Source organism: Oceanihabitans sediminis (genome assembly GCF_003337215.1).
GTDB classification, from domain to species: Bacteria; Bacteroidota; Bacteroidia; order Flavobacteriales; family Flavobacteriaceae; genus Oceanihabitans; species Oceanihabitans sediminis.
This window is the reverse complement of record NZ_QPIG01000006.1, coordinates 1-57,671: the sequence shown is the minus strand read 5'-3', so window position 1 is coordinate 57,671 and position 57,671 is coordinate 1. Positions and strand designations below refer to the sequence as shown.

General features: G+C 33.7%; 50 protein-coding genes, 5 tRNA genes and 1 pseudogene (1 of these 56 running past the window's edge). 34 read left to right on the top strand and 22 right to left on the bottom strand.

What is annotated here, in order from left to right; all coding sequences use genetic code 11:
* The 20 genes from DU428_RS12810 to DU428_RS12715 form a co-directional block, all read left to right on the top strand.
* On the top strand, window positions 1-515 hold the 3' end of the coding sequence (locus tag DU428_RS12810) for an acyl-CoA dehydrogenase family protein (RefSeq protein WP_113966703.1). It extends 655 nt beyond the left edge of the window; only the last 515 of its 1,170 coding nucleotides appear in the window; its start codon lies off the left edge, out of view; the stop codon is at window positions 513-515.
* A gap of 29 nt (window positions 516-544) precedes the next feature.
* Entirely contained in the window at window positions 545-1,969 is a 1,425-nt protein-coding gene (locus DU428_RS12805; protein ID WP_072353009.1) for a carboxypeptidase-like regulatory domain-containing protein, read from the top strand.
* Window positions 1,970-2,173: 204 nt separating this feature from the next.
* On the top strand, window positions 2,174-2,368 hold the full coding sequence (rpsU, locus tag DU428_RS12800; protein ID WP_072353010.1) for a 30S ribosomal protein S21: 195 nt from the start codon (window positions 2,174-2,176) through the stop codon (window positions 2,366-2,368).
* A 123-nt stretch (window positions 2,369-2,491) separates the two neighbouring features.
* Entirely contained in the window at window positions 2,492-3,382 is an 891-nt protein-coding gene (locus DU428_RS12795) for a tyrosine-type recombinase/integrase (protein ID WP_113966705.1), read from the top strand.
* 37 nt (window positions 3,383-3,419) lie between these two features.
* Window positions 3,420-3,722 (top strand): ribosome hibernation-promoting factor, HPF/YfiA family, encoded by a 303-nt coding sequence (gene hpf, locus DU428_RS12790; protein ID WP_072353012.1) that lies wholly within the window; start codon window positions 3,420-3,422, stop codon window positions 3,720-3,722.
* A gap of 92 nt (window positions 3,723-3,814) precedes the next feature.
* Window positions 3,815-3,888 (top strand) — tRNA-Thr (locus DU428_RS12785).
* Window positions 3,889-3,923: 35 nt separating this feature from the next.
* Window positions 3,924-4,006: transfer RNA gene (locus tag DU428_RS12780), tRNA-Tyr, on the top strand.
* 60 nt (window positions 4,007-4,066) lie between these two features.
* Window positions 4,067-4,139, top strand: a tRNA-Gly gene (locus DU428_RS12775).
* 11 nt (window positions 4,140-4,150) lie between these two features.
* Window positions 4,151-4,222 (top strand) — tRNA-Thr (locus DU428_RS12770).
* Between the two features lie 64 nt (window positions 4,223-4,286).
* A complete protein-coding gene (tuf, locus tag DU428_RS12765) occupies window positions 4,287-5,474 on the top strand; it encodes an elongation factor Tu (RefSeq protein WP_072353013.1) in 1,188 nt (395 codons plus the stop codon).
* A 60-nt stretch (window positions 5,475-5,534) separates the two neighbouring features.
* Window positions 5,535-5,607 (top strand) — tRNA-Trp (locus DU428_RS12760).
* 16 nt (window positions 5,608-5,623) lie between these two features.
* Window positions 5,624-5,821, top strand: a complete 198-nt coding sequence (gene secE, locus DU428_RS12755; RefSeq protein ID WP_072353014.1) for a preprotein translocase subunit SecE — start codon at window positions 5,624-5,626, stop codon at window positions 5,819-5,821.
* Between the two features lie 10 nt (window positions 5,822-5,831).
* Window positions 5,832-6,386: a transcription termination/antitermination protein NusG gene (nusG, locus tag DU428_RS12750; protein ID WP_113966706.1), complete on the top strand. Its 555-nt coding sequence runs from the start codon at window positions 5,832-5,834 to the stop codon at window positions 6,384-6,386.
* Window positions 6,387-6,455: 69 nt separating this feature from the next.
* Window positions 6,456-6,893, top strand: a complete 438-nt coding sequence (gene rplK / locus DU428_RS12745) for a 50S ribosomal protein L11 (protein ID WP_072353016.1) — start codon at window positions 6,456-6,458, stop codon at window positions 6,891-6,893.
* 19 nt (window positions 6,894-6,912) lie between these two features.
* Complete coding sequence (rplA, locus tag DU428_RS12740; protein WP_072353017.1) at window positions 6,913-7,602, top strand: 50S ribosomal protein L1; 690 nt, start codon at window positions 6,913-6,915, stop codon at window positions 7,600-7,602.
* Window positions 7,603-7,621: 19 nt separating this feature from the next.
* Window positions 7,622-8,143, top strand: a complete 522-nt coding sequence (gene rplJ, locus DU428_RS12735; RefSeq protein WP_072353018.1) for a 50S ribosomal protein L10 — start codon at window positions 7,622-7,624, stop codon at window positions 8,141-8,143.
* Window positions 8,144-8,204: 61 nt separating this feature from the next.
* A complete protein-coding gene (gene rplL, locus DU428_RS12730; RefSeq protein ID WP_072353019.1) occupies window positions 8,205-8,579 on the top strand; it encodes a 50S ribosomal protein L7/L12 in 375 nt (124 codons plus the stop codon).
* Window positions 8,580-8,703: 124 nt separating this feature from the next.
* Window positions 8,704-12,516 carry a DNA-directed RNA polymerase subunit beta gene (gene rpoB / locus DU428_RS12725; RefSeq protein ID WP_072353020.1) on the top strand — a complete coding sequence of 1,271 codons (3,813 nt, stop codon included), beginning with the start codon at window positions 8,704-8,706 and terminating at the stop codon, window positions 12,514-12,516.
* An 80-nt stretch (window positions 12,517-12,596) separates the two neighbouring features.
* Window positions 12,597-16,898 (top strand): DNA-directed RNA polymerase subunit beta', encoded by a 4,302-nt coding sequence (rpoC, locus tag DU428_RS12720; RefSeq protein ID WP_113966707.1) that lies wholly within the window; start codon window positions 12,597-12,599, stop codon window positions 16,896-16,898.
* A gap of 149 nt (window positions 16,899-17,047) precedes the next feature.
* A complete protein-coding gene (locus DU428_RS12715) occupies window positions 17,048-17,365 on the top strand; it encodes a DUF3467 domain-containing protein (protein WP_072353022.1) in 318 nt (105 codons plus the stop codon).
* Window positions 17,366-17,739: 374 nt separating this feature from the next.
* On the opposite strand, the gene DU428_RS12710 is transcribed toward DU428_RS12715, so the two are convergent.
* Window positions 17,740-19,329: a peptide chain release factor 3 gene (locus DU428_RS12710; protein WP_072353023.1), complete on the bottom strand. Its 1,590-nt coding sequence runs from the start codon at window positions 19,327-19,329 to the stop codon at window positions 17,740-17,742.
* Between the two features lie 581 nt (window positions 19,330-19,910).
* Here DU428_RS12710 and DU428_RS12700 point away from each other — a divergent pair.
* The 8 genes from DU428_RS12700 (at window position 19,911) to DU428_RS12665 (ending at window position 30,406) form a co-directional block, all read left to right on the top strand.
* A complete protein-coding gene (locus tag DU428_RS12700; RefSeq protein ID WP_123796524.1) occupies window positions 19,911-22,433 on the top strand; it encodes a DUF11 domain-containing protein in 2,523 nt (840 codons plus the stop codon).
* 512 nt (window positions 22,434-22,945) lie between these two features.
* The gene (locus tag DU428_RS12695; protein ID WP_072353025.1) at window positions 22,946-23,320 is read left to right on the top strand and encodes a hypothetical protein; all 375 of its coding nucleotides are present in this window, start codon (window positions 22,946-22,948) and stop codon (window positions 23,318-23,320) included.
* A 26-nt stretch (window positions 23,321-23,346) separates the two neighbouring features.
* On the top strand, window positions 23,347-23,718 hold the full coding sequence (locus DU428_RS12690; RefSeq protein WP_113966710.1) for a transposase: 372 nt from the start codon (window positions 23,347-23,349) through the stop codon (window positions 23,716-23,718).
* Complete coding sequence (locus tag DU428_RS12685) at window positions 23,676-24,569, top strand: IS3 family transposase (protein ID WP_113966711.1); 894 nt, start codon at window positions 23,676-23,678, stop codon at window positions 24,567-24,569. The genes DU428_RS12690 and DU428_RS12685 overlap by 43 nt, the downstream gene beginning before the upstream one ends.
* Before the next feature lie 57 nt (window positions 24,570-24,626).
* Window positions 24,627-24,788 carry a DoxX family protein gene (locus tag DU428_RS12680; protein ID WP_113966712.1) on the top strand — a complete coding sequence of 54 codons (162 nt, stop codon included), beginning with the start codon at window positions 24,627-24,629 and terminating at the stop codon, window positions 24,786-24,788.
* A 143-nt stretch (window positions 24,789-24,931) separates the two neighbouring features.
* Window positions 24,932-26,014, top strand: a complete 1,083-nt coding sequence (locus tag DU428_RS12675; protein ID WP_113966713.1) for an efflux RND transporter periplasmic adaptor subunit — start codon at window positions 24,932-24,934, stop codon at window positions 26,012-26,014.
* The gene (locus tag DU428_RS12670) at window positions 26,011-29,109 is read left to right on the top strand and encodes an efflux RND transporter permease subunit (protein WP_113966714.1); all 3,099 of its coding nucleotides are present in this window, start codon (window positions 26,011-26,013) and stop codon (window positions 29,107-29,109) included. The genes DU428_RS12675 and DU428_RS12670 overlap by 4 nt, the downstream gene beginning before the upstream one ends.
* Window positions 29,087-30,406, top strand: coding sequence for a TolC family protein (locus tag DU428_RS12665; protein WP_113966715.1), 1,320 nt, complete (start codon window positions 29,087-29,089; stop codon window positions 30,404-30,406). Before DU428_RS12670 ends, DU428_RS12665 begins: the two co-directional genes overlap by 23 nt.
* 334 nt (window positions 30,407-30,740) lie before the next feature.
* Here the strand turns inward: DU428_RS12665 and DU428_RS12660 are convergent, their stop codons facing one another.
* On the bottom strand, window positions 30,741-31,118 hold the full coding sequence (locus DU428_RS12660; protein WP_113966716.1) for a DUF2200 domain-containing protein: 378 nt from the start codon (window positions 31,116-31,118) through the stop codon (window positions 30,741-30,743).
* 274 nt (window positions 31,119-31,392) lie between these two features.
* On the opposite strand from DU428_RS12660, the gene DU428_RS12655 reads away from it, so the two are divergent.
* Window positions 31,393-33,180 carry a cation:proton antiporter gene (locus DU428_RS12655; protein ID WP_113966717.1) on the top strand — a complete coding sequence of 596 codons (1,788 nt, stop codon included), beginning with the start codon at window positions 31,393-31,395 and terminating at the stop codon, window positions 33,178-33,180.
* Between the two features lie 218 nt (window positions 33,181-33,398).
* Here DU428_RS12655 and DU428_RS12650 read toward each other — a convergent pair whose 3' ends face one another.
* From DU428_RS12650 to DU428_RS12635, 4 genes are all read right to left on the bottom strand, one after another.
* On the bottom strand, window positions 33,399-34,001 hold the full coding sequence (locus DU428_RS12650) for a short chain dehydrogenase (RefSeq protein ID WP_113966718.1): 603 nt from the start codon (window positions 33,999-34,001) through the stop codon (window positions 33,399-33,401).
* A gap of 10 nt (window positions 34,002-34,011) precedes the next feature.
* Window positions 34,012-34,281: a hypothetical protein gene (locus DU428_RS12645; RefSeq protein ID WP_113966719.1), complete on the bottom strand. Its 270-nt coding sequence runs from the start codon at window positions 34,279-34,281 to the stop codon at window positions 34,012-34,014.
* Between the two features lie 43 nt (window positions 34,282-34,324).
* Window positions 34,325-34,627 carry an ArsR/SmtB family transcription factor gene (locus DU428_RS12640; RefSeq protein ID WP_113966720.1) on the bottom strand — a complete coding sequence of 101 codons (303 nt, stop codon included), beginning with the start codon at window positions 34,625-34,627 and terminating at the stop codon, window positions 34,325-34,327.
* A 296-nt stretch (window positions 34,628-34,923) separates the two neighbouring features.
* Window positions 34,924-35,910 carry a zinc-dependent alcohol dehydrogenase family protein gene (locus DU428_RS12635; protein ID WP_113966722.1) on the bottom strand — a complete coding sequence of 329 codons (987 nt, stop codon included), beginning with the start codon at window positions 35,908-35,910 and terminating at the stop codon, window positions 34,924-34,926.
* A gap of 120 nt (window positions 35,911-36,030) precedes the next feature.
* Here DU428_RS12635 and DU428_RS12630 point away from each other — a divergent pair, with 120 nt between their 5' ends.
* Window positions 36,031-36,363, top strand: coding sequence for a winged helix-turn-helix transcriptional regulator (locus DU428_RS12630; RefSeq protein WP_113966742.1), 333 nt, complete (start codon window positions 36,031-36,033; stop codon window positions 36,361-36,363).
* Between the two features lie 157 nt (window positions 36,364-36,520).
* On the opposite strand, the gene DU428_RS12625 is transcribed toward DU428_RS12630, so the two are convergent.
* The 10 genes from DU428_RS12625 to DU428_RS13570 all read right to left on the bottom strand — a co-directional run bounded on the left by DU428_RS12625 (window position 36,521) and on the right by DU428_RS13570 (window position 43,691).
* Window positions 36,521-36,967, bottom strand: coding sequence for a DUF1801 domain-containing protein (locus DU428_RS12625; protein WP_113966723.1), 447 nt, complete (start codon window positions 36,965-36,967; stop codon window positions 36,521-36,523).
* Between the two features lie 455 nt (window positions 36,968-37,422).
* Complete coding sequence (locus DU428_RS12620) at window positions 37,423-38,352, bottom strand: PD40 domain-containing protein (RefSeq protein ID WP_113966724.1); 930 nt, start codon at window positions 38,350-38,352, stop codon at window positions 37,423-37,425.
* A 463-nt stretch (window positions 38,353-38,815) separates the two neighbouring features.
* On the bottom strand, window positions 38,816-39,250 hold the full coding sequence (locus DU428_RS12615) for an MBOAT family O-acyltransferase (protein WP_113966725.1): 435 nt from the start codon (window positions 39,248-39,250) through the stop codon (window positions 38,816-38,818).
* A gap of 113 nt (window positions 39,251-39,363) precedes the next feature.
* Entirely contained in the window at window positions 39,364-40,407 is a 1,044-nt protein-coding gene (gene arsB / locus DU428_RS12610; protein WP_113966726.1) for an ACR3 family arsenite efflux transporter, read from the bottom strand.
* A gap of 13 nt (window positions 40,408-40,420) precedes the next feature.
* Window positions 40,421-40,837 carry an OsmC family protein gene (locus DU428_RS12605; RefSeq protein ID WP_113966727.1) on the bottom strand — a complete coding sequence of 139 codons (417 nt, stop codon included), beginning with the start codon at window positions 40,835-40,837 and terminating at the stop codon, window positions 40,421-40,423.
* A 36-nt stretch (window positions 40,838-40,873) separates the two neighbouring features.
* A complete protein-coding gene (locus DU428_RS12600; protein ID WP_113966728.1) occupies window positions 40,874-41,509 on the bottom strand; it encodes an arsenate-mycothiol transferase ArsC in 636 nt (211 codons plus the stop codon).
* A gap of 23 nt (window positions 41,510-41,532) precedes the next feature.
* Window positions 41,533-41,994 (bottom strand): DUF6428 family protein, encoded by a 462-nt coding sequence (locus tag DU428_RS12595; protein WP_113966729.1) that lies wholly within the window; start codon window positions 41,992-41,994, stop codon window positions 41,533-41,535.
* A 55-nt stretch (window positions 41,995-42,049) separates the two neighbouring features.
* Complete coding sequence (locus DU428_RS12590; protein WP_113966730.1) at window positions 42,050-42,358, bottom strand: ArsR/SmtB family transcription factor; 309 nt, start codon at window positions 42,356-42,358, stop codon at window positions 42,050-42,052.
* A 338-nt stretch (window positions 42,359-42,696) separates the two neighbouring features.
* Window positions 42,697-42,981, bottom strand: a complete 285-nt coding sequence (locus DU428_RS12585) for a hypothetical protein (protein WP_113966731.1) — start codon at window positions 42,979-42,981, stop codon at window positions 42,697-42,699.
* 191 nt (window positions 42,982-43,172) lie between these two features.
* Entirely contained in the window at window positions 43,173-43,691 is a 519-nt protein-coding gene (locus tag DU428_RS13570; protein WP_243633547.1) for a glycosyl-4,4'-diaponeurosporenoate acyltransferase CrtO family protein, read from the bottom strand.
* A 1,475-nt stretch (window positions 43,692-45,166) separates the two neighbouring features.
* Here DU428_RS13570 and DU428_RS13565 point away from each other — a divergent pair.
* Window positions 45,167-45,277 (top strand): annotated as a pseudogene (locus DU428_RS13565) (IS110 family transposase); the annotation flags it as partial.
* A gap of 204 nt (window positions 45,278-45,481) precedes the next feature.
* On the opposite strand, the gene DU428_RS13560 reads toward DU428_RS13565, so the two are convergent.
* The 6 genes from DU428_RS13560 to DU428_RS12545 all read right to left on the bottom strand — a co-directional run bounded on the left by DU428_RS13560 (window position 45,482) and on the right by DU428_RS12545 (window position 49,568).
* A complete protein-coding gene (locus DU428_RS13560; RefSeq protein ID WP_243633543.1) occupies window positions 45,482-45,643 on the bottom strand; it encodes a type II toxin-antitoxin system RelE/ParE family toxin in 162 nt (53 codons plus the stop codon).
* Window positions 45,643-45,876, bottom strand: coding sequence for a hypothetical protein (locus DU428_RS12565; protein ID WP_113966733.1), 234 nt, complete (start codon window positions 45,874-45,876; stop codon window positions 45,643-45,645). Before DU428_RS12565 ends, DU428_RS13560 begins: the two co-directional genes overlap by 1 nt.
* Before the next feature lie 285 nt (window positions 45,877-46,161).
* Window positions 46,162-46,791: a CatA-like O-acetyltransferase gene (locus DU428_RS12560; protein WP_113966734.1), complete on the bottom strand. Its 630-nt coding sequence runs from the start codon at window positions 46,789-46,791 to the stop codon at window positions 46,162-46,164.
* A 175-nt stretch (window positions 46,792-46,966) separates the two neighbouring features.
* On the bottom strand, window positions 46,967-47,500 hold the full coding sequence (locus DU428_RS12555) for a hypothetical protein (protein WP_123796522.1): 534 nt from the start codon (window positions 47,498-47,500) through the stop codon (window positions 46,967-46,969).
* Between the two features lie 318 nt (window positions 47,501-47,818).
* A complete protein-coding gene (locus tag DU428_RS12550) occupies window positions 47,819-48,718 on the bottom strand; it encodes a DMT family transporter (protein WP_113966736.1) in 900 nt (299 codons plus the stop codon).
* A gap of 304 nt (window positions 48,719-49,022) precedes the next feature.
* On the bottom strand, window positions 49,023-49,568 hold the full coding sequence (locus DU428_RS12545) for a hypothetical protein (RefSeq protein ID WP_113966737.1): 546 nt from the start codon (window positions 49,566-49,568) through the stop codon (window positions 49,023-49,025).
* 408 nt (window positions 49,569-49,976) lie between these two features.
* Here DU428_RS12545 and DU428_RS12540 point away from each other — a divergent pair, with 408 nt between their 5' ends.
* From DU428_RS12540 to DU428_RS12530, 3 genes are all read left to right on the top strand, one after another.
* Window positions 49,977-51,497: an AraC family transcriptional regulator gene (locus DU428_RS12540; RefSeq protein ID WP_113966738.1), complete on the top strand. Its 1,521-nt coding sequence runs from the start codon at window positions 49,977-49,979 to the stop codon at window positions 51,495-51,497.
* 122 nt (window positions 51,498-51,619) lie between these two features.
* Window positions 51,620-53,032 (top strand): AraC family transcriptional regulator, encoded by a 1,413-nt coding sequence (locus DU428_RS12535; RefSeq protein WP_113966739.1) that lies wholly within the window; start codon window positions 51,620-51,622, stop codon window positions 53,030-53,032.
* 960 nt (window positions 53,033-53,992) lie between these two features.
* Window positions 53,993-57,671 (top strand): beta strand repeat-containing protein (locus DU428_RS12530; protein ID WP_114436863.1); only part of this gene is annotated, 3,679 nt, incomplete at its 3' end.

Below are 57,671 nucleotides of genomic sequence, written 5' to 3'. Positions count from 1 at the left end.
CTATTCCTGCAAGCAACCTAATGGGTGAAGAAGGAAAAGGTTTCCCTTATATCATGCAGCATTTTGCATTAGAGCGTTTAATCATGGGTATTAATGCACACGCAAGAGCAGAGTATGCTTTAGAGTATACAAGACAATACATGAGTGAGCGTACTGCTTTTGGACAAACTATTGATAAATTCCAAGCTTTACGTCACAGCTTTGTAGATTTATATGCAGATATGGAAATGTGTAAAGAGTATAACTATACTATAGCAAGAAGACTAGATAAAGGAGAATATGTTGTAAAAGAAGCAACTATTTCTAAGCTTAAATCTACAAAAATGGCAGATGAGGTTGCTTACCAATGTGTACAGTTTTTAGGAGGTTACGGTTATATGGAAGAATATCCAATGGCACGACTTTTGCGTGATAGCAGACTAGGGCCAATTGGTGGAGGTACTTCAGAAATTCTTCGTGAGATATTAGCAAAAATGGTAATAGATAAGAAAGAATATAAGCCTGCAGCAAAATAGTTCTAACGAACCTTATAACAACATAAAATATGATGTCTAAAAAATTAAAACAACTTATTGTTGTTATAACTATTCTTTTAGCAGGAACAACTTACGCTCAAAAAGAACTTAAAAACACCGTTCTAGATTCATCGGATTCCTTTCCAATAGCTAGTGCTAGTGTGTACATTAAAAATACCACAATTGGTACAGTAACCAATATCGATGGTAATTTTGTACTACAAGTACCGCAAAAACACGAAAACGATACGCTGGTGGTTTCTTCTATTGGCTATTCTACTTTCAGAATACCAATTCAAGAGTTTAATAATGAAACCGAAGTTTTTTTAACAGAAGAACAAGCGTCTTTAGATGAGGTAGTCTTAGTTGCAGAACCAAGACCTACAACAGGAAACGAAATTGTACTTAAGGCAATCAGGAAGCTACAACATAACCTTCCTGATTCTTCTTATATCCAAAAAGGGTTTTTAAGGCATAAAGAAAGAAATAAAACAGAGTTTAAATGGTTAATAGAAAGTGCTATTACTGTTTACGATTCTTCATATACTTCTAGCAGTGCCCAAAACCTAAAGATAAATGTAGATCAGGTTCGTAAAAGTTACGATCTAAGAGATGTAGATAGCATTTTTTCGTATGCAGCGTATAAAAATCAAAACTCCACTCGAAAGTTAAAACCAAAAGATATTAGCCGTAGATCTGTTAATAAAGAGCAGCTAATTACAGCAATTAAATGGAATGACAATAGAGTTAACGGCTTAGAAAATCTTTTTCAAGGAAAGCTGAACCTGCTTCGTAATGTGAAAAATAACAAAGCATTATTTGGTGAGGATATTTTAGATAAGCACCAGTTTGAATTAGATACTATTTTAGTAGATAATGAGCGCAAGCTTTATAAGATTAAAATTTCTGGTTCTAAAGACTTTGTTGGTCTAGGAACAAAAGGAATTTTCAACGAAGGTTTTGAGGCCGAAGGCTGGTTGTATATTTATTATGATAATTATGCTTTCAAAAAAATTGAATATAATTTAGTTGCTGCTTCAGATGCTCAAAAAGTTAGAAGCAAACGACTTTTCGATACCCAAATAAATCATAAGTTAGTTATTACTTATATGGAGTATCAAGGAAAAATGTATCCAAATTATATTTACTACGAAACACCAAAACTGGTTAATGTAGGCTTAAAACCAACTCGCGGAATCACCAAAGAAGAAGAGGAGCGTTACAATAAAGAAGAGCGTTACTATTATACCGTTCAAGAAATCTTGTTCTCAGAAATCATCTTAGATAAAGATGAGATTTCGGCTTCTAAACAAGAAAAGTGGGATCCAGATATTTTTGCACCAAAACCTTATGATAAAGACTTTTGGAGCAGCTATAATGTCCTGCTAGAAAGCGAAGAAGATGAACAGCTTATTTTAGATTTAAGCAAAAGAGCTTCACTCTATAAAGATTAATAATTAGGGCAAATGCTCCTTTGTTTTGGCAAAGGAGCACCACGCTTTCACTACTCGCTTTTTTTATCAAAAAAGAGCTCAAACAAACCGTTCAATCGTTTTTGCGAAAAAAACTGCTAAAAAGAATCCTTTGTAGTTGCACAAAATAAAAACCTTACTATCTTTGCGGCCTTAAAAAATCTAAAAGAGAGGAGGTTAAGAACTATGTTAAGAATCCCAGTTAAAGAAGGAGAAAATATAGAAAGAGCGTTAAAGCGTTACAAACGTAAGTTTGTTAAAACTACAATTAAAAACCAATTGCAGGAGCGCAAGCAATATACAAAGCCTTCAGTAGCACGTAGAGCGCTTTTACAAAAAGCAGAATACGTTCAAGGTTTAAGAGATCAAGAAAGTATTTAATACTTCTTAAGCAATATTATAAAATCCTATTAGTTTTAAACTAGTAGGATTTTTTTGTTTTAGTCAAGCCTCCTTGCTAGATAAAAACTTTGTACTTTTATCAAAACACTTCAAAATACGTACATGCCATTTCAATCTTTTATCGATTATCTTTTATTAGAAAAAAATTATTCTAAGCTTACTGTAAAAGCCTATGAAAAGGATTTGTCAGATTTCTTGGCATTCAATCTATCAGAATTTGAGCAAGAAAGTATTGATCAAGTTAATTATTCGCAAATAAGAACTTGGATAGTTTCTATGGTAGAAAGAGATATATCAAACAGAAGTATCAATAGGAAAATATCTGCCTTAAATACATATTATAAGTTCCTGCTTAAAGTGGGAGAGATAGAAGTAAACCCGCTAGCAAAACATCGCGCTTTAAAAACGAGTAAAAAAATACAAGTACCTTTTTCTGAAGCAGAAGTAGCAACTGTTTTAGATGAATTAAATTTTGAAGAAGATTTTAAAGGTGTAAGAGATAAGCTTATTATAGAATTATTTTATTCCACTGGAATACGAAGAATAGAATTAGTAGAGCTAAAATTATGTGATATAGATGTTTCTAATAAAACCCTAAAAGTTTTAGGTAAACGAAATAAAGAAAGATTTGTTCCTCTATTAGGATCGGTACTTCATACTATAAATAAATACCTGAAATTCAGAAACCAGCTAGAAACCATAAAAGATACCGGCTATTTATTTTTAACTCAAAAAGGCGTTAAAGTTTATGAAACACTTGTGTACCGAATAATTAATGAGTATTTTAGTAATGCATCAACCAAAGTAAAAAAGAGCCCGCATATATTAAGACATTCATTTGCAACTCATTTACTCAATCAAGGTGCAGATTTAAATGCTGTTAAAGAGCTCCTTGGACATTCTAGTTTGGCTGCAACGCAAGTTTATACACATAATAGTATAGCCGAACTAAAAAAAGTGTATTTAAACACACATCCAAGAAGTAAAAAATAATAGCATTCATTGTTTAACCAATAATAAATTAAGAAGTATGAAAGTAAACACACAATCTGTCAACTTCAATGCAGACCAAAAATTATTAGTCTTTATTCAAAAACGAATGGATAAGTTAGAGACCTTTTACGATAAAATAATTAAAGCCGATGTTTTTTTGAAAGTAGAAAACACCAGTGATAAGGAGAATAAAGTTTTTGAAGCACGTTTAAGTGTCCCTGGAGATAGCTTTGTTGTAAAGAAGCAGTGTAAGACTTTTGAAGAGGGGGCTGATATAGCAATTGCCTCATTAGAACGCCAGTTAAAAAAGCGAAAAGAGAAATTAAGAACATATTTATGAAAAATTTATTTGAAAAATGTTTTGATTAAAAAGAAAAATATATACATTTGCAGTCCGTTAGAAATAGCGGGCTTTTTTTATAGCAAGAAAAAGCCGATGTAGCTCAGCTGGCTAGAGCAGCTGATTTGTAATCAGCAGGTCGTGGGTTCGAGTCCCTCCATCGGCTCAAGTTCTTTAATAGACTGATGAAAATTTATAATTGGGGAGATACTCAAGCGGCCAACGAGGACAGACTGTAACTCTGTTGTTTTTTAACTTCGCAGGTTCGAATCCTGCTCTCCCCACTTTTTTAAGTTACCAAGCTTAAAAGGGTGTAGTTGTAAGTTTGGGATTTTTAAATAATTGCGAGAGTAGCTCAGTTGGTAGAGCGTCAGCCTTCCAAGCTGAATGTCGCCGGTTCGAACCCGGTCTCTCGCTCTAATATTTAAGCCGGTGTAGCTCAGGGGTAGAGCGTTTCCTTGGTAAGGAAGAGGTCACGGGTTCAATTCCCGTCATTGGCTCATTTTAAAGTATTATAGTAAATAAATTGAACACTAATATAAATAAGATTAAAATAAATTAAACATGGCAAAGGCAACTTTCGATCGTTCAAAACCACATTTAAATATTGGTACTATTGGACACGTAGATCACGGTAAAACAACCACGACTGCAGCTATTACTAAAGTATTAGCTGATGCGGGTTTTTCAGAAGCAAGATCATTTGATCAAATTGATAACGCTCCAGAAGAAAAAGAAAGAGGTATTACAATTAATACTTCACACGTAGAATATCAAACAGCAAATCGTCACTACGCTCACGTAGACTGTCCAGGTCACGCGGATTACGTAAAGAACATGGTTACTGGTGCTGCTCAAATGGATGGAGCTATCCTTGTGGTTGCTGCTACAGATGGTCCTATGCCACAAACTCGTGAGCATATCTTACTTGGTCGTCAGGTAGGTATCCCACGTATTGTTGTGTTTATGAATAAAGTTGACTTAGTTGACGATCCAGAATTACTAGAATTAGTAGAAATGGAAATTCGTGAATTATTATCTTTCTACCAATATGACGGTGACAATGGTCCTGTTATTGCTGGTTCTGCTTTAGGAGCACTTAACGGTGAGAAAGAATGGGTTGACAAATTATTAGAATTAATGCAAGCTGTTGATGACTGGATCGAAGAGCCAGTACGTGATATGGATAAGCCTTTCTTAATGCCTATCGAAGATGTATTCTCTATTACAGGTCGTGGAACTGTTGCAACTGGTCGTATTGAGACTGGTGTAGCTAACACTGGAGATCCTGTTGAGATCATTGGTATGGGAGCTGAGAAATTAACTTCTACTATTACAGGAATTGAAATGTTCCGTCAAATCTTAGACAGAGGAGAAGCTGGAGATAACGCTGGTATCTTATTAAGAGGAATTGAGAAAACTCAAATCTCTAGAGGTATGGTAATCACTAAGCCAGGATCTGTAACACCACACGCTAAATTTAAAGCTGAGGTTTATATCCTTAAGAAAGAAGAAGGTGGACGTCACACTCCATTCCATAACAACTACCGTCCACAGTTCTACGTAAGAACTACAGACGTTACAGGTAACATCGCTCTTCCTGATGGAGTAGAGATGGTTATGCCTGGAGATAACTTAACTATTACAGTAGAATTAATCCAACCAATTGCAATGAACGTAGGTTTACGTTTCGCTATCCGTGAAGGAGGTAGAACAGTTGGAGCAGGTCAGGTAACTGAACTTTTAGATTAATTTTATCTAATTAAATATAGAGTTAAGGTATTTCGTAACGGAATACCTTAGCTTATATATACGGGTTTAGCTCAGTTGGTAGAGCACTGGTCTCCAAAACCAGGTGTCGTGAGTTCGAGTCTCTCAACCCGTGCAACAAAAACATTATAATGGCAGGAATTGTAAATTATATAAAAGAATCATTCGGAGAGTTAAAAAACAATGTGAGCTGGCCATCATGGGCAGAAACACAAAGTTTAACTATACTGGTTGCTGTTTTCTCTATTATATTCTCTTTAGCAATATGGGGAGTAGATACAGTTTTTAGCGAAGTTATAGCATACTATTTCAAAATAATTAACGGATAAATAAATATTTATGTCTGAAGGTATTGAAAAAAAATGGTATGTAGTTAGAGCGGTAAGTGGTCAAGAAAACAAAATCAAAACGTATATCGAAAACGAAATAGCTCGTTTAGGTTTACAAGATTATGTTGATCAGGTATTGGTTCCTACAGAGAAAGTGATTCAAATTAGAAACGGAAAGAAAATAAGTAAAGAAAAAGTTTACTTTCCAGGATATATAATGATTCAGGCTAATTTAACTGGTGAGATCCCTCACATTATTAAATCTATAACAAACGTTATTGGTTTCTTAGGTGAAACAAAAGGAGGAGACCCAGTTCCATTAAGGAAATCTGAGGTTAACAGAATGTTAGGTAAGGTTGATGAGTTAACAGTAGACACAGATGTAAACGTAGCAATACCATTTACAAAAGGAGAAACTGTAAAAGTGATAGATGGTCCTTTTAATGGATTTGATGGAACTATTGAGAATATCAACGAAGAAAAGCGTAAGCTTGAAGTAATGGTGAAAATTTTTGGAAGAAAAACACCATTAGAGTTAAGCTATATGCAAGTAGAAAAAGTATAATAATTGTTACATAAAGATAGATGTTACTTTTGCTTCCAATAAAAGAAGACATCAACTAAATTATTTAAAATGGCAAAAGAGTTAGACAAAGTAGTTAAGTTACAAGTAAGGGGAGGTGCTGCGAATCCATCGCCACCGGTTGGACCCGCTCTAGGTGCTGCTGGAGTTAATATCATGGAGTTCTGTAAGCAGTTTAATGCGAGAACACAAGATAAACCAGGTAAAGTATTACCTGTGGTAATTTCTGTTTACAAAGACAAATCATTTGAATTTGTAATCAAAACACCACCAGCTGCAGTTCAATTATTAGAAGCGGCAAAAATCAAGAAAGGTTCAGGAGAACCAAACCGAAAAAAAGTAGCTAAAGTTTCTTGGGATCAGATTAGAACTATCGCAGAAGACAAAATGGTAGATTTAAATGCATTTACAATTGAGTCAGCAATGAAGATGGTAGCAGGGACTGCAAGGTCAATGGGAATTTCTGTGACTGGAAACGCGCCAAATTAATCTATAAAAGACATTAAAAATGGCAAGATTAACAAAAAAGAAAAAAGAGGCTTTAGCAAAAATAGAAAAAGGGAGAATTTATTCTCTTTCTGAAGCATCTGCATTAGTTAAAGAAATTACTAATACAAAATTCGATGCGTCTGTAGATATCGCAGTTCGTTTAGGAGTAGATCCTAGAAAAGCTAACCAAATGGTAAGAGGTGTTGTATCTCTTCCTCATGGTACTGGTAAAGACGTTAAAGTATTAGCATTAGTAACTCCAGACAAAGAAGCAGAAGCTAAAGAAGCTGGAGCAGATTATGTAGGTTTAGACGAGTACCTTGATAAAATCAAGAGCGGATGGACAGACGTAGACGTTATTATTACAATGCCTAGTGTAATGGGTAAATTAGGTCCTTTAGGACGTATATTAGGTCCTCGTGGTCTAATGCCTAACCCAAAGACAGGTACTGTAACAATGGACATTGCTAAAGCTGTAACAGAAGTGAAAGCTGGTAAAATCGACTTTAAAGTTGATAAAACTGGTATCGTACACGCTGCAATCGGAAAAGCATCTTTCAGTGCTGATAAGATTGAAGGTAACGCAAATGAATTATTACAAACATTAATGAAACTTAAACCAACTGCATCTAAAGGTGTTTATGTGAAGAGCATATTTTTATCTTCTACTATGAGCCCTAGTATTGCTGTAGATACAAAAATTGGTTAATTAGTTAAAAACTTTTATTATGACAAGAGAAGACAAATCACAAGTAATTAAAGACTTAACTGTACAATTAGCCGAAAATGCAAATATCTATTTAGCAGATATTTCAGGACTAGACGCAAATACTACCTCTAATTTACGTCGTGCTTGTTATAAAGCAAACGTACAATTAGCAGTTGTTAAGAATACATTACTTGAAAAAGCAATGGAGGCATCAGACAGAGAATTTGGTGATCTTCCTACAGTTTTAAAAGGAAACACATCAATCATGTTTTCTGAAACTGGAAACGCTCCTGCTAAAGTAATTAAAGCTTTCAGAAAGAAATCAGATAAACCTTTATTAAAAGGTGCATTTATTGAAGAAGCTATTTACATTGGTGATGAGCAACTAGATATGTTAGTTGAAATCAAGTCGAGAGAAGAATTAATTGGAGATATAGTAGGATTACTACAGTCCCCAGCTAAGAACGTTATTTCAGCGCTTCAATCGAGTGGAGGGAAGCTTTCAGGTATCTTGAAAACATTATCTCAAAAAGAGGGATAAGCAAATAAGTACGCACTTAATTACAAATATATTATTACAAAATTATTAAAACGATAGAAAAATGGCAGATTTAAAAGATTTCGCAGAACAATTAGTTAACTTAACAGTAAAAGAAGTTAATGAATTAGCAACTATATTAAAAGACGAGTACGGTATTGAGCCTGCTGCTGCTGCTGTAGCTGTAGCTGCTGGTGCTGCTGGTGGTGGAGAAGCTGCTGAGGAGCAATCTGAATTCGACGTAATGTTAAAAGCTGCTGGTAGCTCTAAGTTAGCAGTAGTGAAATTAGTTAAAGAATTAACTGGTTTAGGATTAAAAGAAGCTAAAGAATTAGTTGATGGTGCACCAAGCGCAATCAAAGAAGGAGTTTCTAAAGATGAAGCTGAAGCTTTAAAAGCTCAATTAGAAGAAGCTGGAGCTGAGGTTGAGCTTAAGTAAGCCTAACAAGCAAAAAACTTAAAGGTTTAGGTCTGGAACGTGCGTTCTAAGACCTAGACCATTTTGCGTATATAAGTATGACGTGTACGCTACATATTATTTTTAATCAAAATTCCGTCCATTGATGTTAGCAAAACAAGCTGAAAGATTAAATTTCTCATCTATTGTAAATAGAACGGAGTATCCAGATTTTATGGATATTCAAATAAAATCCTTCCAGGATTTTTTCCAGTTAGAAACAAAATCTGAAGAAAGAGGAGACGAAGGTCTATATAATACCTTTCTAGAAAACTTCCCAATAACAGACACCCGTAATCAATTTGTTTTAGAATTTTTAGATTACTTTATAGACCCACCTAGATATTCCATTGAAGAATGTATAGAAAGAGGACTAACTTACAGTGTTCCATTAAAAGCAAGGTTAAAACTTTACTGTACAGACCCTGAACATGAGGATTTCGAGACCATTGTTCAAGATGTGTACTTAGGGACAATACCTTATATGACACCTTCTGGTACTTTTTGTATCAACGGTGCAGAACGCGTAGTAGTTTCTCAATTACATCGTTCACCAGGTGTGTTCTTTGGTCAATCATTCCACGCAAATGGTACAAAATTATACTCTGCTAGAGTAATTCCATTTAAAGGTTCTTGGATAGAGTTTGCTACAGATATCAACTCTGTAATGTATGCTTACATTGATAGAAAGAAAAAATTACCTGTAACAACTTTATTTAGAGCTATAGGTTTTGAAAGAGATAAAGATATCTTAGAGATCTTCGATTTAGCAGAAGAAGTAAAAGTTTCAAAATCTGGACTTAAAAAAGTACTAGGACGTAAACTTGCTGCTCGTGTACTTAATACATGGCATGAAGATTTCGTAGATGAAGATACAGGAGAAGTTGTTTCTATCGAGCGTAACGAAATCGTTTTAGATCGTGATACCGTTTTAGAAAAAGATAATATAGAAGAAATTCTTGAAGCTAATGTAAAAACAATTCTTTTACATAAAGAAAGTGCGGAACAAGGAGATTATGCTATTATTCATAACACGCTTCAAAAAGACCCTACAAACTCTGAAAAAGAAGCTGTAGAACATATTTATAGACAACTACGTAATGCAGAGCCGCCAGATGAGGAGACTGCACGTGGTATTATTGATAAATTATTCTTTAGTGATCAACGCTACTCTTTAGGAGAAGTTGGACGTTATAGAATGAACAAGAAATTAGGTCTTGATATTGGAATGGACAAGCAAGTGCTTACCAAAGAAGATATCATTACTATCATTAAATATTTAATCGAGCTTATTAACTCTAAAGCAGAGATTGATGATATTGATCACTTATCTAACCGTCGTGTACGTACAGTTGGTGAGCAATTATCTCAACAATTTGGTGTTGGTTTAGCTCGTATGGCTCGTACTATTCGTGAGCGTATGAACGTTCGTGATAACGAGGTGTTTACTCCAATTGACTTAATTAATGCAAAGACATTGTCTTCTGTAATTAATTCTTTCTTTGGAACAAACCAACTTTCACAGTTTATGGACCAAACGAACCCTCTTGCAGAGATCACGCATAAGCGTCGTCTTTCGGCATTAGGACCAGGAGGTTTATCACGTGAAAGAGCAGGGTTCGAGGTACGTGACGTTCACTATACGCACTACGGAAGACTTTGTCCTATTGAAACACCAGAGGGACCAAACATTGGTCTTATTTCTTCACTTTCAGTATTTGCAAAAGTGAACTCTATGGGATTCATTGAAACTCCATATAGAAAAGTAACAGATGGTGTTGTAGACATTAAAAGTGAGCCAACATATTTAAGCGCAGAAGAAGAAGAAGATAAGTTAATTGCACAAGCAACTGTAAAAGTTGATGAAACAGGAAAAATACTTCACGATAGAGTAATTGCTCGTATGGAAGGTGATTTCCCTGTTATCGATCCTAAAGAGATTCACTATACAGATGTTGCACCAAACCAAATATCTTCTATTTCAGCTTCGTTAATTCCATTCTTAGAGCATGATGATGCCAACAGAGCCCTGATGGGATCTAACATGATGCGTCAAGCTGTACCATTATTACGCCCACAAGCTCCTATTGTAGGAACTGGTCTTGAGCGTCGTGTGGCTTCAGATTCACGTGTACTTATTAATGCAGAAGGAACAGGAGTTGTACAATATGTTGATGCAAATGAAATAGTAATTAAATATGACCGTACAGAAGATGAAGCTAAAGTAAGCTTCGACTCTGATACTAAAACATATCCTTTAACAAAATTCAGAAAAACAAACCAAGGTACAAGTATCAACTTGAAACCAATTGTTAAAAAAGGAGATAAAGTTAAAAAAGGACAAGTTTTAAGTGAAGGTTATGCTACTGAAAACGGAGAATTAGCATTAGGTAGAAACATGAAGGTTGCGTTTATGCCTTGGAAAGGGTATAACTTTGAGGATGCTATCGTAATTTCAGAAAAAGTAGTTCGTGAAGATATTTTTACATCTATTCATATTGATGAGTATTCATTAGAAGTAAGAGATACTAAGTTAGGTAATGAAGAATTAACTAATGATATCCCTAACGTTTCTGAAGAAGCTACAAAAGACTTAGATGAAAACGGAATGATTCGTGTTGGAGCAGAGGTAAAACCAGGTGATATCCTTATCGGAAAAATTACACCAAAAGGGGAATCAGATCCAACTCCAGAAGAAAAATTATTACGTGCAATCTTTGGAGATAAAGCTGGAGATGTAAAAGATGCTTCGTTAAAAGCTTCACCATCATTACACGGTGTTGTTATTAACAAGAAGTTATTCGCAAGAGCTATAAAAGACAAGCGTAAACGTGCACAAGACAAAGAAGATATTGCAAAATTAGAAGCATTATATCATACAAAGTTTGCAGAATTACAAGACGTGTTAGTTGAAAAACTTTTCGCTCTTGTTAACGGTAAAACTGCGCAAGGTGTATTTAACGATTTAGGTGAAGAAGTACTTCCAAAAGGAAAGAAATATACACTTAAAATGTTAAACGCTGTAGATGATTATACACACTTAACTTCTGGTACTTGGACAACAGATGACAAGACCAATAAGTTAGTTGCTGATTTAATTCACAACTATAAGATTAAAGAAAACGACTTACAAGGTTCATTAAGACGTGAGAAGTTTACTATTTCTGTAGGAGATGAATTACCTTCAGGAATCATCAAATTAGCAAAAGTATATGTTGCTAAAAAGCGTAAACTAAAAGTAGGTGATAAAATGGCAGGACGTCACGGTAACAAAGGTATTGTTGCCCGTATCGTTCGTCAAGAAGATATGCCTTTCTTAGAAGACGGAACTCCAGTGGATATCGTATTAAACCCACTTGGTGTACCTTCTCGTATGAACATTGGTCAGATCTATGAAACTGTATTAGGATGGGCTGGACAAAAATTAGGACGTACTTATGCTACGCCAATTTTTGATGGTGCTGAAATAGATGATATCAACGCACTTACAGATGAAGCAGGAATCCCAAGATATGGTCACACATATTTATATGATGGTGGTACAGGAGATCGTTTTGACCAACCAGCAACTGTTGGGGTTATCTATATGTTGAAACTAGGACATATGGTGGATGATAAAATGCACGCTCGTTCTATTGGACCATACTCACTTATTACACAACAACCTCTTGGTGGTAAAGCACAATTTGGAGGTCAACGTTTTGGTGAAATGGAGGTTTGGGCATTAGAAGCTTATGGTGCATCAGCAACATTAAGAGAAATATTGACAGTTAAATCTGATGATGTAATTGGTAGAGCTAAAACTTACGAAGCTATCGTAAAAGGTGAACCAATGCCAGATCCAGGATTACCTGAATCATTCAATGTATTAATGCATGAATTAAAAGGTTTAGGATTAGACATTAGATTAGAGGAATAATAAAAATAGTATGAAGTCGCAGTATTCTGTTCGTGTAAAATCAAACAAAATACTGAGACTGAGACTGAATACTAAAAGAAATGGCAAGAAAACAAGATAAGAACACAGTAAAGAGATTTAATAAAATCTCCATTGGTTTAGCTTCACCAGAATCTATTTTAGCAGAGTCTAGAGGTGAGGTTTTAAAGCCAGAAACTATCAATTATCGAACACATAAACCAGAACGTGACGGTTTATTCTGTGAGCGTATTTTTGGTCCTGTAAAGGATTACGAATGTGCTTGTGGTAAATATAAGCGTATTCGCTACAAGGGAATTGTATGTGATCGTTGTGGTGTAGAAGTAACAGAAAAGAAAGTACGTAGAGATAGAGTAGGACACATTAATTTAGTGGTTCCTGTAGCACATATCTGGTACTTCCGTTCGTTACCAAACAAAATTGGTTACCTTTTAGGTTTACCTTCTAAGAAATTAGATATGATTATTTACTACGAACGTTACGTAGTAATTCAACCAGGTATTGCTAAAGGAGTAGAAGGAGAACCATTACAAAAAATGGACTTCTTAACAGAAGAAGAATACTTAAATATTCTTGAAACGCTTCCACAAGACAACCAATATCTAGAAGATACAGACCCAAATAAGTTTATTGCTAAAATGGGAGCTGAGTGTATTATAGATTTATTAGCTAGAATAGACTTAGAATCTTTATCTTATGAGTTACGTCATAAAGCAAATACCGAAACGTCTAAACAACGTAAAACGGAAGCTTTAAAACGTTTACAAGTAGTTGAAGCTCTTAGAGAGTCTAATGAAAATAGAGAGAATCGTCCAGAATGGATGGTACTTAAAGTTATTCCTATTATTCCGCCAGAATTACGTCCACTAGTGCCACTAGATGGAGGTCGTTTTGCAACTTCAGATTTAAATGACTTATACCGTCGTGTAATTATTAGAAACAACCGTCTTAAGAGATTAGTTGAAATAAAAGCACCAGAAGTTATTTTACGTAATGAGAAACGTATGTTACAAGAGTCTGTAGATTCTTTATTAGATAACACACGTAAATCATCTGCAGTAAAAACAGATTCTAACAGACCACTTAAATCTTTATCAGATTCGCTTAAAGGTAAGCAAGGACGTTTCCGTCAAAACTTACTTGGTAAGCGTGTTGATTATTCTGCTCGTTCTGTAATTGTTGTAGGACCAGAATTAAAATTATTCGAGTGTGGTTTACCAAAAAATATGGCTGCCGAGCTGTACAAACCTTTTGTAATTAGAAAATTAATTGAAAGAGGTATTGTAAAAACAGTTAAGTCTGCCAAAAAGATTATAGATAAAAGAGAGCCAGTAGTATGGGATATCTTAGAAAACGTGATAAAAGGACATCCAGTTCTTTTAAACCGTGCCCCTACATTACACAGGCTTGGTATACAAGCTTTCCAACCAAAATTAATTGAAGGGAAAGCAATTCAATTACACCCATTAGTGTGTACTGCATTTAACGCCGATTTCGATGGAGATCAAATGGCGGTGCATTTACCATTAGGGCCAGAAGCTATTTTAGAGTGTCAACTATTAATGTTAGGTTCTCATAATATCTTAAACCCTGCTAATGGTTCACCAGTAGCTGTACCTTCTCAAGATATGGTACTTGGTCTTTATTATATGACTAAGTTACGTAAATCTACAGATACAGTAAAAGTAAAAGGTGAAGGTTTAACTTTCTATTCTGCAGAAGAAGTAACAATAGCTTACAACGAAAAACGTGTAGACTTAAACGCTTCTATTAAAGTAAGAGCGAAAGACTTAAACGAAGATGGAGAATTAGTAACAAAAATTATAGAAACTACTGTTGGACGTGTAATCTTTAACGAGAAAGTACCAGAAGCAGCAGGATTTATAAACGAAGTATTAACTAAAAAATCACTTAGAAACATTATCGGTGATATTTTAAAAGTTACTTCTGTACCAGAAACTGGAGCTTTCTTAGATGAAATCAAAAGTTTAGGTTATAATTACGCATTTAAAGGTGGATTATCTTTCAGTTTAGGAGATATTATTATCCCACCAGAAAAGCAGGCTATGATCGACAAAGCGAATGGCTTAGTTGAAGGTATTTCTGCTAACTATAACATGGGACTTATAACAAACAACGAACGTTATAACCAAGTTATTGATATTTGGACTTCAACAAACGCAGAATTGACAGAATTGTCTATGAAACGTATCCGTGAAGACCAACAAGGATTCAACTCGGTATATATGATGCTTGATTCTGGTGCGCGTGGATCTAAAGAACAGATTCGTCAGTTAACCGGTATGCGTGGATTAATGGCTAAGCCTAAAAAATCTACAGCAGGTGGTGGAGAAATTATTGAAAATCCAATTCTTTCTAACTTTAAAGAAGGTCTTTCAATTTTAGAATACTTTATCTCTACTCACGGTGCTCGTAAAGGTCTTGCCGATACAGCACTTAAAACTGCCGATGCAGGATACCTAACTCGTCGTTTAGTAGATGTATCTCAAGATGTAATTGTAAATACAGAAGACTGTGGTACTTTAAGAGGTGTAGAAATTACTGCACTTAAAAAGAATGATGAAGAAGTTGAAAGCTTAAAAGAAAGAATTGAAGGTCGTATTTCATTAAACGATATATACAATCCTTTAACAGATGAGTTAATTGTTGCTGCAAACGAAATGATTACAGACGAAATTGCAAAAACAATTGAAAACTCACCTATAGATAAAGTAGAAGCTCGTTCACCATTAAGTTGTGAAGCTAAAAAAGGAATCTGTGCTAAATGTTACGGAAGAAACTTAGCTACCGGTAAGATGGTACAAAGAGGTGAAGCAGTAGGAGTTGTGGCAGCACAATCAATTGGAGAGCCTGGTACACAGTTAACACTACGTACTTTCCACGTGGGAGGTATTGCAGGAAACATTTCAGAAGATAATAAACTTGCTGTTAAATTTGACGGTATTGCAGAAATCGATGAATTGAAAACGGTACAAGGTGTTGATAACGAAGGTAACCCAGTAGATGTTGTTATCTCTCGTACATCTGAACTTCGTTTAGTGGATGAGAAAACAGGAATCACTTTAAGTACTAACAATATTCCTTACGGATCGTTTATCTACATTAAGAGTGGAGATAAAATGAAGAAAGGAGATGTAGCTTGTAAGTGGGATCCATATAACGGTGTAATTATTTCTGAATTCGCAGGAAAAGTAAGATATGAAAATATCGAACAAGGTGTTACTTATCAAGTAGAAATTGATGAGCAAACAGGATTCCAAGAAAAAGTAATTTCAGAATCTAGAAATAAGAAACTTATACCAACCCTTCACGTTGAAGATTCTAAAGGAGAAGTAATGCGTTCTTACAACTTACCAGTTGGAGCACACATTATGATTGACGATGGTGAAAAAGTTAATATTGGTAAAGTATTAGTTAAGATACCACGTAAATCTGCTAAATCTGGGGATATTACAGGAGGTTTACCTCGTGTAACAGAGTTATTTGAAGCTCGTAACCCTTCAAACCCTGCAGTAGTAAGTGCTATTGATGGTGTTGTATCTTTTGGAAAAATCAAGAGAGGTAATCGTGAGATTATTGTAGAGTCTAAATTAGGAGACGTTAAAAAATACTTAGTTAAATTATCAAGCCAGATTCTTGTTCAAGAAAATGACTTTATTAAAGCTGGTATGCCATTATCTGATGGTTCTATTACTCCTAACGATATTTTAAATATCAAAGGACCTTCTGCAGTACAACAATACTTAGTAAACGAAGTACAAGAAGTATATCGTTTACAAGGGGTGAAGATTAACGATAAGCACTTCGAGGTTGTTGTAAGACAAATGATGCGTAAAGTTAGAATTATTGATTCTGGTGATACAATCTTCTTAGAAGACCAACTAGTACATAAAGCAGATTTTATTGAAGAAAATGACGAAATTTTCGGAATGAAAGTAGTTGAAAATGCTGGTGATTCTGCAACATTAAAAGAAGGACAAATCATTACAACTAGACAGTTAAGAGACGAAAACTCTATATTACGTCGTGAAGATAAAGCTTTAGTAGAAGCTAGAGACGCAAGACCAGCAACTGCTACACCTATCTTACAAGGTATTACAAGAGCTTCGTTACAAACTAAATCATTTATATCTGCAGCTTCCTTCCAGGAAACTACAAAAGTGTTAAATGAGGCAGCTGTAGCTGGTAAGATTGATACTTTAGAAGGACTTAAAGAAAATGTAATTGTAGGACACAGAATTCCAGCAGGAACAGGAATGCGTACATACGATAACATTTTAGTAGGTTCTAAAGCAGAGTTTGATCAAATGATGCAAAACAAAGAAGAAGTGAATTATAATTAAGCTAGAATTTCTAGTTTAACCTGAAATTTCAGGATCTCTTTAAGGAGATAATTATAAATATATGAAAGAATCCTGCACTAGCAGGATTCTTTGTTTAAAAGAATAACTAATAAGACTTTCGTTTCTACGGAAGCATAAATAAGAATATAATGGCAGAAGATAAAAACAAGAAAAAACCCGGACAAATTAATATTGAGTTAGACGAAAAAGTAGCAGAAGGCACTTATTCTAACCTAGCAATAATTAATCACTCCGTTTCAGAATTTGTAGTAGACTTTGTTAGTATTATGCCTGGAACACCAAAAAGTAAGGTGAAATCTAGAATAATTTTAACGCCACAACACGCTAAGCGTTTAATGAAAGCTTTAAGCGATAACGTAGCAAAGTTTGAAAATGCACATGGTGAAATCAAAGATTATGAGCAACCTCCAATACCTTTGAATTTCGGACCAACTGGAGAAGCTTAATTTTCTAGCTTAAAAACTAATTTGCTTTTTGTATTAGAGGTGCTCAAAATATTTTTTTATGAGCAACCTCCAATTCCGTTAAACTTCGGACCAACCGGAGAAGCTTAAAATAGAAGTAAAAAAAATCCCTTTATAAAATTTATAAAGGGATTTTTTTATAAATAGCCAAAATCTAGCTAATAGTTTTTTTACTTTAATGAAAAGTGATTTATAAATTAAGTTTATTTATTTAGATGATAATTATAACTTAAATTGATAGCGTCTAGAAAAACGAATTATTTACAGTTGCTTTTTAGCGACTTACAGAGATCGCATATGTAATATGACTAAAAAGTTTTAAAATACTTTAAAACACTCTTAAATGAGGTTTTATTCTAATTAAACTCACTTACAAAGTGAAATTTTAAGCTTGGATATTTTTGTTGCGTCATTTGTAATGAAAAAGCAGAATCTGCTAAAAATACTAATTGACCTCTTTTATCTTTTGCAAGAAAACGTTGTTTTACTCTTAAAAAATCCTTGTATTCTTCGCTTTTTTCGTCTTCCGCTTCAATCCAACATGCTTTAAAAACATTTAAGTTTTCATAAGTACATTTAGCACCATATTCATGCTCTAATCTATACTGAATTACTTCATATTGTAAAGCTCCAACGGTTCCTATTACCTTTCTTCCGTTAAGTTCTAGTGTGAACAACTGGGCAACTCCTTCATCCATGAGCTGGTCAATACCTTTGTATAACTGCTTTGATTTTAATGGGTCTGCATTATTAATATATCTAAAGTGTTCTGGAGAGAAACTAGGAACTCCCTTATAATTTAGTATTTCGCCTTCTGTTAAAGTATCACCAATTTTAAAGGTTCCAGTGTCTTGTAAGCCTACAATATCTCCAGGATAAGAGATGTCAACTATCTCTTTTTTTTCTGCAAAGAAGGCATTCGGGCTCGAAAATTTTACCTTTTTATTGTGTCTAACATGTAGGTAGGTGGTGTTACGCTTAAATTCTCCAGAAACTATTTTTATAAATGCCAATCGATTTCTATGATTAGGGTCCATATTGGCATGAATTTTAAAAACAAAACCAGTAAAATCTTTTTCATCAGGCTGAACTAAACGCTCTTCACTTTGCTTAGGTCTAGGTTTTGGGGCTATCTCTATAAAACAATCTAATAATTCTCTTACACCAAAACTATTTAATGCAGAACCAAAAAATACAGGTTGCAAACTGCCATCTAAATACTCCTTATTATCAAAACTTGGGTAAATCCCTTCTACTAGTTCTATTTCCTCACGAAGTGTTTCAGCTGCTTTGTCACCTATTAATTTATTTAGTTCCGTAGAGTTTAAATCCGAAATTTCAATAGTTTCTTCAATATTTTTACGGCTATCTCCGCTAAATAAATTTATGTTTTTCTCCCAAATATTATAAATTCCTTTAAAGTCATACCCCATACCTATAGGGAAACTTAATGGTGCTACACGCAAACCTAATTTTTGCTCAATTTCATCTAACAATTCAAAGGCATCTTTACCTTCTCGATCCATTTTGTTTATAAATACAATCATTGGTATGTCTCGCATACGGCAAACTTCTACTAGTTTTTCCGTTTGTTCTTCGACTCCTTTAGCAACGTCAATAACAACAATAACACTATCTACAGCGGTTAGCGTTCTAAACGTATCTTCAGCAAAATCCTTATGTCCTGGCGTATCTAAAATGTTGATTTTTATACCGTCATATTCAAAAGCTAAAACAGAAGTCGCTACACTAATCCCACGCTGGCGTTCAATTTCCATAAAATCACTCGTCGCGCCCTTTTTTATTTTATTGCTTTTTACAGCTCCCGCTTCTTGAATAGCACCACCAAATAAAAGTAATTTTTCGGTTAATGTTGTTTTACCGGCATCGGGGTGAGCAATAATACCAAAGGTTCGTCGTCTGTTGATTTCGTCTTGAAATTTCATAATTATAAATTTCGGCAAATATAATGCAGTAATTCTGAAATCTCTAAAGTAGCTTGGATTTCTTTCGTGTGTTAAGCTTTAGGTTTGAATTGTTTTGATTTTATCCCAATAAATAGCGTTTTGACGAATAGTTTATATCAAAATTTATTTGAAAAATGGTTTATTAAGTAAATCAGTTATATTTGTGACTTAAGCCTCTCAACTAAAAGAATATAGCCTATGAATACCATACTACTTGCAACTAAAAATATCAATTATAAATGTTCACAACATCTTATAATTTTTCTAAGTATCTGTTTTATGTTCACCTCTAGTTTACATGCACAATTTAATACTTATGGCTTTGCTGCTTATACTATAAATGAAAATGCACCATATCAAGTATACACGAGTACCAACCCAAGTACGAGTGGAGGTAATACTTGGATCTATATTGGTAATTTAAATAATGGTTCGGACGACCTTCCAGGTAGAGCGAGAGATTGTATTGTGATAGGAGATAATTTGTACGTTGTATACAATGATCCAAATAATAATGAATCCGGGGTATATATCTATGATTTAACAGTCCTTCAGCAGGGGTGCAACCCCTGGGAATCGGTCTTTTTGGTTCTCTTAACGATGGTAGGGTAGTTGAAAAAGTAAATGGTATTACTAGGACTGAAGATAATATTTACTATGGTGTTAGCGGAAATGATTTTATTTTTGCATTCGATATTACTACTGGACAAATTGTGCCCGATGCCTTTGGAGGTAACGATCATATAGATTTAGTGATGGCACCCGGTTCTACCAATTTTACTATTGGGACTAACGAAGATATGGGCTATAATACATGTGAAGATAAAGTTTATATTTCTGCCAGTTTTGGCGGGGGTGGGAATGGTGATGATTGGGTGGCTAGTGTAGATTTAACAAATGGTCAGGTTACACCAGAATTTGCAACTAAACTAGATTCAGATGGTTTAGCATTTGATAGTGATGGTAATTTATTTACATCAAATAGAGGGAATTTTTATTATTTTAACGGTACTGAGTTAATTAAAATTGATCAAGTAACTTCAACAAATATAGCTTTAGAAAGCTTAGGTTTTGTCCTCGATGCTGCACCAGTAGCCCATGATGATAGTTTAGAAGGGGTATATTGTGCTTCAGAAACTGTTGTAATAAATCCCTTAGAAAATGATGTGGATTTTGAAAACAATTTAGATCCAACCACAGTTCAAGTATCTAACGTGCCAACAGGAGTTGCTGCTAGTGTAAATACGGTAAACGGAGAGATATCACTAACTTTTACCCCAGGGTTTTCCGGGGATATTCAATTTAATTATACAGTAAAAGATACAAAGATTGGTAATTGTGATATAGCAGAACCAAGCAATATGGCTACAATTAGTTTGAGTGTAAATACGGGAACTGATACAGATGGTGATGGTATTGTAGATAGTTGTGATTTAGATAATGATAATGATGGAATTTTGGATATAGATGAGTGCCCTTTTGTTGATAGCGGTAAAGATGGCGCGTATAAAGGAACCGAATATACTATGAATATAACAAGTCCAAATCGATTAGATCATACCGCAAATCACATTTTGGAAAGTATTGAAGTAGAAGGCGGTACTTATAATTATTTTATAGTACCAGATGTTTATGTGTCTTCATTCAGTGGTGTAAACTCTAATGGTAAAGTATATATAACAGATCATGGAACTCAAATAAACGACTATAATAATAATCCTAATTTTGACAATAATGCTTTACCTGCATTCCAAAGTGCAGATTTAAATTTATATCATTCTTTAGACGGAAAAAACTACACACAAGATAGTTATACAGTGAGTTATAATAATCCTATTGTTTCCAACAGAGATATTTTTATTGCAGTGACCGAAAGAACAAGGAATAACCGTTATTTTATTGAAGCTTTAGATAGCGATAATAATGTGTTAGGAAATTTGACAGTTATCCCTGGCGATTATGTTAATACGAATCATAAGGTGCATCCCTCTGGTGCAGGGTTTGTTTTCGTAGGACTTTTTCAAATTGATGATTTGGCTCCGGTAGGTTCTGAGATTAGCGCATTGCGAGTGTCGTTTACAAGTGCTGCTACATCAGATGGTCCAGATGGTAAAATTCTTATTTTCGGGGATTTTGCTAAAATTTCTTGTGATACCGATTTAGATGGTATTCCAGATTATTTAGATACCGATTCTGATAATGATGGCTGTTTTGATGCTTTAGAAGCAGCAGGGAACATTACTACAGGTCAATTGGATACTAATGGTATGATAACGGGTAATGTAGATGAAAATGGAGTTCCTATAGCAGTCAGTGGCGGACAAAGCACAACAGCTGCGGTTACCATAAACGAAAAAGTGACCATAAGTAGTATTACTTCTGATGTTAGTGGAGCTATTTGCTCTGGAACAACTATTACCTATATAGCAAACGCAACAGGAACACGAGTTACCGATTTTTCAACAACCCCATATACTACGGAAGCTTTAGATCCTTCGGAAATAAATTACCAATGGTACGAAAGTACAGATGGCGGTACAACCTTTACTATTTTAAGCGGAAAAACAAATAACACCTTAACTTTATCAAATGTTCAGGTGGCAGCCCCTGTTACGCAGTATAAGGTGCTAGCATCATCTGCCAACAATAGTTGTGGTACAGAAGATACAACAAGCTTAACGGTGGTAAATGAGGCTGATTTAAGCTTGGAGAAAACGGTTTATGCCGATCAAAATGCTACTGGTGCAGAGATTACACAGGCCAATATAGGTGATACTATTTACTACAAAATTGTACTGACTAACAATGGACCTTGTGACGCAACGGCTTCAGTAAAAGATGTACTGCCTGCAGGAGTGAGTTATATAGCAACAAGTTCTACTGTACCCGCAAGTACTAGCTTTGCGGTTGATGAACCTTCTAATATAGGAATGTGGAACAATATTACCGTAACGAGTGGAAGCACACAGACGCTAGTAATAGCAGTGCTCATAGGACCAAATTGTGGAGATATTACCAATTTTGCAGAAGTGGAAACAAGTAGTAGGCAAGACCCTAATTCAACACCAGGAAATAACCAGTAAAAGCTACTTTGATGATAAATACAGTCTTTTAGGTGACTTTATCTGTTTAGTTTTTAATTATTTACCTTAGAATATATAAAATAGACCGGTATATTAGCAATGAAAAATGCACTTAAACGATTATTATTATTATTAATTAACGAATTTATTGTGTTTTCTATGTTTAATAAATGATTTTTGTGATACATTATGTGTAAAATAATTTAATTAATAGCAAAAAAATTACATTATATCTCAATCAAATTATAGTGCAAGTCAAGTAAAGACCTTATGTTTAATGGTATTATGGCTTGCTGTTTGTTCTAAAATTCAGCTAGTGTTTTATAGGTTTTTAATCTACAACAATGGTTAATAGATGTAATGTTCTCTTATAGCTTATAAAGGCTTCCTATTTGAGAGGTACCTTTGTCGTTTTTTGCTATTTCTATTTTATTTTAAGTAAACCGAGGTTAATATGACAGATGTCATATTTTAACGTAGCGTTTATTTGTAAATTGATTAGAATAACTAGTATGAAAATAAATATGAATACCCCAAACCCTACTAATACCATGAAAATGGTGCTGACTTTTATGCTTTGTGTCTTTTTGAGTATGGGCTCTGTTGTAGCTCAAGAGGCCTTTGCGGTTTCGGTGTATAGTTCAACAAATATTGAAAATCCTGAATATGCTTTAGGTGCTCCCGACTCGAGTCAGGCTGAAATGACTACTAATAATAATAGTGAAATTATTTTAAAGCTCGGTGGTACAGTTAAGCCGGGTACAAATATCATATTCAGATTTAGAAGTGATAATAATGGAAATGGTAATGGGTTTGGTTTTATCAACGCATCAACTTCGCCAACTTTTTCGTCAACTAACGCTATCAGCGTAAATGACCCGTCCTGAATAAAGGCTACATAATTTTAAACATTATGTATAGAAATGACAAAGTAATTAGACGGTATTCAGAACCCTTTAAACTGAAAATTTTAGCCGAACTTACAACCGGAAAACACACAAAGAGCGAACTTTGTAAACTCTACTCTATTGCACCTACAAAAGTCAATGAGTGGATTAAAAAGTACAATCGTAAAGACTTAATGAACACCAGAGTAAAAGTGGAAACTAAAGACGAAATATCTCGAATTAAAGCCTTGCAAAAGGAAATAGAACAGCTTAAAAAACTGTTACTTAAAAAGGATCTGGATACCATGGTATTGGATTCTTATCTGGAAGTAGCAGCTGAAGATCTAGGCTACAAATCTGTTGCAGAGCTAAAAAAAAAGCTAAGTATAAAGCCTTAATCAAAGCGAAAGAGAAATCTAAGGGATTTGCTTCTTTAACGACTATAACTCATTGTTTCGGACTTAAACGGGATGCGTATTATAAATACAAATCTAGAGCTGATAAGCGTATAAAACTGGAACAACAGATTATAAACATCGTTAGAAAAAGGCGCAAATCCCTTCCTAGAGAAGGCGTAAGAAAACTTGTAAAATCATTAGATGTAGACTTTACTAAAGCCAATATTAAGGTCGGTAGAGATACGCTGTTTAATATTCTTAGAAAATATAAAATGCTAGCACTTAGAAAGAAAACCAGTGCCAGAACAACAAACTCGTATCATCGTTTTTATAAGTATAACAACATTATAAAAGACTTAGAAGTTACTAGAGCTAACCAAGTTTGGGTGAGTGATATAACCTACATAAGAACCGTAAAAGGCTTTTGCTACCTGGCTTTAATAACCGATATGCATTCTAGAAAAATAGTGGGTTATGACCTTAGTGATAGCTTGGAACTAAAAGGTTGTGTGAGAGCCCTTAATAAGGCTATTTATCAAGCTGAAAATATTAAACAACTCATTCATCATTCAGACAGAGGAATACAGTATTGCAGCAATGTATACACACAAATATTGAAAAGAAAGAAAATAGATATTAGTATGACAGAAGAAAATCATTGTTACGAAAATGCAATGGCAGAACGTGTAAATGGCATCTTAAAAGACGAATTTTATCTCGACCAAACCTTTGATAACGTGGCTCACGCTAAGAGAGCAGCAAAAAATGCAATTAATTTATACAACGAAATAAGATTACACTTATCTTTAAACTTTAAAACACCAAATATGGTATATAAATTATCAGCGTAAATTCAATTTTAACCTGTAGCCATATTTCAGGACAAGACAATCCCTTTAATTATAACCATGTTTGTAGCTGTTTTTATAGTTCATATTGCTGACGATTTTGGTAGAATGGAAAAAGCATTGATTTACGGAGTTGGTTATCTGACTTTATTTTTCACTGGCGCGGGTAAATACTCTGTAGATTATTATCTGAAAAACAGGAAGAATGTAGCCAATCAATAAAAATAGATTGTAAAATGATCATACTCCTCTATAATTTATGTGTTAGTTTAGAATAAAAATAAAAGAAGTCTTGTTTTGAGGAAGGCTTCTTAGTCACAGAAGAATTACGAGTATAAGCACAAGATTTATTTAAGACTTTTATTATGAAAATCAAACATATTGTTTACGCTGTATTTATTTTTGGGATACTTGCGTTAGTTGCCTACAGAATCATTAGTAATAATGAAGAAAACAATGTAGGACAAAAAGCTGGAACACGTACCGTTAAAACTGTGACAGGACTTGTAGTTAGCCCTGAAAAATTTACAGACAAGCTTTCGCTTTCCGGAACACTTGAAGCCAATGAGCAAGTTGAAATTCGCAGTGAAATAAATGGTGTGGTAGAAGCTATTAACTTTGAAGAAGGAGCTGAGGTTTCCAAAGGTCAAGTGCTGTTAAGAGTAAACGATACAGAAATTCGTGCACAACTTTCACAAGTTACTACTGCACAGCAATTGGCTTCGGAAAATGAACGTAGAGCAAGGTTGTTATTAGAAAAACAAGCCATAAGTCAAGAGGAATACGATATTGCCAGTGCCGATTTTAAAAGTGCAAAAGCGCAATCGCAGCTTATCTCTGCCCAATTAAAGAAGGCAAGCATTAGAGCTCCGTTTTCTGGCACCATTGGTTTAAGAAATATTTCAAAAGGCGCCTATATTACTCCGACTACACCCATAGCTACTTTAGTAAACTTAGATCAGTTGAAAATAACATTCAGTATCCCTGAAAAATATGCCAATAGAATGCAAGTGAATAATGAACTTTCGTTTAGTGTTTCAGGATCTAAAGCGGTGTACAAAGCTAAGATTTATGCTGTAGAACCTATGATAGATTTAACTACAAGAACATTAAAAGTGCGTGCTATTGCTGATAATCCTGAAAGAGCATTGTATCCAGGAATGTTTGCAAACGTTAAGCTTCCTTTAGAGACGGTAGATGATGCCATAATGGTTCCTACAGAAGCTTTAATTCCTATTCAAAATGGTAAAGTTATTTTTATTTTAAAAGATGGAAAGGCGTATCAAATAGAAGTAGAAACAAGTTCTCGTACGGATAAAGATGTTCGTGTTACTTCTGGCTTAAAGGTAGGAGATACTATTCTTACTTCTGGGGTTATGGCTCTTAAAGATGGTGCTCCTGTTAACGTAGAATTTGAGAAATCTCACAAATCCACCGGAACAAAATGAATATATCAACCCTAAGCATAAAGCGACCTGTTCTTGCTATAGTAATGAACATTGCGTTAATTCTCTTTGGTGTTATTGGCTACACTTACCTTGGTGTACGTGAATTCCCATCCATTGATCCAGCAATTATTTCTGTCTCTACCACTTATTCTGGAGCTAACGCAGATATCATTGAGTCACAGATTACAGAACCACTTGAAAAATCTATTAATTCCATTGATGGTATTAGGAATATTTCTTCGTCAAGTAATCAAGGTTCTAGTCGTATTAATATAGAATTCCATTTAGACAAAGATTTAGAAGCCGCAGCAAACGATGTACGCGACAAGGTTTCACAAGCTATACGAAGGCTTCCGGACGATATTGATGCACCTCCTGTAGTTTCAAAAGCCGACGCAGACTCTGAACCCATCATAGTAATGACCGTTCAAAGCGATAATAGAGATGTTTTAGAACTTTCTGATTATGTTGAAAACGTTATTGCCACAAGACTTCAAACTATTCCTGGTGTAAGTAGTATTCAAGTTTGGGGAGATCGCTTGTATGCGATGCGACTATGGATTGACCCTGCTAAATTGGCTGCATATGGCGTAACCGTAGCAGATGTAAGAAATGCGCTGCTTGCTCAAAACGTGGAGCTTCCCTCAGGAAAACTAACAGGTGCCAATACAGAACTGACGGTAAAAACTATAGGAAACCTTTCCACCGAAGAAGAATTTAACAACATCATCATATTGGCTGACGAGGAGCGAGTAGTTAGAATGAGCGATGTAGGAAGGGCACGTTTAGAGGCTGACAATATGGAGACCAAACTATCTGATAGTGGTCAACCTATGGTTGCAACAGCCATTGTGCCGCAACCAGGGACCAATTATGTGGATATTGCAGATGCATTTTATATTGAATATGAAAAGCTTAAAAAAGACTTGCCTTCAGATTTTATATTGAATATTTCAAGAGATAACACCTTATTTATAAAAAGTGCCATAGTAGAAGTTGTAGAAACGCTTGTTATTGCCATTATACTTGTAATTATAGTTATATACCTTTTCTTTAGAAATTGGTCTATAGCCTTACGACCGCTTATTGATATACCCGTATCGCTGATTGCTACCTTTTTTATAATGTGGCTTTTTGGCTACAGTATCAATGTGCTAACACTTTTAGCCATTGTACTCGCCACAGGTTTGGTGGTGGATGATGGTATTGTTGTTACCGAAAACATTTATAAAAAAGTAGAAGAAGGAATGTCGCCTATTGAGGCGGCTGTAAAAGGATCTAAAGAAATTTTCTTCGCCATTATTTCAATATCCGTTACACTAGCTGCTGTATTTCTACCCGTTATATTTTTAGAAGGATTTGTGGGAAGATTATTTCGTGAGTTTGGTGTGGTACTCGCCACCGCTGTCATGGTGTCTGCCTTTGTTTCGCTTACGTTAACCCCTATGTTAAATGCGTATTTAATGCGTCCTGGCAAACAGAAGCAAGGTAAATTTTATAAAGTTACAGAACGCTATTTCGAAAAGATGAATACGGGTTATGCCGATAATTTGCGACATTTTATAAAAAAGAAATGGTTGAGTTACCCTATTTTATTGGTGTGTATTGCGATGATAGGCCTTTTCTATACCCTACTAAAAAAAGAAACGGCACCTTATGATGACCGCAGTTATATAAGAGCTTCGGTTACAGGGCCGGAAGGCGCCTCGTACGATTATATGGATCGTTATATGACGGAGCTAACTAATTTAATAAATGATTCTATTCCCGAGAAACAGGTTAGTTTAATAATAACATCTCCCGGTTTTGGTTCTGGAGCGGTAAATAGTGGTCGTGCCATTATAACATTGGTTGACCCTTCCGAAAGAGATAAAAGTCAGCACGAAATTGCCGCCGATTTAACCAATTGGACTCGTGATTTCACAAATGCTCGGGTAAGTGTATCTGAAACACCTACTATTTCTGTAAGCAGACGAGGAGGTATGCCCATTCAGTTTATCATTCAAGCGCAGAATTTCGAAAAATTGCGTGAAAAGATACCAGCATTTATGGAAGCTGTTGAAAAGGACCCTACATTTTCAAATAGTGATGTGAATTTAAAATTCAATAAGCCAGAAGTGTATGTGACTATTGATCGAGAAAAAACACAAAGTTTAGGCGTTTCTGTATTAGATGTTGCACAAACATTGCAATTGTCATTAAGTGGACAGCGTTTTGGTTACTTTTTAATGAATGGCAAGCAATATCAAGTCCTGGGTCAATTTGATAAAGCAGATAGAAGTGCGCCAATGGACTTAACGGCAATGTATGTTAAAAATGACAAAGGTCAATTGATACAATTAGACAATCTTGTAACAACGGAAGAGCAGAGCAGTCCACCTCAATTATATCATAATAATCGTTATATGAGTGCTACAGTTTCTGCTGCCTTGTCCCCAGGAAAAAGTATAAGTGACGGTATAGAAGCCATGGAGGCTATAAGTGGCAATGTGTTGGATGACACTTTTACCACAGATTTAGGAGGAGAGTCTCGTGATTTTGTGGAAAGTAGTAGTAACACCCTTTTTGCTTTTGGTTTGGCTTTGCTACTTATCTTTTTGATTTTAGCAGCTCAGTTTGAAAGTTTTATAGACCCATTTATAATAATTCTTACCGTACCAATGGCTGTTGCTGGCGCTGTATTTTCCTTGTGGCTTTTTGGTCAGACTTGGAACATTTTTAGTCAGATTGGTACTATAATGCTAATAGGTTTAGTAACCAAAAACGGTATTCTTATCTTAGAATTTGCGAACCAGCTTCGCGAAGACGGTATGGCAAAAAGGGAAGCCATATTAAAGGCATCAGAATCACGATTGAGACCTATTTTAATGACCACTTTGACTGTTGCTTTAGGGGCATTGCCCATAGCCTTGTCTTTAGGAGAAGCATCGACAAGTAGAATGGGAATGGGGGTTGTGATTGTAGGAGGAACAATGTTTTCATTAATTCTTACTCTATTTGTGATTCCTGCATTGTATTTAATGTGGTCAAGAGAAAAGTTACACCGCCCAGAATTTGATAAAATCGAAAAATATGAAACAGAAAGCCTTACATAAACTTATTGTATTAGTTCTTGCATTTGTAGGTTTAAATGCGTTGGCACAGGAAAAAGAAATTCTTTCGGTAAACGAAGCCGTATCGATTGCACTCGAAAATAATTACCAAATAAAGATGGTGTCTAATGAGTTGGAAATAGATGAAGCTTTGGTAAGTCCAGGTTTTGCAGGTATGTTACCTAGCGTAAACGCCATTGCGAATACTAATAAGAACTATCAGAATGTGACTCAAACACGTTCTGATGGCTCCAGTCTCTCGCAGGATAATGCACAAAATTATAATTTGAATTATGGTGTAGAGTTAGATTGGACCCTTTTTGATGGTTTAAAGATGTTTGCACGGTACGACCAATTAAAAGAAGTTAAAAAGCTAGGAGAAGCCGAACTGCAACAAGCTGTTTTGAGTACGGTAGGCGATGTTATGATTACATATTATAATTTGGTTCAACAGAAAAGGCAGCTTAAGGCTTTAGATAGCACCTTGGTCATTTCACGACAAAGAGTAGCATTGGCGAACAATCGTTTCCGTATAGGGAAAGCTTCAAAATTAGAACTCTTGAATGCACAAGTGGATGAAAATACAGATCAAACTCAATATTTCAGGCAACAAGAACAGTTTAAGAATACCAAAACCCGTTTAAACGAAATTATGGGTAGGGATATAAAAACTGAGTTTAGCGTTATTGATTTAATTGTCATAGATAAGGGTTTAAATCTTAATAGGTTAGAAGAAGCGACAAAATTACAAAACCCACAATTAGTTGCACAAGTAATAAATAAAAGGATTGCGGAACTAGAACTAAAACAAGTCAAAGGCGACCGGCTGCCTATAATTAGTGCGCAGGCGGGTTATTTATTTAACGAATCGGCATCTGAATTAGGATTTTCGACCAGTAATGAAGCACGCGGTTTTAATATTGGACTTTCTGCTAGGCTAAACATATTTAATGGTTTCAACCAAAAACGAAACGAACAAATAGCAAAGCTTCAAATAGAGAATTCTGAATTGTTACTAGAACAACAAACGCAGAACCTGATGAGGCAACTATTGACAGCTTATCAAAGGTATCAAACAAATTTAAATTTAATGGAACTAGAAATACGCAATGAGGATATTGCCAAGGAAAACTTAGATATTACTATTGCAAAATATAAAATAGGTACCATTCCTACTATAGAGTTTAGAGCTGCACAGCTTAATTATATTAATGCAGTGGTTCGTTCCAGTAATGCTGCATACGAAGCAAAGCTTTCGGAAATAACCTTGAAAGAATTAGCAGGAATTTTAGATTTATAACAACAACCTAAATGTTTTTATATCAGGCTATACTTTTTATTGCTACACGTTTTAATAAAAGTAGTGTTATCTGCTTTTTAACCTGAACAGCTATTACAACAAAAGAAGGTAGTTTTTGTGTTTCTGAAAGCTTGTTTGATACGTTTTTAGTAGGGTATTATGAGATGTATTAAGCAGGGGTTACACTTGCTTGATAAGCGTGGTCACTATTCCTATAATAAAGTCTTTTAATAAAACCTTTGTCTTCTGTTGCTTTTGTGTGTATATAGTTTTTGTTTTCTGTCTATTAGCCAGGCCATATTTTTATTCCCTTTTAATTGTTGGGTTGTAGTTTCTACTTTTTTTCTTCACGTAATATTTTCTCCATTTTACGACCTCTAGCCAATTCATCTATAAGCTTTTCCATACGCCTGCATTGTTTGTACACTTCAAATTCATCTTCTATTTCTTCTATTCGATACCCACAAACGACTCCTTTAATCATGTGTGCATTCGGATGTATTTTGGCTTTTTGAAAGAAGGTTCTAAAGGTAGCTTTGTCTTCTATAAGTGTTTGTAAATCATTATTATTAAACCCAGTAAACCATTCTATTACTTGATTTAGTTCATCTTTGGTTCTTCCATTTTTCTCTAATCTATTCAGGTAAAGAGGATAAATAGTTGCAAATATCATATTAGCAACCTTTTCATTTTTCTCGTCTGTAACTTTCATTTTATTAAGATTTGATTGATGCTAGTAACTTCTTAAATCCTCATGTGTTTTTCTGCAATTTATATCTGCTTTTTTGGGATAGGAGTTTCTAGCTTTTTAGATGTGTAATTTAATAAAAAAACTAATAGTAGGATGGTTCATAGTGGGCAGATATAGAGGTCTTTTTTTGTTTGTTAATGGAGTTATGTGTTTCGAAATCAGTGTATATGTGTGCGATTCTCAAAAAAATATCCGATATTTATTGAATATCAATATACTATAAAAGACTAATTATATGGAAGGATTTGACATTTTAAACTTATTTATAGTCCTATTCGCGGCTTGGGGGGCAGGCGCATTAATTAACCGTATTGGTTATCCAGCAATTTTAGGAGAGCTTTTAGTTGGTGTGATAATTGGTCCCTCTTTACTTGGGCTTGTAGATACTTCAAGTACTTTAGTTATTATTTCTGAAGCAGGTGTTATTCTGCTAATGGCTTATATAGGCATGGAAATAAATTTTAAAGATTTAGGCAAAGCTTCTTGGGCAGGGCTTCTAGCTGCGATTGGTGGTTTTGTAGTACCTTTTGGTTTGGGGTATTATGTGGTAACTTTAAGTGGAGGAAGCAGTATGGCGGGTCTTTTTGTAGGTATTGCAGTTGGAGTTACCTCTTTAGCAACCAAGAGTAGGATTCTTGTTGATCTTGGGCTATTAGACACCCGCATTGCTTATGTTTTAATGGCAGGAGCTTTAATTTCTGATACCTTGGCATTAATCATTTTTGCGGGATTATCTAGTTTTATTGATGCTGGAGCTGTAAATATGGCTGAAATATTGTTTATAGCTATTAAAATCATCCTGTTTTTTGCTTTTGCTACTGCTTTTGGTCTTTACGTACTTCCTAGGATTGGCAAATGGATGTCTGGCAGGAATATAGAAAACCGAACCACCTATTTTACTTTATTACTTCTTATTGTTTTTGGTCTTTCGGAGTTGGCAGAGCTTGTAGGTTTACATGGTATTTTAGGTGCATTTGTAGCTGGTGTATTTATAAAGGACGGTGTATTTCATGATAAAATAACTAAAGACATTACACGTGTTTTTCATGATGTGTCTATAGGATTTATGGCACCAATATTTTTTGTTACCGCTGGTTTTCATGTTACTTTAGATGTTTTTAAAACAGATTTACAGCTTTTATTATTAATCGTTGGAGTTGCCTTTGCTGGTAAAATACTAGGTACGGTTTTATTTTATTTACCTAGTGGCAATGGTTGGCGAGAAGGATTGGCTGTTGGGACCGGAATGAATGGGCGAGGAGCTGTAGAAATTGTTATTGCGGGTATTGGTTTACAGAAAGGTATTATTAGTCAGGAAATTTTTTCCATTCTTGTTTTTATGGCTATTTTGACAACACTTTCAGTTCCGGTTCTTTTAACTTGGACAACAAATTGGTTAAAAAAGCGTGGTGAATTGGTTAAGCAATTCTCTAGACAAGGTTATGTAATTTTAGGAGCGAATCCGTTGGCTTTAGTGTTAGGGAAACATTTAGCAGAGACAAACAAGGTAATTTTTATAGATGCTAACAAAAGCATTTGTGAAGAAGCTAAGAGCCAGGGGTTTGACTGTATTCATGGTAATATTTTAGAAGAATCTACCCTCAATGAAGCTGGTATAAAAGATTTTAGAACGTTTATAGCTCTAACTGTAAATAATGAAATAAACCTTCTGGCCTCTCAGTTTGTTTATGATACTTTATTTATTCCTGAAAAGTTTATTGTGATTTCTAGAAATAAAGGGGAGGGGGGTAGTATTAACCTATTAAGTTCGGTATCAGCTTCTACTTTATTTTCTAGTAAAGTGGATATACAGCCCTGGATTCAAAAAATACAAGATTCTAACTATAGAGAAGTTGCAATAAGCATGAGTCAAAAAACTGATACACGCGATTGGGTTAAATCTCAAGACTCTGAGAGCAAGCCCCTATTACCATTGGTTATTGTAGATAGATCTGGTTTGAAACGTCCGTTTAGGTATAATGATTTTATTGATGCGGGTGAAAAAGTCATCTATATCGAGTAGTTTATCATTTTATATGATGGGGTGTATATTATTTGTGAAGGATAAGGGTTGATTTAAGCTTATGAATATGTTTTCTTATATAATGCAACTATTTTTAAGTGCTTCGGCTGTGTTTTGGATAGATTATGTATGCGGGTAGTTATAGTAGTATCTTAGTGAAAAAATAATATATTTTACTTGATTTTTTGTCACAGTACTTTGTTGGCAACTGGCTTTTATTAGTCGTAGATTCTAATTATTTCTCCATTTCCTTTTCCGTTTACACTTCTTACATATCCGTTAATTACTTTTTTCATTGGTATCGGATTGTGCCCTGGAAAATAGTCTTTGTACTTTTCGTATGCATCTTCGACCATTCCAGAAGAAACGACATTTACTCTAATTCCGTTTTCAATTTCAAGTGCAACAGCTTTTACAAAACTATGTATTCCGCCATTTACCATTGAGGCACTTGTTGTTTTTACAACTGGGTCGTCTGCTAAAATTCCTGTGGATAAAGTAATTGAACCATTTGAATTTAAATAATTCTGTCCAATACGTACAAGATTAACTTGTCCCATTAGTTTACTTTTTAGTCCGATATAATAATCGTCTTCAGAAAGTTTATTGAAATTGTCCCATTTAGCTTCTCCTGCGATACAAATTATAGCGTCCACTTTACCAATTTTCTCGAACATTGATTGTATTGAATTACTATCCGCAATATCAACAGTCACGTCTCCATTGGTTCGTCCAGCTATTAAAATTTCGTTCTTTTGTTTAAAATGTGAAACAACAGTTTTTCCTATTGTTCCGTTTCCTCCAATTATTAAAATTCTCATTGTTTTAATTTTAAGTTAAACATTTAGTTTTGTTACAATTCCCTTTTTTATTTCTTGACTTATAAATCGTTAATGTTGCAATGACACTCCAAAGTAAATTAGTTGCAAATGGTGGAATTGCATTATAATAATAACAGTTTATGGCTATTAAAAGACCTCCAAGTAAGTTTAAATACTTGCCATAATCTAAATATTTTTTATTTTCAATGAGGGTTAGGGCATAGGCAAGGATTATTAATCCCGAACCAGACCAACCTAAAATGTCAATTAATAACCTCATAGTTTGTTATATTGCGAAATGTCGATATGTTTTGGAAATTTTTTTATGTTATAAAATCAGTAAACTCCTTAATTGTCTTTTCATTCCTTTTTAAATACGACCATTTTCCGTGTCTTGTTGATATTAAAAGTCCACATTTTTCCATATTGGTCAAATATGTTGAAATAGTTGATTGAGATAATGCCGTTTTTTCTTGAATATAAGTAACGCAAACACCATCGTTAAAATGCTTTAATGTTTCGTGTGGTGGAAAGTGTTTCTCTGGTTCTTTCAGCCATTCCAATATCTGAAACCTTGTTTGGTTCGATAAACATTTACCAATTTCTGTTGCTATTTTCAAATTCATAAGGCACACATATCTATAATTTCCGATATATAAAAATGAATTCGGGTTTTTGTTTGAAGTTTGATGTTTTTAGCTTGTTGGAAACGGTTTTGTATAAGAATAGTAGGGCAGAAAATAGGCTGTTTTCTTTCGGTTGAGTTACAAGCCCTATTTTTAATTTTTCTTTTTAACTTTTCAATTCTAAAAATACTAAAATTAAAAACAGGGCGACTTAGCAGACACAAATACTTTCTGTCTAAGCTAAAATCACCCTATGTTGGCAACTGGCTTTCCGTGCAGTTTGTTGAATTTTGCTTTTAATTTTCAACAACGACTTTTCCAATTGCGTTTCCACTTTCAAGTCTTGCATAAGCTTTTCCAACATTTTCTAATGAAAAATTTTCTTCATCAAGTAAAGGTTTTAAAGCTCCAGATTCGGCAATTTTAGCAATTTTTTTTAAAATTTCTCCGTGTTTTTCTCTCTGGAAATTATGAATCATTGGAATAAGCATAAATACAACGTGTAAGGACAATCCTTTAAAGTGCATTGTACTTAAATCAATTTCGCTCAAAGAAACTGTTGTCGCAACTTGACCATTTAAAGCAGTTGCCTCAAAAGATTTAAGCAAGTTTTCTCCACCAATAGAATCATAAACGACATCAAATCCTTTCCCATCAGTATGTTTATTTACGTATTCTTCAACTGATTCTGATTTGTAATTTATCGATTTTGCGCCATAAGATTTGACTATTTCTGATTGTTTCTCACTACTGATAGTTGTGAAAACATCAGCACCAAAATATTTAGCGAATTGAATTGCTACGTGTCCAACTCCACCAGTTCCGCCGTGAACTAAAACTTTTTGTCCTTTCTGAACATTAGCACGAGTTAAACCTTCGTATGCCGTTATTCCAACTAATGGTAACGAAGCAGATTCTTTCATTGTTAAGTTGCTCGGTTTTTTTGCAATCAATTTTACATCAGCAGTTATATAATCAGCCAATGTTCCTTGTAAATCCCCTAAACCACCTGCACAACCAAAAACTTCATCGCCAATTGAAAATTCAGTAACATCATTTCCTACTTGCTCAATTGTACCGGCAAAGTCCATTCCTAAAACTGCTGGACTTTTGGGAGAAAAAGGCAAATCATTTCCCATATTCTTAATCATTGTATCAACTGTATTGACACTTGATGCAGAAATTTTTACTAAAACCTGTCCATTTTTTAAAATCGGTTTTTCTACTTTTTTGGATTCAAACTTAGCATTTTCTCCATATTCACTAATTATCATTGCTTTCATTTCGTATTATATTTTATATTACTATAATATTTATAGTTGCAAAAGTAAGTATAGTATTATATCTTTGCAATAACGGTCAAAAATGATAGTGTAAATTATATGGAAACAGCAGAACCAAAAATGCTTAATTTTAGAGGTAAAGAATATCCTTGTTGCGCAAGTTTAACAATGGGGATTATTGGTGGAAAATGGAAAACGGTTATCTTATATCATTTAATTGAGAAGAAATTGAGATATAACGAATTGAGGAAAGAAATGCCAACTGTAACCGAACGCACTTTGAGTTTGCAGTTGAAAACTTTAGAGGAAGATGGAATAGTTAAAAGAAAAGTTTACACATCAAAACCACCGCTAAAAGTTGAATATTCATTAACCGATTTTGGTAAAACCTTAATTCCGTTAATTCAATCTATAGCAGATTGGGGCGATTCTGTGGTTGAGAAATATTCTTAGCAAGTGCTCTTTTTAGCTTGTTTCCAGCGGTTTGTGTATGAGCAGTAGCGTGGTTTAGCGATTAATTTTGCAAGTACACACCAAACTGAAAATCCGCGAGGATTTTCAGAAGTAGGCGAGATCAAGCAATTCCTTATAGCCATTGTTGTGTGTAGCTTTATTTACTATATTTCTTCCTGCAAGAGCACTCGTTATGTTCATTAATGTATTTAATGGATTCTATACAAAGTTCTTTTAGAGCTGAAATATTTATATCTGCAAGTTTGTTAGCATAAATACATGATTTTCCCATTTTGAATTTTCCGAGGTCAGATAAGATTGAATTACTTTTTTCTGTGTCAGAATAAATGTAGAGCGAAAAGGCTGCTTTTCTTGGTGAGAATCCAAGAATAGGAGCATCGCCTTCGTGCCCGCTATCGTATTTGTAATGATAACTACCGAAACCGATAATTGTCGGTCCCCACATTTTAGGCTCTTCGCCAGTAATGTCTTGTAGTATTTCTATTAGTTCGAAACTGTCCTTTTTCTTTTGTTCTGAGTTAGCAAATGAGTTTATAAATTCGTAGACATCCGCCTCTGTTTCTTTCGTTTTTGTTTTTGCCATATCACTTGAATTTAAGTTATACACAACGGTTTTATAAACACCCAAGGGAGTTTACTCCTATTATATGGCTGTTTTGTTTGTATTTGGTATGTTTTGAGAGTGTAATTTAGGGATAATTATTTAATTGTATGAATTTACTTTTTGATGTATATAGTATTTAAGTGGGATAGCTTTTTGTTGGTTTTTAGGTTGTTGTAACAAGCTTTTGTAGTTGCAAGACTTGGACTGATATATGAGGGGTGTAATAGCAATGCTTTGGTGGAAAATTGATGCTTTTATAGTTGTTATTAGCTGTAGTGCTTTATTACAATAGCAATTAGCAAACTTCCATTTGGTGTACGCCGCATAGGAGACCCGCTTGATTTATCCTGAGCGGAGCTGGAGGGTATGGAGGTGTGAGAGCTACACTCCGTTCCTATTAAGTGACGGAGGCGGCTACTTGATTAGCAGTAGTGCTATTCTATTTTAAGTGATGTCTTATAAATTTTACTTAAGCCATTATTACTTTCATTAATGTATTTATTAAATTCTGAAATAGTATTGAAATTTCTTGGATGAATATTATTTCTTTTGCTTGTAAAATATAAAATTTGGTTTTGCTCATCATAAAATGGGCAATATTCCATATACTTTGTGTTCACCGGAGTTCCTAGATTTACAGCCTTTTGCCAGTTTCCTTTTGTATCCTTCTTCGAAATATATAAATCCCCACTTCCTTGCCCATCTTTTTCTTTATATTTTGAATAGATTATGAAATCTTCTTTTTCTGAAATAAATGCATTAAACTCATAGCCAGCACTGTTAATGTTTTCACCTAATAAAATAGGGTTTGAATATTTATCGTCTTTCCATTCACAATAATAAATATCATCTTTTCCAAAACCGTCAGGCGATACCATTGTAAAATATAAATTTCCATTTTTACTGACAGAAGGATAGAACTCGTCTAATTCTGAATTAATTGGTTTTCCAAGGTTTTTAGGTTTAGACCACGCCTCATCTTTGTGACGCCTTTCGACATACCAAATATCAAAATCCTTTTTTTTATTAATAGAATCATTTAAAGGTCTATTAGAGGCGAAAAATAGTCGATTATTATCAAATGATAAAAAAGGCTCTAAATACATATATGAATCACAAAAAGGTAATAATTCTGGTTTTGACCATCCATTTTTATTCTTTTTAATATAAGCAAGTTGTGAAATTTCTTGATTAGGGCTTTGTACAGTAAAGAATGCTTCATTCCCATCTTTTGAAATACAAAAATCCCTTACATTAATAAATTGATTTAGTGCTTTATCAAATTGAGTAATATCAGATTCATTCTGAGCTGATAATAAATTTGAAATAAGAATTAACGAAATTACTAATCTGATTTTTTTCATTCTTGAAGTTTTTTTAAGAGTATTATTGCTAGTGGTGATATAAAACCCTAGGAGTTTCTTCCTATTATATGGCTGTTTTGTGTGTGTTTGGTTTTTTTGAGGTTGTAAATTAGGTATAAATATTTAATTGTGGGAATTTACTTTTTAAAGTATATAGTATTTAATAGGGGTAGTTTTTTACTTGTTTTTGAGTTTACTTCTGGCAATTACACGGTTTTTTGTGAATAGGTATCATGTTTATGCTCTTCTTATTTGGTGTTTTACAGTGTTTGTAATATGTAATTTGCTGAAAAATAATCAATTAAAGGAATTTGTTTTTTTTATTTTAAAAAGCTGGATAGTTACATAATACAATTTATAGAAGAGGTATAGTAGAAGTTATTGGTTTAAAGCTAAAGTGTTTTGTTTTAGGCTTTTATCTCTGTTTAGATCATCATTATTTTTTCTACTTTTCAGTTTTATATTAAGTTAATTTTCTTAGGTAGATTGTAAGTATAAAACACAAGGCAATTATACTTAGATTGATTAATGCACGTATAGCCCATATTTGTTTGTTTACATTTTGGTTAAAGTATCTTGTGATTATAAGAGCAATTCCCATTAGTACAAACCAAATGGTAAAGAAAAAAGAAACTTTCCATCTAACAGCTATGGTGACCGCATCATGTACCATCCCACAAAAGATAAACGTAGCTAGAAGCGCAATTTCCTTAGGAACCTTTTTTTTTAATGGTTTAAAAATATATATCCCTAAATAATACCCGAAAATTGGATTCCAATAATTCCAAAATGAAGAGAAATTTTTTGCTCCTAATGCGCGATATATATTATTGGGTAATGATTTGGAATTGCCTAGTGGCACCCCATTTCTTTTCTTTACATATTCGTTTAATTTCATGATTATTGGGAATCAGAATTATTTCCACATGCGTATAAAATTACTTTTTTACCTGTAGGAGTTGCTTTTTATTTGCATTTTTTTTGCTCTTTAGCTTTGGTTTCGTTAGTAGCTCATGCAGTATTTTTTTTGTCATAATATTTTCTTTTTAACCAAAATGAAACTCGAACTAAAAAGATAAGCACTGGAACTTCAACTAATGGTCCCACTACACCTGCAAACGCCTGTCCGGAATTTAGGCCAAAAACGGCTATAGCAACTGCAATTGCCAATTCGAAGTTATTACCTGCAGCAGTAAATGATACGGCTGCATTTTCCTTATAAGAAGCACCCATAGCTTTGGTAAAGAAGAAACTTATTAGAAACATGACAGTAAAATAGATAACTAGAGGGATAGCAATAATTAAAACGTCTAATGGAATTTCCACAATTAATTCTCCTTTGAGTGAGAACATAATGACAATGGTAAATAATAATGCCACTAGAGTTAGGGGTGAAATGGCAGGGATGAATTTTTTTGTGTACCAGTTTTCTCCTTTTACTCTTACCAAAATTACCCTACTTAAAATTCCCATTAAAAAAGGTAGTCCTAAATATATTGCTACACTTTCTGCCACCGTAGCTATTGATATATCTACAATAGCCCCTTCAAATCCAAAATATGGAGGAAGCACTGTTATAAAAACCCAAGCATAGAAACTATAAGCAAAAACTTGAAAAATACTATTTAAAGCGACCAAACCAGCACCATATTCGCTATCGCCTTCAGCAAGGTCGTTCCAGACCAATACCATTGCTATACAGCGAGCCAATCCGATTAAAATTACACCAACCATATATTCTGGATAATCACGTAAAAAAGTAATTGCCAAAACGAACATTAATATGGGAGCAATTATCCAATTTAGAAAAAGTGAAATGGAAAGAATTTTTGTATTTCTAAACACTTTTGGCAAAAGCCTATAATTTACTTTAGCCAATGGAGGATACATCATTAATATTAATCCTATGGCTATTGGAATGTTAGTTGTACCTTGACTCATTGCATTGATAATGCTTGGAAACGATGGGAAGAAATATCCGACTCCTACGCCCACGAGCATAGCAATAAATATCCATAGTGTTAAGTAATTATTTAAAAAGCTTAATTTTTTCATATGTTTCTTGTATTCAGTTGTTTGTGGTGTCTTTTTGTTGCTCGATTATTCCGTTAATATTGCATGATAATTTTACAGTATTGTAGATTGTACCAAATTTTTCAATATTCTTTTTTAGCAAAGGGATATTTAAATTTTCATCAGAACTATAAATAGTTAGTCTGTAATCTATGTTATCCATTTTCAAAGGTTTTTCCGTTCGTTTGGCAGACACATTTACTATGGCTTTTACATAATTGAACTTCATCATAGCAGAAAAACGTTCGACATTTTTCAGCATACAGGAAGCAAAAGCTCCTAAAAAAAGTTCGGCAGGATTAGGTAAGGTATCGGCAGATTTTGCAGTTGTTCCAAACGCTATATTATTTTTCTTTATTTGAATAGCAGCGTTTTTATTAGAAATGGATGAAGCTTTAATTTGGTATTCCATAATTAATTCTATTTTAATTAGCAGTATTGATAAAAGTTAAGAATCTTTTATTTGAGAAAAAATGTAAAATAGTTCGTTTGCAATTTGCAGACTTCTCTCCTTATATTTTTCTTCTTGTTGCGGTGTATTATCAAATGCTTTAGGGTCTTCAAAGGTTATTGGGATTCGTTTTTCAGCCCCAGGAACAAATGGGCAGGCTTCATTAGCAGAATCGCAGGTCATTATTGCTGCAAATTCAGATTTCGGATTAAAATCGTCCTCTAATTTTTTTGAATAGCCAATTATTGGATGTTCATTTTCAGCATATTTAATACTATATACTGTGTTTTTGTTTTGTGAGATTTCATTTATTTGAAAGCCTGATTTTCTCAAAGTTTCTGCAACCATTGGGTAAAGGGCAGTTGCCTTTGTACCTCCGGAATAGCAAAATACGTTTTTAATATGAAAGTAATTTGCCATTGTTTGTGCCCAAACTTGTGAAAAATGGCTTCTTCGTGAATTATGAGTACAGATAAAGTTGAGTCTGATATCTTGTTGCTTTGAAACTTTAGATTGTATATAATCTGTAAGAGGTTGTAAAACTACTTTACGTTCAGGTGAAACAGTTTTAGGGTTTAATTCTTTGATTACTTGTTCAATATTTGAAAACAAGGTAGGTTTGTTTTTTATCATTTTAAAAATATTCTTTTATTATTTTAGCAACAGCCACTGTCTATTGTACACGAGGGGCTGTTTTTTACTTCAGAAAGATTTGTTTTTTCTTCAGGAATCCCACATTTATCTTTTGCCAAACAATCGGTTTGTTTATTGGTTAACAAGAAGTTTTTTCCATCAAAGTCAAGTCCGAATTTCCCAATCGTGCTATCTTGATATTCTACTTCGATATCTAAATCATCTAAGTCTAAAATGCGTTCGGATAGTTTAATGATACTTAATAGTTTTTCTGGGTGCAATCTGTGATCATAGTCATTTGCGTTCCAGAGTTGGAAGTTTATCAGCTCTTCGGTTCTAAGTGTTCCTCCACAATCTATAAAATGCTTTGAAATTTTTCCAACCTCTGTAACGTGAAAGTGGTTAGGTACTAATTCTCCATTAGGTAATAGGAAAGCTATTTTATTCCGTTTATTTAATAGGTTTTTAATTTCTGATAATTTCATTTCTTTATATTTATTTGTTTATTGCTATTTAGCGATGAATAAAATAAAAAAAAACTTAGCAACAATCTGCTTTAGGAATGTCTTGGTCTAAGAATTTATGTAGTAGTACTTTCATTTTAGACCAGTTTTCGTTGTCTATACAATAGCATACTTTGACACCTTCTACCGTTCCTTTTATTAGCCCTAAATTTTTTAATTCTTTTAAATGTTGTGATATAGTAGGCTGGGCAAGACCGATTTCTTCGGATAAATCTCCACAATAGCAAGTGTCCATTTTAAATAACTGTTGTAAAATAGCTACTCGAGCAGGATGTCCGAAAACTTTTGCGAATAAAGCGATTTCTTTTTGTTGATTAGAATACATGATTTAGAGTTATTAATTGTTTCATTGCAATATTACGATATATTTTTAAAACAGCACTTTTTTTTTAAGTTTTATGGTCATTGATTGTAGGGGTGGAAGTGGTTTTTTATGGAAAGTTGCTATATAAAGCGTTTTAACTGTGTTGACTACCTTGTAGGTTCATATGATTCAAAACAGTTTTTGTGTGTGTTGTATTTGCGTTCCTACTCATACAATTAATGTTATAGTGGTATTTATTAGAGGTATGCTTTTTTGTATTTAACTTCCGTACTTCATTACAGTCTTTTGAAAGGCTACTAAAAGATTTGTGTCCTTTTATATTAGGTAGACTGTTCGGTTTAGATATCACTAACCAGCTTGCTAAATATTCCTACTGCTAGTTCTATCCAAACAAGTATGATCATAGCTAAAACTGTAATTATTAAAGTGATTTTGTGTTTGGGATTTTTTATTTTTCTGGATAGGATTTCGGATATGGTTGCTGCTCCGAATATAAGGGTTCCTGCTACTATAAAATCTTTAGTTGTCCAGTTTACTTCCTTAGTGAATTGCATGGCTATTAACGGTAAAAGCAATAGTAATATGGTGGATAGGAAAAAAAGAATAATCTTTCTGAATTGCATGGTTTTACATTTTTTTGATATTGTAGTGTTAAGTTGCTTGCTTAAAGATAGTGAAAATGTTTTATATTTTTTTGAGACTTATGCCGTTAGAGGTTCATGTTTTTAAACGATAAGCAAATTGTATTGAGTTGTAATTGCTACAAAATCTGGACTAGTATATGCGGATAGTTAGAGTAGAACTTTGATTGAAATTAATACATTTTAACTTTTTTCTCACAGTCTTTGTTGTAATTAGTTATTTTTTCAATTCTAATTCTATGAAATCTTTGGAGTATTATAGGATATACATTTCCGATTATATTCAATAGTGTCATTATTAATACAATTAAATAAAATCGATTTAATAGTAGCATAATCGAACAAATTAAAATCATAAAAAAAGCTCCTAAATGTCCGAATTCGGATTGCTTGGTTTGATAAATAAAATTAGTCAATCCTTTTTTTGTTCCATTAAAATATTTTTTCCGATTCTTTTTTATACCCCAAAAAGTGATAAGAAGGATAATTCTAAAATATTTTAATCCGAGTATTTTATATAAGTATTCAAGAAGCTTTGGATTCTTTATTTTGTAATAAGACTCTGGTAATAGTCTATTTGTCGGGTATGCAAAACCAATAAATGCAAATATTCCTGTAATAAAAAGAGTTAGAAGAAACGAAATAGTTACGATTTCTAGAATACTAAACTCGTTTGACGAGTTTGAGTTCAAATAACCTATTAATTCAATGGTTCTATAGAAAAGAAACAGTGAAAATATTGGAAAAATTATCTTTTTTAAATTCTTCAATAGTTTTAATTAATTATACAGCGTGCTGTGTGCCGTATATTTTTTTGTCCAGTTCAATTTAGTAAAATATTCGAAAACCTTAGGCCAATTATGCTAAACTTAGAAAACCATTTTTTTTTTTTTTTTTTTTCGGCTTTCCCGTGCCTATGGATTACCATGGTTTGGAGTTCGGATGTGAGGGCAAAGGCTAGCGGATATTTAGCTCGTATGGTTAATATTGTTTTAGGGGTACTCGTGAATATCGGCTATTATGGTTAGGAGTTCGGGTGTGAGCATTGGATAAGCCGATATTTAGCTCGTATGGTTAATATTGTTTTAGGGGTACTCGTGAATATCGGCTATTATGGTTAGGAGTTCGGATGTGAGCATTGGATAAGCCGATATTTAGCTCGTATGGTTACTATTGTTTTAGGGGTACTCGTGAATATCGGCTATTATGGTTAGGAGTTCGGATGTGCGCGTGGGTTTAGCCGATATTTAGCTCGTTGATTTTATTGTTTTAGAGGAACTCGTGAATATCGGCTATTATGGTTAGGAGTTCGGATGTGAGCATTGGATAAGCCGATATTTAGCTCGTGTGGTTTTTATTGTTTTAGAGGTACTCGTGAATAGCCGCGATGTTGGTTCGGGGTTCGGATGTGTGCGTAGGCATAGCGGATATTTAGCTCGTATGGTTACTATTGTTTTAGAGGTACTCGTGAATATCGGCTAATATTGTTAGGAGTTCGGAAGTGTGGGCAAAGGCTAGCCGATATTTTACATAATGACCGTTATAGGAGAGCTTTGGTGTAGTGTGGGTGAAGCGGCTGTTCTATAACTACCCGTTATGTAAATATAGCTTTGGGTTGTTTTTATGGCGGCATAGTTGTTTGAGCCTTTCGACAGGCTCAAGACAGGCTAGGCAATAGCTATTACTCACCTGGTTATTATTTTAAATTATGGTGTTCGTGAATGCTGCGCATTTGCCTTTTTTATTGTACCTATTTCTTAAAATAGATGCTTTTAAATAAAAAAGACATGTGCTATTATAGCGGTGGGTACAACTATTGTGACATAAAAACAACTAGGCGGTGGGGCGCCCTTCGGCAATGCTCAGGATAAACTATACAACACAAAAGACAGAGGGGTTTTGCTTTTTCGCTAATTGCTTTTGCGCAGGCTGGCTCCTTCGCTAAAAAGGTACACTGTACCTTTTCTTTACGCTCGGCCCGGGTTTTGGGTTGTGGGGAGTTTGACGTGTTTATGTATAATCACGTTGCGTGTTTAAGCACTAAAGTTAGCAAATAAATCACAGATAGAAAGTCCGCTTAGATTTTTGTAAGTAGGCTAGAACTAGCAATAAATTATTTACAATTAAGCTTGTAGGGGTATTTTATTTATGAGCGATTAGTTGCTAAAAATTATCACTAATTGCAGTATGCAATAAGCTATTAAAACAAGCTTTTGCTATTGCTAAATCTGGACTAATATATGAGGATAGCTACAGAAGTTCCTTGGTGAAAAATTAATGCTTTTTTACTTGTTTTTTACCACAGTACTTTGTTGGCAATCAGGCTTTATTTTGTTCGTTTCATTTTCGGTGGATTTTGTCGAGTATCAAAAACATCAGCAATTTTTATAAATCCGTTTTGTTCATCAACCGAATATATCACTTTGTAGTTTTTGAAAACCAAATAACGATATTGAATTTCTCTATCTTTAAGTAATTCTTCTTATTGTCCAATAAAGGACGCTTTGATTAATTTTTCCGATTCTTTAATTATTCCAGTTACAATTTTAGTAGCAACTTTTAAACTTGCTTTCTTTTCGTAATATTCATAAATTTCGTCAAGTTGAGTTTCCGAAAAGTCTGACCAAATAATTTTAAAATTCATTATTCGTATTTGGCTAAAAGTTCAGAACTTGTTTTAAATCGATTGTTTTTGAAATCCGATTCTGATTTGTCAATTCGTTTGTTTAACTCATCAATGGTCATAGGCTTAAAAAGCCTTTCGTCAGAAGTGTCTTTTTCCTTTTTCAATATTTTTTCAAGCTTGGAAATTGCTTCCTCGCTTTGAAGTTTTAGGAATTCTTGAATAAATTCTATTTTTCGAGCTTCTATATTCATTTCGAGTTTCTTTTTATCAAAGATACTAAATTATCAAATTCAATCAATATCTTTCTTGGTTTAACGAATTTTTCAGCTTGTAGCCAACGGTCTCGTATATGAAACGTAGCGTGTAAAAAGACGCTAACTTTTCGGATTAAACACGAGCCGAATTTTTAAATTTTTCTTTTTATCTTTATTTTACTAAAAGCCAAATTTAAAAATTTGGCGTTCTTCGTAAATACACTCAAACCTCTCGGAAAGCCTGTAACAGCTATGTTTTATATACATTGTTGGCAATAGTTTTTATTTAATATTAAGTTGATTTTGAAATTCATTTAAATACTTTGCTATATGAAAACCATCAACTAATCCATGATGTGCTTCTATAGAAATCGGCAACATTTTTTTTCCTTCTCGAATTATAAATTTTCCAAAAGTTATTTTTGGAACAGATTCTTTTTGATCAAAATTTGTTGGATGTAATAAGCCGCTAAATGAATTCCAAGGAAAGGTTGAATGCCGTATTAAATTCTTTTTAACATCATCGTTATTTAGTCTTAATCCTGAACAGTTTCTTACTGCTAAAATTTCCCTCTCTAATTCTGCGTTAAAGGTTTCAAAATCAGAAGTAAAATTCACAAATCCAAATCCGAATGTTTCATCTTCTCTTCCTATAGTTATTCCAGCATGAATTTTTTCGAATTTTATTATCTCGTCATCTATGATTCTATATTTTAGTTCATCTACAGAATTAACAGCAATCATTGATTTATGTAAATAATTTGCAAAGAATGATTCCTCATTTACTTTAGAATTCATAAAGCATACATCACAATCAACTTCAGTGACTATTCCGAAAGTTGGACTTGCCATTTTAGAAAAAAAATCAAAATGTTCTTTTCTTTTCCATTTAGTTATGTTTATTTTTTTCATTAAACTTATTGAATTCAGAAGTTTCGTTTTTAATTATTTCCAACGTTTAGTATAAGAATAGTAGCCGATTGCGTGGCACTTTCCTGTCAAGTTACAAGAAAGTTAAAGCGGGCTACAACCTTTGAATTTACAACTGTTTCGGCTATTATTTTTATACATTGTTGTAGTGCGTTTTTTATTTGTTATTCTTTCCAAATGCAATTTCAAAAGATGAGTGACCTTTAGCCTTCAATTTCATTTTTTCTAAAAGCTCTTTATTCTCGTTCTTATATTTATTGTTAGGAAAATGATTATAGATTTTAATTAAGTCATTATAATCCCATTGTTTTCTTTTGTTAACGATATGAGTGCTTTCAGGAAGAAAAATTTTAAGATAATATTCAACATTTCCTCTTCCAAAGCCCTGCGATTTAATTCTTATCGAAGTATTTTCAATTTTATCCGACTCACTCCAATCTTTATTAATCTCTGTTCCTTTTATTAAAATATTTCCATTATTTATTTCAATCCGATAAATGGAATTTCGGACAATAAAATGAGTGATTATTGCCCAAATAATAGCGTAGCCAAGGATTAAAAAGAGAATAAAATTCAAATCGGTCAATTTATAACTAATCAATGATATAATTGTAATGACAATAACTGGTGGAAAAAATTCCGTTTTGAACCTTCCAAAGTAGTTTTTGTTTTTTACTGTTTTATATTCCATTTCCATTTTTCTCAAATGCACTACAACGGTTGTATAAACACCCTTGGGAGTTTATTCCTATTATATATACTTTTTTGGATGTAGGTTCATTTATTTTGATGTGTAATTTAATGAAATATTATTTATTGTAGGAATTTACGTTTTGAAATTTTGGGGTTTTGGATGCTTATTGGTTAGTGTCGAAATTCATCTGTGCACTAGAAAGTCTAAAGAATATAAAAGATAGAGGGGTTTGAGTGTTTAATTGCTAAGTGAAAGGGTGAAAAATTAATGCTTTTTTACTTGTTTTTTACCACAGTACTTTGTTGTAGGCAGTATTTATTCCTTTACCAATGATTTGTTTTTCTTTTCTCTAATGAGATATACACTAATCAAAATTAATAATCCACCGATTGCATACCAAACTGTAAATTTCTCTTTGTCCAAAATTCCCCAAATTACCGCAACGACTGGTAATAAAAGTGAAATGGTACTTACAAAAACCGCAGATGTATCTTGAACAAGCTTGAAAAACAAAAACATTACCAAAGTAGTGCTAATGACGGTTAGAAAGACTAAATAGCCTAGAGCAGTTAAAGTTTCATTTTGGCTGTAATCAAAGTCTGTAAAAAAACCTGAAAAACTTAAGATAAAAAGAGAGGGCACCATCCAAATAGTGTAAATACCTGTTGATATATCTGTCGATTTTATGTGATGTAATTTTTTTTCAATAATGAGTGCGGCAACGGCATAAAGTGCCGAACCTATAACTAATAAAACCGTATAAAAAAGATGATTTTGGCCATTTTCTGAATTGGAAGAGTAAACTAAAATGATAGCACCTATAAATCCAATTATTGCACCAGCATATTGAATAACTTTATTTCTGATTCCAAACAGAATTGCTCCTAAAACGAGTGTGAATATTGGGTCTAATGCATTTATGATGCCTGCCAATGAGCTACTTACGCCTTGTTGTGCAATAGGAAAAATAAAGACCACTAAAAAGTTACCAAATAATCCTGATAGAGCAATCCAAAAAACGTCCTTTTTTGACATTCTTTTCAAAGCTGGGAATCCAATAAATGACAAAAGCAAGCCTGACAATCCTGCCCTAAAAGCTCCGATTTGATATGGGTCAAATACTGGTAGTATTTTTTTTATGAGTATAAAAGAAGAACCCCAGATTATAGCAATAAAGATGAGTAGAAAATATTTATTTTGAATGAATTGCCTCATAAAATGTCTATGTTTATTTAATTCGACAAATTTAATATTTGGATTTTTATAAAATCATTCAATCAAGTATTTTTTTATTGACTTTCATCGATTTTTTAAATTGCGCCCAACGCCTAAGCTATGAGTAGTGCGGGAGCAAACTTGCGCTTACCATTCCGTTTTGCCCATAGCAAAAGCTTTTTGTTTTGATTTATTTTTTATTCTCAGAGCAAAATCGGAAAGATTTTGCGCCCTTATAAATATAGATAAAACTTTGAATTGAAGACCAGGGCCCGCATTACTTCATAGGTTCTGTTGCCCACAGTTATTTTTCGGTCAGCTTCTTTTTGAGCTTTTTAAATGTCACCCAATCGTTTGAGGGATAATCTTTTATAATAAAACTTGAATCGCTGGATATAACCCTATTTACTATTCCTGCGTGAGAGAAAGAAGAGCGATTATTTATTTTCTTTTTTACAAGTTCCACAATCGCTTTTTCGATAAGGTCGATTTCCACATTATTTAACTCAATGCTATCAATCTTAAGTTCCAGCATTTTATATTCATACCATTTTTTGGGTTTTTCATTTTCTTTGGGTGGCATTGGTGGCTCATAAGAACCTAAATATTTTGAATAATCAGCATAAGTTTTTTTGCCGTCAGAGTAAACTAAAATCACATCCGAGTCCCCGCCCCATTCTCCATATTTATCATCAGTATGAGCAAGTTCAAGTTGATTCCATTTGTCGATGAAATCCAAAGAAATATTCATTTCGTTTTTTACCTCACTATTTGATTCGTTTTTATTCTCATCAACACAACTGACCATAAAAGGAATAACCATTATTAACGTCAAGGCGATTTTTTTCATAATTGTGGGCAACAAATGTATAAACACCCTTGGGAGTTTATTCCTATTATATATACTCCTTTGGATGTAGGTTGAATTATTTTGATGTGTAATTTAATGAAATATTATTTATTGTAGGAATTTACGTTTTGAAATTTTGGGGTTTTGGATGTTTTTGGGTTGGGGTGCGCTTCGACTAGGCTCAGGATAAACTATACAACACAGAAGGCAGAGGAGTTTTGCTTTTTGTTTCTTGATATGATATGTCTAGAGTAATTATTAAGACATGGATTATTAGGTTATTATTTTGTGTTGTAAACCTGTTTATTACTATTAGATGTTTTAGTAATTTTCCTACAAATAACCTTGCTTTAACTTTAAAAATCAAATTCTTTAGTATATTTGAATTTTCGCTTAATTCTTAATTTTATGTTACAAAAACCTTTCAATCTCTGTTATGAGAGATGGATTTTTTTATTTTTTTATTTTCTCCTGTTTTCTTCCAATATTGTTTCTCAAAATGACATAGCTGTTAAAGCATTTGACAGTGTTTTCTATCATGTAGCGGTTAACGTTTCTTCATCGAATCCTATTAAAGCGATGCATTTGGCAGATTCTTTATACACTTATTCAGCTAACGGTAAACAGAAGTTGAGATCGGTTATGTTGAAAGCTGATATACTTGAGAAACAGGAAAAACGTGGTGAGGCAATTAAGCAAGCTATAAAGGCATTGCAGATAGCAAAAGATGAAGATGACTATGTTTTTCAGGCTCGGATTTATGGTTTTTTATCTACACAATATCGAACTGTTGGGTTTTTAGATAAAGGAAAAGAGTCAATAAGGAACGGGGTTGCCATTAGTTCAAAGATTAGTGATAAGGATGAGGTTACAAAGTACAAAGCAATGGCAGACCAAGAATTGGCAGAGTACGCTTTGGACGAAAAGGATTTTGAACGTGCTATTGAGCACATAAGATTAGCGATGCTATCCTATGAGCAAGAAGGAAACGAATCGTTCCGACATTTTTTAATAGGTAATAGTGAGGAGATGCTCGGTCGAGCCTATTTAGGACTTAACAATCCGTCAAGAGCATTACAGCACTTTTCGAAAGCGAATATAGATATTAATAAAGCAGAAGCGGGAAATACACTTTGGGCTGCTTTAATTTATCAAGGTTATTCAGCCGCCCTTTTGAAAACCAAAAAGCTAGATAGCGCTAAAATTTATTTAAAAAAGGCGTTGAGTATTGCAGAGAATGGAAATCACAGCAGTTTAAAACAACGTGTGTATGAAACGACTTCTGATTATTATAAACAATTAAATATACTAGATAGTTTTTCGAAGTACGATTCAAAATATAATGCTATCACCAAAGAGAATAACACTAAAAGGAAGGCTATGGTTAATGATGCCTACCAGACTCTTCAAGAGTATACTAAATCTGAATTTTCAAAAGATACCATATATAAAATATTAGCTTTAGTTATAATATGTTTTATTGGTTTGGTGCTGTATTTTAAAAGGAAAAATTTGTTTGGGACTACTGAGGATGGCATAGATGGCATTGAGGATAAAACTAATGATTTAAATCTTTCCCCAAAAACCGAAAATGAAATTTTAGACAAGCTAGGTGAGTTTGAAGCTTCCAATGATTTTCTTGATAAAAACATTTCTATGTCGGTTTTAATAGGTAGGTTGCATACGAATACGAAGTATCTTCGGTATATTCTAAAAAAATATAAGGACAAGGATTATAATAATTATATAAATGAACTTCGTATTAATTATATAGTGGAAAAGTTAAAAACAAATCCAGCTTATTTAAATTATAAAATAAGTTATCTGGCAGATGAAAGTGGTTTTTCTTCACATAGTAAGTTTTCAGCTGAATTTAAAAAAATCACCAATTTTACACCTTCAGACTATATTGAAGTTCTTAAGGGTTAATTAATAATTAACTATAATAATTACTTAGTTTTGTAGTGAACAATAAAAATCACGTAGATCTAATAGCTATCAAACATTTACTTTTTACTTTATTTTTATGCTATTGTAGTCTGCAAAGTAATTTGCTACAGGCAGGTGTTGTTGTGCAATACGACAAGGTTTTTGCTACAATGACTGTTGCAACAGATCAAAGTGCCATTGAGCATATTATTGAAGCACAGTATTTGATTGATTTAGGAGAATACGATACAAGTATAACCTATTTAAATATTATTCTACAGCGATATCAAGGTAACAACAAAGAAGTAAAAGCACGTTTATTAGGAGGTTTAGCTAGAAATTATTTGAATTTAGGTTTAAACAGAAAAGCTATTCAGTTTTGGGAGGATGCTATAAAGCTTATTGAGAACTCTAAAGATCACTTGTTTATAGAATCTGTTTTTAGAAATAATATGTCAATTGCTTATATAAAGTTAGGTCAGACTGACAAGGCATATGAAAATCTGCTACAGTCATTAGAGAAGTATCCCTTGGCCCAAACGTATAAAAATCTCTCAGATATAGCTTTAGATAAAAACAAAGATTTTGAATTATCTAATTACTACTTAACTAATGGTTTGTCCTTAATTCAAGACACTCTTTATAAGGGTAAAGTTTATATGCACGAAGACTACTTATCAAAATTACACTTGTCTAATATAACCGAGGGGTATGCTTATCATTATTATATTAAAAAAGATTATCAGACTTCATTATTAAAGTATCAAGAGGTTTTGTCTATTGCAGAAAGCTTGAAGAGGGTTAGATTGCGAGTAAAAATCCTTAAAAAGATAGGTTATCTTTATAAAGAATTGGGTGATTCTGAGAAATCTACAAGTTATTTGTCTAGATATATTAGCCTGAATGATAGCTTGCGAGTAATAATGAATAATAGTTTAAGTATACCAATACAAAATTTTATTGAAGAAACAGAAGGGGAGACTCAAGCATCCGATATCCGATCTGATCGATATGTAATTATATTTATCATATTTATTGCAGCTCTAGTCTTATATGCAACGCTTTTCTATGTAAAAAGAAAGAGAAGGTTAGGAGGTGCGGAAAATCTAGAGAAAAGTAATGCTTCTTCTTCAAACGCGCAAGTTTCTATTAATTCGAGCCTTCCGTTAAAAATGAAAGAGGAGCTTATGCTTAAGTTACAGGAATTTGAAGTTTCAAATGCGTTTCTAGAAAAAGATATGTCTTTTTCTAAATTAGTAGCCTACGTGAATAGTAATGAAAAATATTTAAGACAGATACTTAAAAAATATAAGAATACAGATTATAATAACTATATAAATGCACTTCGTATTAATTATATAGTGGAAAAGTTAAATACAGATCCAGAATATTTAAATTATAAAATAAGTTATCTGGCAGCTGAAAGTGGCTTTTCTTCACATAGTAAATTTTCAGCTAGTTTTAGGCAGCAAGTTGGCCTTTCTCCTTCAAGGTATATAGAGCGAATAAAAGAAGAAAAAACTATTAGTTTGTGATAGCTTTATGTTTTAAGGAAAATGGTTCTGTTTTTTAACATACAATTGACTAATTGTTAATCCAACAGATGAATCAGTCCGCTTATTTTTTATTACAATTAATATTTTGAGAATATTGGGACTTTATTTTTACTAATTTTATTTAAGAAATAACATTTTTTCATCTGTTCTATAGCAATAATATCTTTTAATACAACATTATTGAAATAAGCTATCTAGAAAACAGTATCATCTTCTAAGAATTCTTTTTGAAAATAATTCTGAAAAACCTATCGTAATTATATCTTGCTAAACGATTAGAATTTTCCCTATTTCTTTGCAGTAATTGAGATCTGCGTTATACTGTGCGCATGCAAAAATCTTTTAGCAGTACCACCTTCCTTATAGGCTAATTTATTAAATTTTTAATAGAACTTGTGTTTACTAATTTAGGAATTAGTGATATGGCTTATCCATTCAAAGCACAGCAAAACTAGCTATTTAAACTATATACTTCATATTTTACATAAACAAGTCCATTTTTGATATGTTGAGTTTTTTTATATCTGAGTGTAAATAACTAACAGTTTTTTTTCACCAAGAGTTCTTTGGTTTATTGAATTTGATATAAAGTATATTAAGTGGTTTATTTCAATCTCAATTTTCTTTCTCCAAATATAGATTCGTTTACTTTTTGTTTTGTTGTATAACATCGATAAAATGCTTCTTTTTCAGGTTGTAGTGTAATGTGTTGGTTATAAGGTGCTTGTGTTCTGTCTATATTACGGAATTCACACAGGATAACAATTTATGGCCTCTTTTCTTTCTTCTACATTCGCGCCATCAAAAACGGGTAGCTAGTATGATATTTAACTATGATGGTCCTTAAAAATTACCCAGGTGTTTTTTTTAGATAGTACTCAATCTAAAAGGCCCGAATTAAAAAAGAATTTTAAATAACCAATACTATTACATTTCATTATGAAAAAACTATTACTGTTGTTAACATTAATCGCTGGTAATTGCCTTTATGCTCAAGTTGGGATAGGTACAGATATGCCAAATCCATCTTCTCAGTTGGAAATTAAGTCAGCAAATCGTGGTATTTTGATACCACAAGTATCCTTAACAAGTGTTACGGATGAAACAACTATAAATGCTGGGAATATAGAAAGTTTACTTGTATATAACATAAATACTAATGATACGCTTACTCCGGGTTATTATTATTGGTATCAAGGAAAATGGCAAAGACTAATGACAGAGTCAAATATGCCGGACTATATTGTGTTTTGGGATGTAGTTAACAACCAGTTTACATATATTGATGCTCAGGGTGATACAGTTGTTATCAACGTTTCAGATTTAGAAACTCTAACTTCATTGGAACTAAGTCCAGATGGGCATACATTGGAGTATACAGATGAAGACGGTGAGATTACCCATATAGATCTTGCAACGGTGATTAATAATTTTGAGACCTTAACTACTATCGCCTCTAATGGAGATGGTACTTTTAGCTATACAGACGAAAATGGTAATACGACTACGATAGATATTTCTAATTTAGAAACTTTAACCTATTTAGCATTAAACACAGACGGTAAAACTTTAGAGTATATTGATGAGAATGGTGATCTTAATAGTGTTGATTTAGAGGTGATTATTAAGAATTACGAAACTGTTACTACACTTGTAGATAATGGTGATGGAACTTACATTTTTACAAACGAAAATGGTGATACGATTACAGTCGACGTCGTAGGCGATGTTGTAACTAACATACAGAACCAGGGAGCTATCTATAATGAGATTATCAATATTTTAAATGCAGAATCAGACATTTTTGTAGATAACGGCGATGGAACGTTTACGCATACAGCTGCTGATGGTACAGTAGTGACTTTTGATGCTAATACTACAAGTATGGTAGATAATGGAAATGGAACTTACACACTAACAAACGCAAACGGTGATACGATAACTGTAGACGTGGTAGGTGATGTTGTAACCAACATCCAAAACCAAGGAGACATCTATAATGAGATTATCAATATTTTAAATGCAGAATCAGACATTTTTGTAGATAACGGCGATGGAACGTTTACGCATACAGCTGCTGATGGTACAGTAGTGACTTTTGATGCTAATACTACAAGTATGGTAGATAATGGAAATGGAACTTACACACTAACAAACGCAAACGGTGATACGATAACTGTAGACGTGGTAGGTGATGTTGTAACCAACATCCAAAACCAGGGAGCTATCTATAATGAGATTATCAATATTTTAAATGCTGAATCAGACATCTTTGTAGATAATGGCGATGGAACGTTTACGCATACAGCTGCTGATGGTACAGTAGTGACTTTTGATGCGAACACTACTAGTATGGTGGATAATGGAAATGGAACTTACACACTTACAAACGCAAACGGTGATACAATAACTGTAGACGTGGTAGGTGATGTAGTAACCAACATCCAGAACCAAGGAGCTATCTATAATGAGATTATCAACATCTTAAATGCTGAATCAGACATCTTTGTAGATAACGGAGATGGAACCTTTACGCATACAGCCGCTGATGGTACAGTAGTGACTTTTGATGCGAACACTACTAGTATGGTGGATAATGGAAATGGAACTTACACACTAACAAACGCAAACGGTGATACAATAACTGTAGACGTGGTAGGTGATGTTGTAACCAACATCCAAAACCAAGGAGACATCTATGATGAGATTATCAATATTTTAAATGCTGAATCAGACATCTTTGTAGATAACGGTGACGGAACCTTTACGCATACAGCTGCAGATGGTACAGTAGTGACTTTTGATGCTAATACTACAAGTATGGTAGATAATGGAAATGGAACTTACACACTTACAAACGCAAATGGTGATACAATAACTGTAGACGTGGTAGGTGATGTAGTAACAAATATCCAGAACCAAGGAGCTATCTATAATGAGATTATCAACATCTTAAATGCTGAATCAGACATCTTTGTAGATAACGGTGACGGAACCTTTACACATACAGCTGCTGATGGTACAGTAGTGACTTTTGATGCGAACACTACTAGTATGGTGGATAATGGAAACGGAACTTACACACTTACAAACGCAAACGGTGATACGATTACAGTAGACGTGGTTGGTGATGTAGTAACCAACATCCAAAACCAAGGAGACATCTATGATGAGATTATCAATATTTTAAATGCTGAATCAGACATTTTTGTAGATAACGGTGACGGAACCTTTACACATACAGCTGCTGATGGTACAGTAGTGACTTTTGATGCTAATACTACAAGTATGGTAGATAATGGAAATGGAACTTACACACTTACAAACGCAAACGGTGATACAATAACTGTAGACGTGGTAGGTGATGTTGTAACCAACATCCAAAACCAAGGAGACATCTATGATGAGATTATCAATATTTTAAATGCTGAATCAGACATCTTTGTAGATAACGGTGACGGAACCTTTACACATACAGCTGCTGATGGTACAGTAGTGACTTTTGATGCGAACACTACTAGTATGGTGGATAATGGAAACGGAACTTACACACTTACAAACGCAAACGGTGATACGATTACAGTAGACGTGGTTGGTGATGTTGTAACCAACATCCAGAACCAAGGAGTTATCTATGATGAGATTATCAATATTTTAAATGCTGAATCAGACATCTTTGTAGATAACGGTGACGGAACCTTTACGCATACAGCCGCTGATGGTACAGTAGTGACTTTTGATGCTAATACTACAAGTATGGTAGATAATGGAAATGGAACTTACACACTTACAAACGCAAATGGTGATACAATAACTGTAGACGTGGTAGGTGATGTTGTAACCAACATCCAAAACCAAGGAGACATCTATGATGAGATTATCAATATTTTAAATGCTGAATCAGACATCTTTGTAGATAACGGTGACGGAACCTTTACACATACAGCTGCTGATGGTACAGTAGTGACTTTTGATGCTAATACTACAAGTATGGTAGATAATGGAAATGGAACTTACACACTAACAAACGCAAATGGTGATACAATAACTGTAGACGTGGTAGGTGATGTTGTAACCAACATCCAAAACCAAGGAGACATCTATGATGAGATTATCAATATTTTAAATGCTGAATCAGACATCTTTGTAGATAACGGTGACGGAACCTTTACACATACAGCTGCTGATGGTACAGTAGTGACTTTTGATGCGAACACTACAAGTATGGTAGATAATGGAAATGGAACTTACACACTTACAAACGCAAACGGTGATACAATAACTGTAGACGTGGTAGGTGATGTTGTAACCAACATCCAAAACCAAGGAGACATCTATGATGAGATTATCAATATTTTAAATGCTGAATCAGACATCTTTGTAGATAACGGTGACGGAACCTTTACACATACAGCTGCTGATGGTACAGTAGTGACTTTTGATGCTAATACTACAAGTATGGTAGATAATGGAAATGGAACTTACACACTAACAAACGCAAACGGTGATACGATTACAGTAGACGTGGTTGGTGATGTAGTAACCAACATCCAAAACCAAGGAGACATCTATGATGAGATTATCAATATTTTAAATGCTGAATCAGACATTTTTGTAG

Bases quoted from the DNA above. Each gene is read 5' to 3' on its own strand.
- DU428_RS12805 (WP_072353009.1), top strand. From the start codon at position 545: ATGATGTCTAAAAAATTAAAACAACTTATTGTTGTTATAACTATTCTT.
- rpsU (WP_072353010.1), top strand. From the start codon at position 2,174: ATGTTAAGAATCCCAGTTAAAGAAGGAGAAAATATAGAAAGAGCGTTA.
- DU428_RS12795 (WP_113966705.1), top strand. From the start codon at position 2,492: ATGCCATTTCAATCTTTTATCGATTATCTTTTATTAGAAAAAAATTAT.
- hpf (WP_072353012.1), top strand. From the start codon at position 3,420: ATGAAAGTAAACACACAATCTGTCAACTTCAATGCAGACCAAAAATTA.
- tuf (WP_072353013.1), top strand. From the start codon at position 4,287: ATGGCAAAGGCAACTTTCGATCGTTCAAAACCACATTTAAATATTGGT.
- secE (WP_072353014.1), top strand. From the start codon at position 5,624: ATGGCAGGAATTGTAAATTATATAAAAGAATCATTCGGAGAGTTAAAA.
- nusG (WP_113966706.1), top strand. From the start codon at position 5,832: ATGTCTGAAGGTATTGAAAAAAAATGGTATGTAGTTAGAGCGGTAAGT.
- rplK (WP_072353016.1), top strand. From the start codon at position 6,456: ATGGCAAAAGAGTTAGACAAAGTAGTTAAGTTACAAGTAAGGGGAGGT.
- rplA (WP_072353017.1), top strand. From the start codon at position 6,913: ATGGCAAGATTAACAAAAAAGAAAAAAGAGGCTTTAGCAAAAATAGAA.
- rplJ (WP_072353018.1), top strand. From the start codon at position 7,622: ATGACAAGAGAAGACAAATCACAAGTAATTAAAGACTTAACTGTACAA.
- rplL (WP_072353019.1), top strand. From the start codon at position 8,205: ATGGCAGATTTAAAAGATTTCGCAGAACAATTAGTTAACTTAACAGTA.
- rpoB (WP_072353020.1), top strand. From the start codon at position 8,704: ATGTTAGCAAAACAAGCTGAAAGATTAAATTTCTCATCTATTGTAAAT.
- rpoC (WP_113966707.1), top strand. From the start codon at position 12,597: ATGGCAAGAAAACAAGATAAGAACACAGTAAAGAGATTTAATAAAATC.
- DU428_RS12715 (WP_072353022.1), top strand. From the start codon at position 17,048: ATGGCAGAAGATAAAAACAAGAAAAAACCCGGACAAATTAATATTGAG.
- DU428_RS12710 (WP_072353023.1), bottom strand. From the start codon at position 19,329: ATGAAATTTCAAGACGAAATCAACAGACGACGAACCTTTGGTATTATT.
- DU428_RS12695 (WP_072353025.1), top strand. From the start codon at position 22,946: ATGAAAATAAATATGAATACCCCAAACCCTACTAATACCATGAAAATG.
- DU428_RS12690 (WP_113966710.1), top strand. From the start codon at position 23,347: ATGTATAGAAATGACAAAGTAATTAGACGGTATTCAGAACCCTTTAAA.
- DU428_RS12680 (WP_113966712.1), top strand. From the start codon at position 24,627: ATGTTTGTAGCTGTTTTTATAGTTCATATTGCTGACGATTTTGGTAGA.
- DU428_RS12675 (WP_113966713.1), top strand. From the start codon at position 24,932: ATGAAAATCAAACATATTGTTTACGCTGTATTTATTTTTGGGATACTT.
- DU428_RS12670 (WP_113966714.1), top strand. From the start codon at position 26,011: ATGAATATATCAACCCTAAGCATAAAGCGACCTGTTCTTGCTATAGTA.
- DU428_RS12665 (WP_113966715.1), top strand. From the start codon at position 29,087: ATGAAACAGAAAGCCTTACATAAACTTATTGTATTAGTTCTTGCATTT.
- DU428_RS12660 (WP_113966716.1), bottom strand. From the start codon at position 31,118: ATGAAAGTTACAGACGAGAAAAATGAAAAGGTTGCTAATATGATATTT.
- DU428_RS12655 (WP_113966717.1), top strand. From the start codon at position 31,393: ATGGAAGGATTTGACATTTTAAACTTATTTATAGTCCTATTCGCGGCT.
- DU428_RS12650 (WP_113966718.1), bottom strand. From the start codon at position 34,001: ATGAGAATTTTAATAATTGGAGGAAACGGAACAATAGGAAAAACTGTT.
- DU428_RS12645 (WP_113966719.1), bottom strand. From the start codon at position 34,281: ATGAGGTTATTAATTGACATTTTAGGTTGGTCTGGTTCGGGATTAATA.
- DU428_RS12640 (WP_113966720.1), bottom strand. From the start codon at position 34,627: ATGAATTTGAAAATAGCAACAGAAATTGGTAAATGTTTATCGAACCAA.
- DU428_RS12635 (WP_113966722.1), bottom strand. From the start codon at position 35,910: ATGAAAGCAATGATAATTAGTGAATATGGAGAAAATGCTAAGTTTGAA.
- DU428_RS12630 (WP_113966742.1), top strand. From the start codon at position 36,031: ATGCTTAATTTTAGAGGTAAAGAATATCCTTGTTGCGCAAGTTTAACA.
- DU428_RS12625 (WP_113966723.1), bottom strand. From the start codon at position 36,967: ATGGCAAAAACAAAAACGAAAGAAACAGAGGCGGATGTCTACGAATTT.
- DU428_RS12620 (WP_113966724.1), bottom strand. From the start codon at position 38,352: ATGAAAAAAATCAGATTAGTAATTTCGTTAATTCTTATTTCAAATTTA.
- DU428_RS12615 (WP_113966725.1), bottom strand. From the start codon at position 39,250: ATGAAATTAAACGAATATGTAAAGAAAAGAAATGGGGTGCCACTAGGC.
- arsB (WP_113966726.1), bottom strand. From the start codon at position 40,407: ATGAAAAAATTAAGCTTTTTAAATAATTACTTAACACTATGGATATTT.
- DU428_RS12605 (WP_113966727.1), bottom strand. From the start codon at position 40,837: ATGGAATACCAAATTAAAGCTTCATCCATTTCTAATAAAAACGCTGCT.
- DU428_RS12600 (WP_113966728.1), bottom strand. From the start codon at position 41,509: ATGATAAAAAACAAACCTACCTTGTTTTCAAATATTGAACAAGTAATC.
- DU428_RS12595 (WP_113966729.1), bottom strand. From the start codon at position 41,994: ATGAAATTATCAGAAATTAAAAACCTATTAAATAAACGGAATAAAATA.
- DU428_RS12590 (WP_113966730.1), bottom strand. From the start codon at position 42,358: ATGTATTCTAATCAACAAAAAGAAATCGCTTTATTCGCAAAAGTTTTC.
- DU428_RS12585 (WP_113966731.1), bottom strand. From the start codon at position 42,981: ATGCAATTCAGAAAGATTATTCTTTTTTTCCTATCCACCATATTACTA.
- DU428_RS13560 (WP_243633543.1), bottom strand. From the start codon at position 45,643: ATGAATTTTAAAATTATTTGGTCAGACTTTTCGGAAACTCAACTTGAC.
- DU428_RS12565 (WP_113966733.1), bottom strand. From the start codon at position 45,876: ATGAATATAGAAGCTCGAAAAATAGAATTTATTCAAGAATTCCTAAAA.
- DU428_RS12560 (WP_113966734.1), bottom strand. From the start codon at position 46,791: ATGAAAAAAATAAACATAACTAAATGGAAAAGAAAAGAACATTTTGAT.
- DU428_RS12555 (WP_123796522.1), bottom strand. From the start codon at position 47,500: ATGGAATATAAAACAGTAAAAAACAAAAACTACTTTGGAAGGTTCAAA.
- DU428_RS12550 (WP_113966736.1), bottom strand. From the start codon at position 48,718: ATGAGGCAATTCATTCAAAATAAATATTTTCTACTCATCTTTATTGCT.
- DU428_RS12545 (WP_113966737.1), bottom strand. From the start codon at position 49,568: ATGAAAAAAATCGCCTTGACGTTAATAATGGTTATTCCTTTTATGGTC.
- DU428_RS12540 (WP_113966738.1), top strand. From the start codon at position 49,977: ATGTTACAAAAACCTTTCAATCTCTGTTATGAGAGATGGATTTTTTTA.